Source organism: Streptomyces capillispiralis (genome assembly GCF_007829875.1).
Classification (GTDB): domain Bacteria; phylum Actinomycetota; class Actinomycetes; order Streptomycetales; family Streptomycetaceae; genus Streptomyces; species Streptomyces capillispiralis.
The window spans coordinates 2374364-2431517 of the sequence record NZ_VIWV01000001.1; the positions used below are offsets into that span (position 1 = coordinate 2374364).

Here is a 57154-nt window from a genome sequence, read left to right on the forward strand (position 1 = left end):
GGCCTCCCGTGCCCTCTTCACCCCGGCCGAGCCGGATGAAGGAGCCCAGTTCCAGCCCGCGGCCCACTTCCGCCAGCGCACGCGAGTTGACCACCGCGGCCCGCAGCTTGGCCAGCTGGCCCTCGGGCAGGTCGGGGTGGGTGCGGTACAGCGTGTCCGTGACGACGAGGCCGAGCACGGAGTCCCCGAGGAACTCCAGCCGCTCGTTCGTCGGCAGACCGCCGTTCTCGTACGCGTAGGAACGGTGGGTCAGCGCGCGCACCAGAAGGGCGGACTCGACCTGGTAGCCGAGCCGCCCTTCCAGAAGCGTGTGGGACGAGGCCTGGTTGTCCGCAGAGTTTTTCTTCGGCGTGGACACAGTGCCTCTCACCAGCCGCTCAGACCTCGAGGACCTGGCGCTTGTTGTAGGTGCCGCACGACGGGCACGCGATGTGCTGCAGCTTGGGCTCGTGGCAGCGCTCGCACGCAACCAGGGTGGGGACCGCAGCCTTCCACTGCGACCGGCGGTGGCGCGTGTTGCTGCGCGACATCTTCCGCTTCGGAACAGCCACGGCTACTTCTCCTGCTTCTCGTCGACGCCAGGTTCGGCGCCGCTCATCTCGTCCTTCTCGCCGTCCTTCATGGTGCCGGCGAGTCCCTGCAATGCCGCCCAACGGATGTCGACGGCGTCATGGTGGTGGTCCGGGTCGTCCGCGAGCCGTGCGCCGCACTCGGCACACAGACCCGGGCAGTCTTCCTGGCACACCGGCTGCATCGGCAGTGCGAGCACCACCGCATCACGCAGCACAGGCTCGAGGTCGAACATGCCGTCCTCGAGAAAGAGCCTGTCCTCGTCGTCCTCGGCGTCGTCGCCCGGTTCCGCGGTCACGCGGCCCCGGTCGTCGGCGTCAGGGTACGAGAACATCTCCTGGAAGTCCGCTTCGAGCTCCAGCTCCAGCGGCTCCAGACACCTTACGCACTCCCCCTCGGCCTCCGCACGGGCGGTGCCTGTGACGAGCACACCTTCCATGACCGACTCGAGCCGGAGGTCGAGCTCCACCGGGGCGCCTTCCGGCACTCCGACGACCTCCTTGATGCCGAGGTCCTGGGGAGCGTCGACCGTGCGGGTCAGGCGCTGCAGCGCACCGGGCCGCCGCCCCAGCTCGTGCGTGTCGAACACGAGGGGGTTGCGGTGGTCGAGGCGGGCGTTCAGAGCCATTCCTGCTTTCGGTCTTCGAGCTCAGGGGGTTCGCTGCCGTCCGATGTTCGGGCAGCTGTGATCGCGGACATACGCGCGACCGAAGAGCCAGGATACTGGACCTTTCGCTCTCGGCCCAATCCGCCCCTACAGGCCCCGCTCGCGCTCGTACGCCCGCAGCTGTTCGGGCGTGATCATGCTGGTGTCGAAGAGGCTGGTCTCGTCCAGGGCGTAGCCCTGCTGGGCCTGGTGGGCCTGTGGGGGCTGCTGCGCCTGGCCGGGATCGTACGCCTGCTGCTGGGCGTCGTAGCCCTGGTAGGCGGCGTACGGGTCGGCCTGCTGGTAGCCGTAGGGGTCCTGCCCGTCCCCGTACTGCTGCTGGTAGCCGGCGTAGGCGTCCTGCTGCTGGTAGCCGTAGGCGGGCTCGGGCTGGGCGTACGGCGGCTGCTGCGGCCGGGGCGGTTCGGGCTGCTTGGCCGGGGCGGCCTGCTCCGTGACCGTGGCGAGGTCGGCGAGGTAGTCGGCGTCGCTGGAGTGCTGGAGGGTCGTGAGGTCGTCGGCGAGGGCGCCGAGGTCGTCGGAGGCGATCCGGCCGTGCAGCTTCTGGCGGCCGCGGCCGACCGCCTCCAGGGTCTTGGCGAGGACCGCCTCGAAGGCGCCGAGCTTGACGTCGACGTACTCGTCGGCGCTGCGGCGCAGGGTCTCGGGGTCGTGGCTGCGCTCGGGGGCGTCCTCGTCCGCGTAGCCCTGTTCGTCGAGGCCGGGGCCGGTGCCGAGCAGCTTCTCGCGGCCGCGGCCGACCGAGCCGAGGGTCTTGGTGAGGACGACCTCGAAGTTGGCGAGCTTGGAGTCCACGTAGTCGTCGGCCTCCGCGCGGATCTCCTCGGCCTCCTTGCGGGCCTCGGCGAGGATGCGGTCGGCCTCGGACTGGGAGCGGCGGGCGATCTCCGTGTCCGAGATCAGGGTGCCGCGCTGGGCGTGCGCGCTCTCGATGATCCGCTCGGCCTCCTGGCGGGCCTGCTCGACCATCTGCTCCCGGCCGCCGATCAACTCCTGCGCCTGGGCGAGGGAGTCGGGCAGCGCCGCGCGCACCTCGTCGAGCTTCGCGAGCAGTTCGGCGCGGTTGACCACGCACGAGGCCGACATGGGCATCGACCGGGCACTGGAGACCGCGGCGACGATCTCGTCGAGCTTCTTCTGCACGTCCACCGTGTGCTCGCCACTCTCTACAGCTGTGTTGGAGACGGACGGGACGACTGTACGGCCCCGGGGCGTCCGCTGGACACCGGACGGCCGTGCGGCGTCAGTCCTTGCGCAGGCGTTCGGTGAGGGCGGTCAGGACCTCCGGCGGCACCAGGTGGGAGACGTCGCCGCCCCAGGCCGCCACCTCCTTGACGAGTGAGGAGGAAAGGAAGCTGTAGGTGGGGTTGGTGGGGACGAAGAGGGTCTCCACGCCCGAGAGGCCGTTGTTCATCTGGGCCATCTGCAGTTCGTAGTCGAAGTCGCTGACCGCGCGCAGGCCCTTGACGATGGCGGGGATGTCGCGCTGCTTGCAGAAGTCGACGAGCAGGCCGTGGAAGGCCTCCACGCGGACGTTGCCGTACTCGGCGGTGACCCGGCGGATCAGGTCGATCCGCTCCTCGATCTCGAACAGGCCCTTCTTCGACTGGTTGATCATCACCGCGACGTAGACCTCGTCGTACAGCCGGGAGGCCCGGGCGATGATGTCGAGGTGTCCGTTGGTGATCGGGTCGAACGACCCGGGACATACGGCGCGGCGCACTAGTGATCCCTCGCTCTCCGGTCCGGTCATCGTGCGTCTTCGCACGTAGAGGCGGCGCGACCGTACCAAAACGTTCCCTCGCCGTAGCGGCGGGCCCGAATCCCCTCGAATCCGGGCGGCCAGCCGAATTCTCCGCCTCTGGTACTGCGCTCCACGGTGACGAGGGCTTCCGGTGTGAGCCAGCCTTCCGAGCGGAGTGTGAGCAGGATCTCCCGGAGATCCCCGTCCGGGACGGCGTAGGGCGGGTCGAGGAAGACGATGTCGTACGGCTGCCGCGGGGGCGCCGTGCGGATGATCTGTTCCGCTTTGCCGGATCTGACCTCGGCGCCGGGGAGCCCGAGCGACGTCACGTTCTCGCGGACCGTGCGGGCGGCGCGGGCGTCGGCCTCGACCAGCAGGACGTGTCCGGCGCCCCGGGACAGGGCCTCCAGGCCGACGGCGCCGGAACCGGCGTACAGGTCGAGGACGCGTTCGCCGTCGAGGGGGCCGCCGAGCAGGGACTGCCAGGTGGACAGGAGGCCCTCGCGCGCGCGGTCGGAGGTGGGGCGGGTCCCCTGTCCCGGCGGTACGGCCAGGCGGCGTCCGCCGGCCGCGCCGGCGATCACGCGAGTCATGTCCTCGTCCTTGTCGGTGTGTGCTCGATCGGGGGGGGTGGTCGGTCAGGGGGCGGTCGGGGGGTCGGTGGGTGGTCCCACCAGTCTGTCAGCCCTTCTCCAGGTACTGCTCCCGCTCCTCGTCCAGCAGCGCGTCCAGCGCCGTGCGCAGGGCGGGCAGCCGGGTCAGGTCCGGGTCGGCGGCGACGATCCTCATGGCCTCCTCGCGGGCCTCGGCGATGATCTCCTCGTCGTCGATGACGGCGAGCATGCGCAGGCTGGAGCGGGTGCCGGACTGGGCCTGGCCCAGCACGTCGCCCTCGCGGCGCTGCTCCAGGTCGATCCGGGAGAGCTCGAAGCCGTCGAGGGTGGACGCGACGGCGTTGAGCCGCTGCCGGGCGGCGCTCGCCTCGGGCATCTCGGTGACCAGCAGGCACAGGCCGGGCGCCGAGCCGCGCCCGACGCGGCCGCGCAGCTGGTGCAGCTGGGAGACGCCGAAGCGGTCGGCGTCCATGATCACCATCGCGGTGGCGTTGGGCACGTTGACCCCGACCTCGATGACGGTCGTGGCGACCAGGACGTCGGCCTCGCCGGCGGCGAAGCGGCGCATCACGGCGTCCTTGTCGTCGGGCTGCATGCGCCCGTGCAGGACCTCCACCCGCAGCCCCTTCAGCGGCCCCTTCGCGAGCTGATCGGCGATGTCGAGGACGGCGAGCGGGGGCCGCTTCTCGGCCTCGTCCTCGGGGGACTTCTTCTTCGCCGTGCCCTTGGGGGCGTCCTCCTCGTCGCCGATGCGCGGGGAGACCACGTACGCCTGGTGGCCGTTGGCCACCTCCTCGCGGACCCGCTCCCAGGCGCGGGCGAGGAAGTGCGGCTTGTCGGCGGCCGGGACGACATGGCTGGCGATCGGGGAGCGCCCGGCCGGCAACTGGTCGAGGACGGAGGTCTCCAGGTCGCCGAAGACGGTCATGGCGACCGTGCGCGGAATGGGCGTGGCGGTCATGACCAGCAGGTGCGGGGGCTGTTTGCCCTTGCCGCGCAGGGCGTCGCGCTGCTCCACGCCGAAGCGGTGCTGTTCGTCGACCACGACCAGGCCCAGGTCGTGGAACCGCACCTTGTCCTCGATCAGCGCGTGCGTGCCGATGACGATGCCGGCCTCGCCGGTGGCCAGGTCGAGCAGGGCGTGGCGGCGGGCCGCCGCTCCCATGGATCCGGTGAGCAGCACCACCTTGGTGGCGCCGTCCGCTCCCCCGAGCATCCCGCCCTCGGCCAGCTCGCCCATCATCTCGGTGACCGACCGGTGGTGCTGCTGGGCGAGCACCTCGGTGGGCGCGAGCATCGCGGCCTGCCCGCCCGCGTCGACGACGGCGAGCATGGCGCGCAGGGCGACCATGGTCTTGCCGGAGCCGACCTCGCCCTGGAGCAGCCGGTGCATGGGGTGTTCGGTGGCGAGGTCGTCGAAGATCTCCCGGGAGACCTTCTGCTGGCCCTCGGTGAGGGTGAAGGGGAGGCGGTCGTCGAAGGCGGTGAGGAGGCCGTCCGGCTTCGGCCGGCGGGCGACGGCCGGGAGCTGCGCGTCGGCGTGGCGGCGGCGGGCCAGGGCGACCTGGAGGACGAAGGCCTCGTCCCACTTGAGGCGGGCGCGGGCGTCCTCGATGTCGGCCTTGGTGTGCGGGCGGTGGATCTTCAGCAGGGCCTCGGGGAGCGGGACCAGCGCGCGGCCGTCGCGCAGGGACTCCGGGAGCGGGTCGACGGCCTCCTGGGCGCTGGGCAGGACCGTCTGGAGCGCCTTGCCGATCTTCCAGGACTCCAGCTTGGCCGTGGCCGGGTAGATCGGGATGAGGGCGCCGGCCCAGGTCTCGACCGTCTCCTCGGTGTCGCCGCGCAGCAGTTCGTAGGCGGGGTGGGCGAGTTGGAGACGGCGGTTGAAGACGGAGACCTTGCCGGCGAACAGCGCGCGGGTGCCCGGCAGCAGTTCCTTGTGCGGTTTGTGGACACCGGCGCCGAAGAAGACCAGTTGCAGCCGGCCGCTGCCGTCCGTGATGGTCACCTCCAGTCGCTGGCCCTTGCCGCGCGGGGCCTTGGCGGAGGCGAAGGTGTGCAGCCGGGCGTCGGCGACCTGGGCGACCACCGTGACGTGCTCGTCCATGGGGAGGTCGGCGAGGTGGGTGAGCTGGCCGCGCTCCTCGTACCGGCGCGGATAGTGGTGGAGGAGGTCGCCGACCGTGTGCAGGCCGAGGTGCTCGGCCATCACCTTCGCGGTGGCGGGGCCGAGCACCTTCTTCAGTGGTTCTTCCAGTGCGGGCACGGGATCCATTGCACACCACGGCACCGACAATGGGTGGGCCGCGGGGCTGCCGCTTCGGTCAAGTCTGAGAAAACCCCTGGTCAGACGGTGAACCCGGCTCTAGGATGGCGCGCTCCGGCTCCCTTCGCGGTCACCGTCCCACCGGGACCGCCCGACCCCGCGCCGTCGCGAGTCCCCCCACCGGCGCCGTGATGATGGACTCCCAGACCTCTTCCAGCTCAGAGGCGTCCGACGCCTCCCAGGCACCTCAACCGTCCCCGACGTCCCAGGCACCTCACACCTTCCAGGTCGACCTGCGCGGTCTGGTCGACCTGCTCTCCCACCACCTCTACTCCAGTCCCAAGGTCTATCTGCGCGAGCTGCTGCAGAACGCCGTGGACGCGATCACCGCCCGGCGTGCCGGGGATCCGGACGCCCCGGCCCGGGTGCGGCTGTCCGTGGACGCGGGCTCCCTGCGGGTGGACGACACCGGCGTGGGGCTCACCGAGGCGGACGTGCACAGCCTGCTCGCGACCATCGGGCGCAGTTCGAAGCGCGCGGAGGGGCTGCAGGAGGCCCGTTCGGACTTCCTCGGGCAGTTCGGCATCGGCCTGCTCGCCTGTTTCGTGGTCGCCGAGCGGATCCGCGTCGTCAGCCGCAGCGCCCGTACGCCCGGTGCGCCGCCCGTGGAGTGGACGGCCCGGGACGACGGTTCGTACACCGTGCGGACGCTGCCGGACGAGGCGCGGCCCGAACCGGGCACCACCGTGCACCTGGTGGCGCGGGCGGGGGCGGCCGAGTGGCTGGCCGAGGACCGGGTGCTCTCCCTGGCCCGGGACTTCGGCTCCCTGCTGCCGTACGACGTGCGGGTGGGCGAGGAGGCGGTCACCGATCTGCCGGCGCCGTGGGACCGGTCGTACCCGGGCCCGGCGGCGCGCCGGGTGGCGCTCGCCCGGCACTGCCACGAGCTGTTCGGCTTCACACCGCTGGACACGATCGACCTGGACGTGCCGCTGGCCGGGATCCGCGGGGTGGCGTACGTGCTGCCGTCGGCGGTCAGTCCGGCCGGGCGCGCGGGCCACCGGGTGCATCTGAAGGGGATGCTGCTGACCGAGCGGGCGGAGCAGCTGCTGCCCGACTGGGCGTTCTTCGTGCGCTGCGTCCTGGACACCGACAGCCTGCGTCCCACCGCGTCCCGCGAGTCGCTGTACGAGGACGAGACGCTGGCCGGGGTGCGGGAGGCGCTGGGCGAGCGGATCCGCGGCTGGCTGACGGCGCTGGCCGCCGGTGATCCGGAGCGGCTGGCCGCGTTCCTGTCCGTGCACCACCTGGGTGTGAAGTCGCTGGCCCGGCACGACCGGGAGATGCTGCGCACCATGCTGCCGTGGCTGCCGTTCGAGACCACCGACGGGCGGCTGTCCCTGGAGGAGTTCGCGCAGCGGCACCCGGTGGTGCACTTCACGCGGACGGTCGAGGAGTACCGGCAGGTCGCGCCGATCGCGTCCGCACAGGGCATCGGCGTGGTCAACGGCGGTTACACCTACGACAGCGAGCTGGTCGAGGCGCTGCCCTCGGTGCGGCCGGGCACGGCGGTGGCCGAGCTGGACGCGGACACGGTGACCGCGCACCTGGACGCGGTCGACCCGGCACAGGAGCTGGCCCTGTCCGGCTTCCTGGCCGCCGCGCGGGCCAGGCTGGACCCGCTGGGCTGTGACGTCGTGCTGCGTTCCTTCCACCCGCTGTCGGTGCCCGCGCTGCACCTGGACGACCGGGAGGCCCGGCACGAGCAGGCCCGGGCCGAGGCCGAGGAGCGGGCCGACGACCTGTGGGCCGGCATCCTCGGCTCGCTGCGCGGCAGTGCCCCGCGCGCGCGTCTGGTGCTCAACCACCTCAATCCGCTGGTGCGGCGGATCAGTGCGCTGGGCGAGCCCGAGCTGATCGGCACCGCCGCGGAGTCCCTGTACGGGCAGGCGCTGCTCATGGCGCAGCGGCCGCTGCGGCCGGCCGACTCGGCGCTGCTGAACCGGGCGTTCATGGGCCTCCTGGAGTGGGCCACGCACGCCGACGACGACTCCCAGGGGGGCGGTCACCGATGAGCGGGATCACGGACTTCGACTCCTTGCGCCAGGCGATGGCGGAGAACTCCGAGCAGCCGGAGGGCCCGGCCCGCAACGCCCGCGCGGAGCAACTGCTCGCGGAGGCCGAGAAGCTGGACATCCCGCTCGCCGTGATCGAGGCGCTCGGGCACCAGCTGAAGGTCTACAACTACAGCTCCGAGAAGGCGAAGATGTTCGTCCCGTTCGCGCGGCTGCTGCGCATGTGGGACGAGCGGCCCGAGGACTTCGACGAGTACGAGACGCACTCGCTGCACTGGGTGTTCAAGTGGATGTCGGCCGGCATGCTCCACCAGCCGCACATCCCGCTCGCCTCGATCGAGAAGTGGCTCGGCGAGATGGAGCACCGCTACCGGCTCGCCGGGCATTCGGAACGGGCCGTGCGCAGCGCCGAGTTCCACGTCGCCTCCCACATCGGCGACACGGCGCGGGCGGAGCGGGCGTACGCCGCGTGGCTGGCCGCCGACCGGGACTCCATGGCCGACTGCCACGCCTGCGAGCTGCAGGGGCAGGGCGGGTGGCAGGCGGAGCGCGGCCGGGACGAGGAGGCGCTGGAGCTGTGGCGGCCGGTGCTGGAGGGCGAGTTCACCTGCGCCCATGAGCCGCACACGGTGCTCGCGGCCTCCCTCGTGCCGCTGCTGCGCCTCGGCCGGGTGGACGAGGCCCGCGCACACCACCTGCGCGGGTTCCGGCTCGTCCGGTCGATGGAGAGCATGCGGGGCGCGTACGCGGACCACGTGGAGTTCTGCGCGCTGACCGGCAACGAGGCGCGCGGCCTCGAACTCCTCGCGGAACGTCCGGCGTACTTCACGGACGAGGGGCATCCGCGCAGCAAGCTGGACTACCTGAGCGTGGTGACCCTGCTCATGGACCGGCTGGCCGAACTCGGGATGGGCGGGCAGCCGGTGCCGGGTCCGGCCGGGCGGACCTGGACCGCGGCGGAGCTCGGCGCGCACGCGCGGGCGGAGGCGCTCGCCCTGGCGGCACGCTTCGACGAGCGCAACGGCACCCCGCACGTCGGCGAGCGGGTGCGCGCGCGCATGGCGCGGCGTCCGCTGGTGGAGCGGCTGCCGCTGGGCGTGCGGGCGTCGGGCGCGGTCCCGGCGCGGCGGCCGGTGGTGCGGGCCGACGAGCCGCCGCGGGCGGCGGGTACGGCGGCCGGTGAGCCGGGGGTGCCCGGGCTGCTCGCCGAGGCGCGGCGGCTGTCGGACGCGCTCCGGCCGAACGCCGTCGAGGCGTGGGCGGCGGTGGCGCGGGCGGCGGCCGCGGAGGGCTTCGAGCTCGCGGCACGCGACCGCGCGGAGATCGCCGACCACGAGGCGATGGACCTCGGGCCCGCGGGCGCGGACCTCTTCGAGCGGGCGGCCGAGCTGTACGCGGAGGCGGGCGACCCCGGGGAGGCCCTGGCGGCACGCGCGCGCGGGGCGTTCGTCCGGGCGCTGGCCGGCGAGCTCGACGAGGCGCTCGCGGCGGTCACCGGACCGTACGAGCAGGTCCTCGCGCTGTACGCGGACGGCGGCACGGGGATACGGCAGACGGCGTCGGTGCTGATGGCGCGGGCGCGGATCCTGATGCGGCGGGTGCACGCGGCCGAGGGGACGCCCGGGGAGGCCGTCCTCGCCGACGCCGGGACCGCCGTGCGCGCGGTGCTGGCGCTCGTCGAGGAGCACACCGGCGAGGACGTGCGGCTCGCCGCGCGGGCCGCCGAGGCGTACGCCATGTCCGGGGAGCTGGCGGGTCACGACGACGTCGAGCGGGCGGCGGAGCTGTTCGCCCGGGCCGCCGAGGAGTTCAACGGGGCGGGGCTGCCGTGGTTCGCGGTGGAGTACGAGGTCCGGCTGGCCCAGCTCGCCCACCACCTCGGCGACGCGGCCGGGGCGGAGCGGGCACTGCGGGCGGCCCTGGAGCACGGCGGACCGTATCTGGAGCCGGCCGGACGGGCACAGCTGCACCTCCAGCTCGGGGAACTCGCCGAGGGGAACGGCCGCGTGCGGGAGGCCGCCGAACAGGCCCTGGAGGCGGCGCACTGGGCCGACGAGGCGGGCGAGGGCCCCACGCTGGGCGCGTGGGCGCGGCATCGGCTCGGCGGGTATCTGCTGGGGCAGGGGCGGTGGGCGGAGGCGGCGGAGGTGCTGGAGTCCGCGCTGCCGGACATCACCGCCGAGACGCACGGCGACGGGGCGGTCGTCCAGACGCTGTGGTGGCTCGGGGACTGCCTCGGGGAGCTGGGGGAGCACCGGGCGGCCGCCGAGCGGCGGCTGCGGGCGGCGGAGATCGCCCGGCACTGGCCCGAGCAGCGGGACCACGCCGTGCTGGCCCACATGGCCGCGTCCAGCCTGGAGCGGGCGGACCTTCCCGACGAGGCGGCACAGGCGTACGCGCGCGCGAGCGACCTGTGGCGCACGATCGGCGACGCGTCCGGGCTGATCCGCTCGCTGCGCGCCCGCGCGTGGCTCGCGCTGCGCGCGGAGGACGGGCGGGACGCGGCACGCGCGCTGATGGCGGAGGCGGTCGGGGAGTGCGAGGCGGCGCGGGAGGCGGCCGGGGACGACGAGACCCGCGCGCGGCTCGCCGCCGAGCTGGGCGACACGCTCCGCCAGTTCGCGGAGCTGCTGGTCCGGTCGGCGGGCGGGGACGGCGAGGCGGCCGGGGAGGCGGTGTCCCTGCTGGACCGCGCGATCGCCGCGTTCACTCCCCTCGGCCCGGGCGCGCTGGACGACCGCGTCCAGGCGGAGCTCGCCGCGGCCTGGCTGGAGGCCGACCTGGACCGGCCCGCCGCCGCGGCGGCACGCGCGCGTGCCGTACTGGCCGCGTACGAGGACGCGCCCGGGGAGGACGAGACCGTCCGCACCCGGCGCGCGGAGGCGGAACACCTGCTGGGCCTCATGGCGGAACGGGGCGACGCCGACGGCTGACCCGGGGGGCGCCCGTGCGGACGGCCTCCGGGAGCGTCCGCACGGTCACGCCCCGCGGGAGACCGTTCGGGCGGGCGGCGTCGGCCCGCTCACCGGCGTCGGGCGCGCCGGACCCCGCCGGACCGGCTCCGGCGACGTGCGGCCGGTGGCCGGACGGGGGTCACTCGACGCCGATGAGGAGGAGGGCGCCCTGTCTGCCGCCCTGGTAGACCACCGTGTCCACGGCGAGGTAGCCCTCACGGACCCTGCTCTCCAGGTGGGCGGCTATGGACCGCGGGGCGTCGTCGCCGAGGACCAGGGTGACCAGTTCGCCGCCGGCCGCGAGCATGCGGTCAAGGACGGCCTCGGCGGTGGCCGTCAGGTCCTGCCCGATCACGGCCACGTCCCCGTCGACCAGGCCGAGGACGTCCCCCGCCTGGCAGATGCCCGCCATGGTCCAGGCCTGGCGCTCGGCGACGGTGACCTCGGCGTAGCGGGTCGCGCCCGCCGCCGACGTCATCGCCACCACGTCCTCGTCGAAGCGGCGCTCCGGTTCGTGCACCGCCAGCGCCGCGATGCCCTGGACCGCGGAGCGGGTCGGGATGAGGGCGACCCGGATGCCCTCGTTCCGGGCCTGCTCGGCCGCCGCGGCGGCGGTGTGGCGCAGCTCGGCGTCGTTGGGCAGCAGCACCACCTCCCGCGCGTGCGCACGCCGTACGGCCTGGACGAGCTCACCGCTCGCGGGCGGCTCCCCCGGGCGGGCGAGCACGGTGGTCGCGCCGGCCTCGGCGTAGAGCCCTGCCAGGCCCTCGCCGGGCACCACGGCCACGACGGCCCGCTCGGCGCGTTCCTGCCGCACCCGCTCGGCTCCCGTCGTGTGGACGTCCCCGGCGCCGAAGTGGGTGATGCGGATCCGGTACGGCCGTCCGGCCTCGACGCCGGCCTCCACGGCGGCGCCCGCGTCGTCGACATGGACGTGGACGTTCCACAGCCCGTCCCCGCCGACCACGACGAGCGAGTCGCCCAGCCCGTCGAGCCGCTCCCGCAACCGCGCGACGGCCGCGTCCGCGGCCTCCAGCAGGTAGATCACCTCGAAGGCGGGCCCCGCCGCGGCACCGCCGTCCGCGCACTCCGCGCCGGCCTCGCAGGACCGCGCGCCCGCGTGCCCCTCCCCCGCGTCCACGACCCCGGCCGTGCGCCCGGCTTCCGCCCCCCGCTCCTGGAACCCGGGGCCGGCGGCCCGTACGGACCCGCTCCCGCGTGCCCCCGGCGTCGGCAGGCCCCGCGGCACCTCCCCCGTGAACGTCTCCACCAGGGCCGCGAGCACCGCCACCAGTCCCCTGCCGCCCGCGTCCACCACCCCCGCGCGCCTCAGCACGGCCAGCCGCTCCGGTGTCTCGGCCAGGGCCACGCGGGCCCCCTCGTACGCCACCCGCGCCACCGCCCCGCAGTCGCCCCGCGCACCGCCGGCGGCGTCGGCGGCGGCCGAGGCGACGGTGAGGACCGTGCCCTCGACGGGGTGGGCCACGGCCTGGCGCGCGGAGTCGGCCGCCCGCCGCAGCGCCCGCCCCAGTCCGGGGCCGTCGGCACCGGCCGGGGCCTCTTCACCGGCCAGTTCCTGGGCCATCCCCCGCAGCAGCTGCGCCAGGATCGTCCCGGAGTTCCCGCGGGCCCCGATCAGTGCCCCGTGCGCCATCGCCCGTACGGCGTCGGCCAGCGTCGGCCGCCGGTCCCCGCCGGCCTCGTGACCGGCGAACACGGCCTCCACCGCGGCGGTCGCCGATTCGAGCGTCAGATAGAGATTGGTTCCGGTGTCGCCGTCCGCCACGGGATAGACGTTGATCGCGTCGATCTCCTCACGGGCCCGGCCCAGCGCATCGAGCGCGAGACCGCACCAGGCACGCACCGCGAGAGCATCGAGGAATGTCTGCGGCACCTGCGCCACCTGCGCCTCCCTGAGCTGCCGACCGTGGCACGCAGCGTAGACCGTGGGCCACCGCCCACCGGAAGAGGGCCGCAGGCGGGCCCCTGAGCTGCCATGGTAGTTTCGTTCTACGGGTGCAGCCGTTGTATGCTGCTCCGGTTGCCCGATCTGATCGGGCCTCTCCCCTGGCAACGCCACTCAGATCCCGCCGGACTCACCTCGAGTCCGGGATCTTGATCCCGGCATGCCGGGATCAACCGTAAGTGCATCTGAAGTCTTTGGAGTGACCCGTGGCTGCCAACTGCGACGTCTGCGGCAAGGGGCCGGGCTTCGGCAACAACATCTCGCACTCGCACCGCCGTACGTCCCGTCGCTGGAACCCGAACATCCAGCGTGTGCGTACCGTGGTCGGCGGGACGCCGAAGCGCGTGAACGCCTGCACCTCGTGCATCAAGGCCGGCAAGGTCTCGCGCTGACGCTTTCGCTGAGCGCGCGGCCACAGCCGGTTTCGCCGCAACAGCCGGTCCACCCTCTGGGTGGGCCGGCTTTTTGCTGTGATCCGGTGCGCCGGCGATCGGCGAGCCGCCCTTCCCGGCCGACGGCCGGGAAGGCGCCACCGTGCTAGCCCGGCGGGTTCGGCTTCCAGCCGTGGTGCACCGGGCCGATGCCCGCGCCCAGGGCGAACCCGGACGCTATGGCCCCGGTGACGTAGTCCTTGGCCGCCCGCACCGCCTCCGGTACGGAGCGCCCCTTCGCCAGTTCCGACGCGATCGCCGACGCCAGCGTGCAGCCCGTGCCGTGGGTGTGGCGGTTGTCGTGCCTCGGGGCCCGCAGCCAGTGCTCCTCGGACCCGTCGGTGAGCAGGTCCACGGCGTCACCGGACAGGTGGCCGCCCTTGATCACCACCCAGCGCGGTCCGAACGCCAGCACCGCCTCCGCCGCCCGGCGCAGATCACGCTCCGATTCGACCCGTATGTCCGTGAGTTGCGCCACTTCGTCCAGGTTCGGGGTGGCCACCGTCGCCACCGGCAGCAGCCGCGTCCGTACGGAGTCCAGCGCGGAGGACGCGAGCAGCGGGTCCCCGTGCTTGGAGACGCCCACCGGGTCGACCACCGCCGGCGCGTCCGTGCCGGCGATCAAGTCGGACACCGCCTCGACCAGTTCGGCGGAGGACAGCATGCCGGTCTTGACCGCCTGCACGCCGATGTCGTCGACGACACTGCGGTACTGGGCGCGCACCGCCTCCACCGGCAGTTCCCAGGCGCCCTGCACGCCCAGGGAGTTCTGCGCGGTGACCGCGGTGAGCACGCTCATGCCGTGCACGCCGAGCGCCAGCATCGTCTTCAGGTCGGCCTGGACGCCCGCGCCGCCGCCCGAGTCGGAGCCGGCGACGGTGAGCACCCGGGGCGGGGCGGCGCGGCCGCTCATGACTCGATGTCCCCGAAGTGGTCCCAGCCGCCCTGGGCGGTCCACGCCGCCCCGTCGACCGTCACCTGCGGCAGCGCCGAGGGGTTGAGCACCTCGCCGATCACCTTCCAGCGGGCGGGCAGCTTCACGTCCGGCGGGAAGGTCGCCACGATCGCGTGGTCCTCTCCCCCGGTCAGCACCCACTGCATGGGGTCGACGCCGACGGCCTGGCCGATGTCGTTCATCTGCGAGGGGATGTCGATCGCCCCGGAGCGGATGTCGATCCGCACCTTGCTGGCCTCGGCGATGTGCCCGAGGTCGGCGATCAGCCCGTCGCTGACGTCGCACATCGCGGTCGCGCCCAGTCCGGCGGCGGCGGGGCCCGCGTGGTACGGCGGCTCAGGGCGCCGGTGCGCCTCCACGAAGGCGCGCGGCGAGCGGAAACCGCGGGAGAGCACCGCGTACCCGGCGGCGGACCAGCCCAGCCAGCCGGTCACCGCGACGAGGTCGCCCGGCTGTGCGCCGCCCCGGGTGACAGGCTCCTGGTTGCGCAGGTCGCCGAGCGCGGTGATCGACACCATGATGGTGTCGCCGCGCACCACGTCACCGCCGACCACGGCGGCGCCCGCGACCTGGCACTCGTCGCGCAGGCCGTCCATCAGCTCGCTGGGCCAGGTCACCGGCAGCTCCGCCGGGACGACGAGGCCGAGCAGCAGCCCGGTCGGCACGGCGCCCATGGCGGCGATGTCGGCGAGGTTCTGGGCGGCGGCCTTGCGGCCGACGTCGTAGGCCGTGGACCAGTCGCGGCGGAAGTGCCGCCCTTCCAGCAGGATGTCGGTGCTGGCCACGACCCTGCGGTCGGGCGCGGAGACCACCGCGGCGTCGTCGCCGGGGCCGACCCGGACCGCCGGGGTGGTGGTGAGACGGGAGGTGAGCTCCCTGATGAGCCCGAACTCCCCGAGCTCACCAACAGTGCCCTTCATTGCCCTTTCGCCCCTTCTGTCCCTGTCCGTGCCCGGTCGCGAGTCGTCCGAGTCCTCGCTACGGTCGAGGTGACCGTCAACTTCTCTCGTGCCTGTACCCCGGCGCGCAAGGCCCGGTTCCCGCAGGTCTCCCCGCGAGGAGCGGCGACGCGATACCGTGGCGTTCCTTTTCCCCACATGATCCTCGTGGCCGCCCTGGAGGTTCCGTGGTACAGGCGTACATCCTGATCCAGACGGAGGTCGGCAAAGCGTCGACCGTCGCCGAGCTGATCGGCAAGATCCCTGGAGTGATCCAGGCCGAGGACGTGACCGGACCGTACGACGTGATCGTGCGCGCCCAGGCCGACACCGTCGACGACCTGGGACGGATGGTGGTCGCCAAAGTGCAGCAGGTGGACGGCATCACCCGCACCCTGACCTGCCCGGTCGTCCATCTGTAGCCCCCGTCTACCCTGTGCCGGTGAACTCTTTCCGTCACCGGCACACCGTTGCGTCCGCACTCGCGGTGCTGATCACCGCCGTGGGCTGCTCCTCAGCAGACGACAGCGCGTCCGCGGCGGTTCCCAGCCCGGACGCGAAGGTCACCGACCTGTGTCAGAACCTGGACAAGGTCCTGCCGACGACGGTGGACGGTGAGAGTCGCGACGATCCCGAACCCGCGTCCGAACTGACCGCGGGCTGGGGCGGCGTGGCGATCATACTGCGGTGCGGTGTGGAGCGGCCGCCCAAGATGGCCGACCCCAAGGTGGCCAACGGCCACGACGCCGACGCGGTGCCCGGCGGTGTCAACGGCGTGGACTGGCTGATGGAGAAGCAGGACGACGGCGTCCAGCGCTTCACCACCGCCAACCGCGAGGCGTACGTGGAGGTCCGGGTGACCGACGGGCGGGACAGCACCGGTGTGCTGATCGACCTCGCCCCGGCCGTGAAGAAGGCGATCCCCGAGGGGATCGCCTTCTGAAGCGTGCCCGCGCCGCTCAGCGCAGCCCGGTGGAGCGCCGCAGCGCCGCCCGCACCAGCAGGTCCACCAGCTCCGGGTAGCTCACCCCGGTGGCCTGCCACATCTGCGGGTACATCGAGATGGGCGTGAAGCCGGGCATGGTGTTGATCTCGTTGATCACGAACTCGCCGTCCTCGGTGAGGAAGAAGTCCGCGCGGACCAGCCCCTCGCAGGAGGCCGCGTCGAACGCCTCGACCGCGAGCCGCCGCACCTCGGCCGTCTCCTCGTCGGTCAGCGGCGCGGGCACGAGGCCGGGCGTGGAGTCGATGTACTTGGCCTCGAAGTCGTAGTACGCGTGCGCGTCCGGCGGCGGGATCTCGGCCGGCAGCGAGGCGCGCGGGCCGTCCTCGAACTCCAGCACGCCGCACTCGATCTCGCGGCCGCGCAGGGCCGCCTCGACGAGGATCTTCGGGTCGTGGCGCTGGGCCTCGGCGATCGCCTCGTCCAGCCCGGAGAGGTCCTCGACCTTGGTGATGCCGATCGACGAGCCCGCGCGCGCGGGCTTCACGAACAGCGGCCAGCCGTGCTCCGCCGCGAAGTCGACGATCCTCCTGCGGGCGGCGGCCTCGTCCTGCCGCCACTCGCGCGGCCGGATCACCAGGTACGGGCCGACCTTGAGCCCGAAGGAGGTGAACACCCGCTTCATGTACTCCTTGTCCTGGCCGACGGCCGAGGCGAGCACGCCCGAGCCGACATAGGGGACGCCGGAGAGTTCCAGGAGGCCCTGGAGGGTGCCGTCCTCGCCGTAGGGGCCGTGCAGCACCGGGAAGACCACGTCGACCTCGCCGAGCGCCTTGGGCACGGAGCCGGGCTCGCTGTAGACGACTTCACGGCTGGCGGGGTCGACGGGGAGCACCACCGCGCCCTCCGCCGACTCGGCGAGCTGGTCGACGCTGGGCGTACGGCGGTCGCTGATCGCCATGCGGTCCGGCTCGTCGGCGGTGAGCGCCCAGCGGCCGTCCTGCGTGATGCCGATCGGCAGGACGTCGTACGCGGTCCGGTCGATGGCCTTGAGGACGGCGCCGGCCGTGACCACGGAGATCCCGTGCTCGGAGCTGCGCCCGCCGAACACGACGGCCACACGCGGCTTGCGGGACGGCTGCCCGGGGCTCTGGGGAGTGTTCTCGGTGCTCATATCGCGATGAGACTACCCGCCCGTAGGGCCGCGAGACAGCGTCGGTGGGCCGTGTGGCGCGGCCGTCGCTCAGCGTCGTTCGGGCTTCGCGCTGCGCGACATCAGCTCCTTGACGGCGACCACGGGAGGCTTGCCCTCGTGCACGATGCCGACGACCGTCTCGGTCAGCGGCATGTCGACGCCGTGCCGGCGCGCCAGATCCAGCACCGACTCGCACGACTTGACGCCCTCGGCGGTCTGCTTGGTGACCGCGATGGTCTCCTCCAGGGTCAGGCCCTTGCCGAGGTTGGTGCCGAAGGTGTGGTTGCGCGACAGCGGCGAGGAGCAGGTGGCCACCAGGTCGCCCAGGCCCGCGAGTCCGGAGAAGGTCAGCGGGTCGGCGCCGAGCGCGACGCCGAGCCGGGTGGTCTCGGCGAGACCGCGGGTGATGAGGGAGCCCTTGGCGTTGTCCCCGAGCCCCATGCCGTCCGCGATGCCCACGGCGAGACCGATCACGTTCTTCACGGCACCGCCCAGTTCGCAGCCGATGACGTCGGTGTTGGTGTACGGCCGGAAGTACGGGGTGTGGCAGGCGGTCTGGAGCCGCTGGGCGACGGACTCGTCGGTGCAGGCCACCACGGCGGCGGCGGGCATCCGGGCGGCGATCTCGCGGGCCAGGTTGGGCCCGGTGACCACGGCGATGCGGTCGGCGTCCACCTTGGCGACGTCCTCGATCACCTCGCTCATCCGCATGGCGGAGCCGAGTTCGACGCCCTTCATCAGCGACACCAGGACGGTGCGGGGCGCGAGCAGCGGCGCCCAGTCGGCGAGGTTGCCGCGCAGCGTCTGCGAGGGGACGGCGAGGACGGTGAAGTCGGCGCCCCGCGCGGCCTCGGCGGGGTCGGCGGTGGCCCGCAGGTTCTTCGGGAGTTCGACTCCGGGCAGGTAGTCGGGGTTGGTGCGGGTGGAGTTGACCGCTTCGGCGAGTTCGGGGCGCCGCCCCCACAGCACGACGTCGCAGCCCGCGTCCGCGAGGACCATGCCGAAGGCCGTCCCCCACGATCCGGTGCCGAAGACGGCCGCCTTGACCGGCTTGCTCACGTGCCCAGCCCCTCTTCCCGCGCGGTGGGCCTGCCGCCCCGCGTCCGGTCGTGCCTCGATCGGTCCTGCCGCCGCTGCGCGTGCGTCCTGCGGCGCTGTTCGATCCGCTCCCGGCGCGGGTCGTAGGGCACCTCGGGGGCCTTCTCGCCGCGGATCTGCTCCAGCTGGCGGGTGACGGCCGCCATGATGGCCTCGGTCGCCTCCTTGAGCAGCTCCGGGGTCATCTCCCGGTCGTAGAAGCGGTCGAGGTCGACCGGGGGGCCCGCCAGCACGCGGTGGGTCTTGCGCGGCAGGAGGCTGGGCTTCTTGGCGTACGGCGGCAGCAGCTCGTTGGCGCCCCACTGGGCGACCGGGATCACGGGGCACTTGGTCTGCAGGGCGACGCGCGCGGCACCGGTCTTGCCGGTCATGGGCCAGCCGTCCGGGTCGCGGGTGAGGGTGCCCTCGGGGTAGAAGGCGACGCATTCGCCGCGCTCCACGGCGTCGATCGCGGCCCGGAAGGCGCTGAGCGCGTCCGTGCTCTCGCGGTAGACGGGGATCTGCCCGGTGCCGCGCATCGCCGCGCCGATGAATCCCTTGTTGAAAAGCCCGCTCTTCGCGAGGAATCGCGGAACGCGTCCGGTGTTGTACTGGAAGTGCGCGTAGGCGAAGGGATCGATGTGCGAATTGTGGTTCACCGCGGTGATAAATCCACCCTCGGCCGGAATGTTCTCCATTCCGCGCCAGTCCCGCTTGAGCAGAACCACCAGCGGCGGTTTGCAGAGAACCGCGGCGAAGCGGTACCAGAAGCCGATTCTGCGGCGCGGCACGAGTACACCTTCCTCTTCCGAATGACGGGCCCGGGGCCCGGACCCGGAGGCCAGGCGGGCCGCACAAGTGTCGCCCCGGGCCGCCGGTCTGTCGAGAACACCGTACGCCCCGGCCCGCCCCCCACCCGGTGCACCGGGGGACAATGGCCGTGACAAGAGAGGGACGCGACACTCGTGCAGTGGACCCTGGTGGTACCCCTGAAGCCGCTGGCCCAGGCCAAGAGCAGGCTCTCGGACACCGCGGACGACGGTCTGCGCCCCGGCCTCGCGCTCGCCTTCGCGCAGGACACGGTGGCCGCCGCGCTGGAATGCCCGGCGGTACGCGATGTGGTGGTCGTCACGAACGACGGCCTGGCCTCCCGTGAGCTGGCCGCATTGGGCGCCGCAATCGTCCCCGACGAGCCGCGCGACGGCCTGAACGCCGCTTACGCGCATGCCGCGGCGGTGGTGAACGCCTCCCGGCGCGCGGCGTGCGTGGCCGCCCTGAACGCCGATCTCCCGGCCCTTCGCCCGCCGGAACTGGCCCGTGTTCTCGATACGGCCGCCGCCTTTCCCCGCGCCTTCCTCGCCGATGCCGCGAGGACCGGCACGACATTGCTGACCGCGGCCCGCGGCCGGGAATTGCGCCCGCTCTTCGGTCCCGATTCCCGCATCCGGCACCGCACGTCCGGTGCCGTGGAACTGTCCCTGGACGCGGTGGATTCCGTACGGCAGGACGTGGACACCGGCGACGACCTGCGGGCGGCGCTGGCGCTGGGGGTGGGCCCCCACACGGCGGCGGTCGCCGCGCGGATGCTGACGACGGAGCAGTAGGCTGCCGCCATGCAGGCCACCGCGTACACGTACGACCCCGACAGCCGCAGCGGCCAGGTGCTCCTGGACGACGGCACGCCGGTACCCTTCGACGCCCCGGCGTTCGACGCGGGGGGCCTGAGACTGCTGCGTCCCGGGCAGCGGGTGCGCATCGAGACCGAGGGCGAGGGCGAGGCCCGGCGGATTACGCTGGTGACGCTGCACACGTTCTGACCGTCCCGGCCGCCGGCCGGGCCCGGACACACCGCGGGCCGGACTCCTCGACGGAGTCCGGCCCGGCGCGTGAGAACCCTCTGCCCGCCCCTTACTTCTTGCGGGCGGTGGTCTTCTTGGCGGTGGTCTTGCGGGCGGTCGACTTCTTGGCGGGAGCCTTCGTGGCCGTCGCCTTCTTCGCCGGGGCCTTCTTGGCGGTCGTCTTCTTCGCCGCCGTGGTCTTCGCGGTCGCCGCGGTCTTCGCGGGCGCCTTCTTCGCGGGGGTGGCCTTCTTCGCGGCCGCCGTCTTGGTGGTGGCCTTCTTCGCCGGAGCCTTCTTGGCGGTGGCGGCCTTCTTCGCGGTGGCGGCCTTCTTCGCCGTCGTCTTCTTGGCGGCGGCCTTCTTCACCGTCGCCGCGGCGCCGCCGGTCAGGCTGCCCTTGGGCGCCTTCTTCACCGAGACCTCACCGCCGCGCGGCAGCTTCTTGGAGCCGCTGACCAGGTCCTTGAAGCCCTGGCCGGCACGGAAGCGCGGCACGGAGGTCTTCTTGACCCGGACCCGCTCGCCGGTCTGGGGGTTGCGGGCGTAGCGGGCCGGGCGGTCGACCTTCTCGAACGAACCGAAGCCGGTGACCGAGACCCGCTCACCCGCGACGACCGCGCGGACGATGGCGTCCAGTACGTGGTCGACAGCCTCGGCGGCCTGCTGGCGGCCGCCCACCTTGTCGGCAATCGCTTCTACGAGCTGCGCCTTGTTCACGTCTTCCCCTTCGGAGACATCGCCAGAACGAAAGTGTTCAAGCTTTTTCGCACGTTAGGCAGATATATACCGCAAATCAAACACGAAACGGGCTAATCACCCTTGTGCCGCAACGAACTCGACTGTCTCGACTGGTTCAGCGTTCCTCGTCGGGGAATCGACCCTCGTCGAGGTCCGTGATGAACCGCTCCAGACGCCTTGCCGCATCGGCGAGATCGTGCTTGGCCGCGGCCGTAATGACCAGCAGCTTCCGGGTCAGCGCCATCCGTACGCCCTCCGGGACTTGCAGTGCGCGCACCTTTGCATGCGCTTCTTTCAGCTGGACCGCGACTGCCGTATAGAGCTCGAGTTGGCCGTCGTGTTCCATGCACAGATTGTGCCATCTGGGGCGAGTTGTCGCCTGCGCAGGGGGCAACTGGCACCTCGGACGGCCTTCCGTGCACGCGCGAGGAGCACGGTCACGTGACACGTGTACCCCAGCAACCACCTTCATAACGTGGCAAGTTGGCGCCCCTCAAGAGGGCGCGCGGGGCCGAACGGGTGCAGACACGGCCGTACCCCCGATCGGGCCGATCGGGGGTACGGGAGGGAGATGCGGTGGCCGAAAGTAGACCTCCGGTGAGGACTTCGACCGGGCCTTGGCTCAGGCCGTGAGCGTCCTCGGCTTGAAGGACGGGCGCTTCGCCTCGTACGCGGCGATGTCCGCCTCGTTCTGCAGCGTGATGGAGATGTCGTCGAGCCCGTTCAGCAGCCGCCAGCGGGAGTTCTCGTCGAGCTCGAAGGCGGCGGTGATCCCCTCGGCGCGCACCTCGCGGGTCTCCAGGTCGACGGTGATCTCCGCGGTGGGGTCGGCCTCGGTGAGCTCCCACAGCGCGTCGACGGTCCGCTGGTCGAGGACCACCGTGAGCAGGCCGTTCTTCAGCGAGTTGCCGCGGAAGATGTCGGCGAAGCGGGAGGAGATCACGGTCTTGAAGCCGTAGTTCTGCAGCGCCCAGACGGCGTGCTCACGGGAGGAGCCGGTGCCGAAGTCGGGGCCGGCGACCAGCACCGTTGCGCCCTGCCGCTCGGGGCGGTTGAGCACGAACTCCGGGTCCTTGCGCCAGGCCTCGAACAGTCCGTCCTCGAATCCGTCCCGCGTCACCTTCTTGAGCCAGTGCGCCGGGATGATCTGGTCGGTGTCGACGTTGCTGCGGCGCAGCGGGACGGCCCGGCCGGTGTGGGTGGTGAATGCTTCCATGACTGATCAGACTCCAGCGGGCGTACGGGCGTCGGCTGCGGCGAGGTCGGCCGGGGAGGCCAGGTGACCGAGGACCGCGGTGGCCGCGGCGACCTGCGGGGACACCAGGTGGGTGCGGCCGCCCTTGCCCTGCCGGCCCTCGAAGTTGCGGTTGGAGGTGGAGGCGGAGCGCTCGCCGGGGGCGAGCTGGTCGGGGTTCATGCCCAGGCACATGGAACAGCCCGCGTGCCGCCACTCGGCGCCGGCCTCCTTGAAGACCACGTCCAGGCCCTCGGAGACGGCCTGGAGACCGACCCGCGCGGAGCCCGGGACGACCAGCATCCGCACGCCGTCGGCGACTTTGCGGCCCTTGATGATGTCCGCGGCGGCCCGCAGGTCCTCGATGCGGCCGTTGGTGCAGGAACCTACGAAGACGGTGTCCACGCCGATGGAGCGCAGCGCCTGGCCGGCCTCCAACCCCATGTACTCCAGGGCCTTTTCGGCGGCGAGCCGCTCCGAGGCGTCTTCGTACGAAGCCGGGTCGGGGACGGACGCCGAAAGCGGAGCGCCCTGGCCGGGGTTGGTGCCCCAGGTGACGAACGGCGACAGTTCGGCGGCCTCGATGACCACCTCGGCGTCGAACTCGGCGTCGTCGTCGGACCTGAGCGTCTTCCAGTAGGCGACGGCCGCGTCCCAGTCCTCGCCCTTGGGGGCGTGCGGACGGCCCTCGAGGTAGGCGAAGGTGGTCTCGTCGGGGGCGATCATGCCCGCGCGGGCGCCGGCCTCGATCGACATGTTGCAGATGGTCATCCGGGCCTCCATCGAGAGCTTCTCGATGGCCTCGCCGCGGTACTCCAGGACGTAGCCCTGGCCGCCGCCGGTGCCGATCTTCGCGATGATCGCCAGGATGAGGTCCTTGGCCGTGACGCCGTCGGGCAGTTCGCCGTTGACCGTGATCGCCATGGTCTTCGGGCGGGCCATCGGCAGTGTCTGCGTGGCGAGCACGTGCTCGACCTGGGAGGTGCCGATGCCGAAGGCCAGACCGCCGAAGGCGCCGTGCGTGGAGGTGTGCGAGTCTCCGCAGACGACGGTCATGCCCGGCTGGGTCAGACCCAGCTGGGGGCCGACGACGTGGACGACGCCCTGCTCGACGTCGCCCAGCGGGTGCAGCCGCACGCCGAAGTCGGCGCAGTTCTTGCGCAGCGTCTCCAGCTGGACCCGGGAGACCGGGTCGGCGATGGGCTTGTCGATGTCGAGCGTCGGGGTGTTGTGGTCCTCGGTCGCGATGGTGAGGTCCAGGCGGCGCACGGGGCGGCCGTTCTTGCGGAGGCCGTCGAAGGCCTGCGGGCTGGTCACCTCGTGCAGCAGGTGCAGATCGATGAAGAGGAGGTCGGGCTCGCCCTCGGCGCGCCGGACGACGTGGTCGTCCCAGACCTTCTCCGCGAGTGTCCTACCCATCGCTTTCCCTTCGGCCGGCACGAACCGCTCCGGCCCAACTAGAGATCTGTGCGAAGACGGCGCCCACACCCCTGGTTCCGGGCGTCCGCCGCCGGGCCCGGTGGTCCACGGGCCGCATTGCTTCCGTACGTCCAGAGTGGCGTGTTCCACGGAAAATTGAACTTGCGTTTCACAGAGTGAGACGCGAGTATCGTTTCATGGACAACAGTAGCGGCGTCGGCGTTCTGGACAAGGCGGCCCTCGTCCTGAGCGCTCTGGAGTCCGGTCCGGCCACCCTCGCGGGGTTGGTCGGGGCGACCGGACTGGCACGACCCACGGCCCACCGCCTGGCCGTGGCGCTGGAGCACCACCGCATGGTGGCGCGCGACATGCAGGGCCGCTTCATTCTCGGCCCCCGCCTGGCCGAGCTGGCCGCGGCGGCCGGCGAGGACCGGCTGCTCGCCACGGCTGGCCCGGTGCTCACCCACCTCCGGGACGTCACCGGGGAGAGCGCCCAGCTCTACCGCCGCCAGGGCGACATGCGCATCTGCGTCGCCGCCGCGGAGCGTCTGTCGGGCCTGCGCGACACCGTGCCGGTGGGCTCCACGCTGACGATGAAGGCCGGCTCCTCGGCGCAGATCCTGATGGCCTGGGAGGAGCCCGAGCGGCTGCACCGCGGCCTCCAGGGCGCCCGCTTCACGGCGACGGCCCTGTCGGGCGTACGGCGTCGCGGTTGGGCCCAGTCGATCGGCGAGCGCGAACCGGGCGTCGCCTCGGTCTCGGCGCCGGTGCGCGGCCCCTCGAACCGGGTGGTGGCCGCCGTCTCGGTCTCCGGCCCCATCGAGCGGCTGACCCGCCACCCGGGCCGTATGCACGCCCAGGCCGTCATCGACGCCGCCGCCCGTCTCTCCGAGGCGCTGCGCCGCTCCTGATCCTCTCCGCACCTCTCCCGTGGGGAGGGGCCCGCCTCAACGCCGCGGCGGGCCCTTCCCCCGGATCGACCGGGTGCGGGTCCGGGAACGCCGAAAGCCCTCCACCGAAGTGGAGGGCTTTCCCTGTGTACCCCCGACCGGATTCGAACCGGCGCTACCGCCTTGAGAGGGCGGCGTGCTAGGCCGCTACACAACGGGGGCGTGGATCATGCGTTTCCGCAGATCCTGCTGGTCTACCTGGACTCGAACCAAGACTAACTGAACCAGAATCAGTCGTGCTGCCAATTACACCATAGACCAATGATGGTTTAGACCAGTCAGTACCCCCGACCGGATTCGAACCGGCGCTACCGCCTTGAGAGGGCGGCGTGCTAGGCCGCTACACAACGGGGGCCCTAGCGATCCTGCATCGAGCGCAGTGGGAGCTACCCTGCTGCCCTCGCGGGAAGGATCTGTACCCCCGACCGGATTCGAACCGGCGCTACTGCCTTGAGAGGGCAGCGTGCTAGGCCGCTACACAACGGGGGCTTTGCGGATGAGATCCGCGGGTGCAGATGAGCTCTGCGAGCTGGCCTACCTGGACTCGAACCAAGACTAACTGAACCAGAATCAGTCGTGCTGCCAATTACACCATAGGCCACTGGAACGCAAGCCCCTGAGGGGTTCTTGTTCTAGTTGTACGCTTCGGGGCTCCGGCCTTCCGGCCCGCTCCCCGCGGCGCAGGAAGAACATTACCCGAAGGTGGACGGGGCTCCAAAACGAGTATCGGCGCGCAGCAGCGAGGGGAGTTCGGCGAGGGAGGCGATGCGGCGCGGCCCCACGGGCGGCTCGACGGTGGCGTACGCGCCGCCGCGGTCGATCCACACCGACAGCAGCCCGGCCGCCGCGGCGCCCCGCCCGTCGATCTCCGGGTGGTCCCCGACGTACGCCACCTGGTCCGGGGGCAGGGCCAGGGCCTCGCAGGCGGCGAGGAAGGCGCGGGCCTCGGGCTTGGAGACGCCCAGTTCGGCGGCGCACAGGATGGTCTCGAAGCGGTCGTGCAAACCGAGCACGCGCAGCTTGCGGTCCTGGACGTGGAGGCTGGAGTTGGAGAGCACCGCGTGGCGGTAGCCGGCGGCGAGGGCGTCGAGGACGGGCAGCACGTCCGGGAAGAGGGCCCAGGCGGACTCGTAGTGGACCATGTAGCGCCGGAACCAGTCCTCGGCCTCGGCGTCGGTCAGTTCGCGTTCCAGGAAGACCCGGGTGCGGTCGCGCCGCTGGGTCTCGAAGTCCACCTCGCCCGCGGAGAACCGCGCCCACTGCTGCTCGGTGATCTCCCGCCAGCGGGTGAGCGCCTCCTCGACGGAGGGGTACCGGGAGAGCAGCCCCTCGGCCAGCAGATGGGCCCGCATGCCCTCGCGGTCGGCGGAGGTGTAGTCGAAGAGGGTGTCGTCCACGTCCCACACGACGGCTCGGATGACCATGCCCCCGACGGTACCCGCGGACGCCGCGGGGGCGGCAGCCGTGTGCGGCTGCCGCCCCCGTCGGGCGTACGGAGGTGAGCTACGCGGCGAGCCTCGCCAGGGCCGCGTCGATCCTGGCCAGCGTCTGCTCCTTGCCCAGGACCTCCAGGGACTCGAAGAGCGGCAGGCCGACCGTGCGGCCGGTGACGGCGACGCGGACCGGGGCCTGGGCCTTGCCGAGCTTGAGGCCGTGGGCCTCGCCGGCGGCCAGGACGGCCTCCTTCAGCGACTCGGGGGACGTCCAGTCCGCCGTGTCGAGCTTCTCGCGGGCCGTGCGCAGCAGGGCGTCGGAGCCCTCCTTCATGGCCTTGGTCCAGGACGCCTCGTCGAAGACCGGCTCCGGCAGGAACAGGAAGTCGACGTTGTCCGTGATCTCGGAGAGGACCTTCAGGCGGGTCTGCGCGTGCGGGGCGATGGCCTGCCACTTGGCCTGGTCGAAGGCCTCCGGGGCCCAGGGCGCGAAGGGGGCCTTGAGCCAGGGCGCGCAGCGCTCCGTGAAGTCCTTCACGTCGAGCATCCGGATGTGGTCGCCGTTGATCGCCTCGCACTTCTTGAGGTCGAAGCGGGCCGGGTTCGGCTGCACGTCCGCGATGTCGAAGGCGGCGACCATCTCCTCGACCGAGAAGACGTCCTGGTCGGCGGAGAGCGACCAGCCGAGCAGGGAGAGGTAGTTGAGCAGGCCCTCGGGCAGGAAGCCGCGCTCGCGGTAGAGGTTGAGCGAGGACTGCGGGTCGCGCTTGGAGAGCTTCTTGTTGCCCTCGCCCATGACGTACGGCAGGTGGCCGAAGGCCGGGATGCCCTTGGCGATGCCCAGCTCGATCAGCGCCTTGTAGAGGGCGATCTGCCGCGGGGTGGAGGAGAGCAGGTCCTCGCCGCGCAGGACGTGGGTGATCTCCATCAGGGCGTCGTCGACCGGGTTGACCAGGGTGTAGAGCGGGGCGCCGTTGGCGCGGACGATGCCGTAGTCCGGGACGTTCTCCGAGGTGAAGGTCAGCTCGCCGCGGACCAGGTCGGTGAAGGTGATCGTCTCGTCGGGCATCCGGAAGCGGACGATCGGCTCGCGGCCCTGGGCCTGGTACTCCTCGATCTGTGCGTCGGTCAGCTCGCGGCAGTGGCCGTCGTACCCGGAGGGCTTGCCGGCGGCGCGGGCGGCCTCGCGGCGGCTGTCCAGCTCCTCCTGGGAGCAGTAGCAGTGGTAGGCGTGGCCGGCGTCGAGGAGCTTGCGCGCGACGTCCTTGTAGAGGTCCATGCGCTGCGACTGGCGGTACGGCGCGTGCGGGCCGCCGACCTCGGGGCCCTCGTCCCAGTCGAAGCCGAGCCAGCGCATCGAGTCGAGCAGCTGGGCGTAGGACTCCTCGGAGTCGCGGGCCGCGTCGGTGTCCTCGATGCGGAAGACGAGGGTGCCCTGGTGGTGCTTGGCGAACGCCCAGTTGAACAGGGCGGTGCGGACCAGGCCCACATGGGGGTTACCGGTGGGCGACGGGCAGAAACGGACGCGTGGGGGCACCCCCTGTCCGAGCGTGGTCGAGGACGTGGGGGAGGGAGTGCCGGGTGCGCTAGCCACGCTTGACAACCTTGTTGGTGAGAGTGCCGATGCCTTCGATGGTGACGGCGACCTCGTCGCCGACGTTGAGGGGGCCGACCCCAGCCGGGGTGCCCGTGAGGACGACGTCGCCGGGGAGCAGGGTCATGGCCTCGGTGATGTTGACGATCAGGTCCTCGATGGAGTGGATCATCTCGCTCGTGCGGCCGAGCTGGCGCTGGGCGCCGTTGACCGTGAGCTGGACGGTGAGGTCGCCCGCGGTGGCGAGGTCGAGGTCCGTCTCCACCCAGGGGCCGAGCGGGCAGGAGGTGTCGAAGCCCTTGGCCCGGGCCCACTGCTTCTCGCGCTTCTGGACGTCGCGCGCGGTGATGTCGTTGGCGCAGGTGTAGCCGAAGATCACGTCCTTGACGCGGTCGCGCGGGACCTCGCGGCACATCCGGCCGATCACCACGGCCAGCTCGGCCTCGTGGTGCACCTCCTGGGAGAAGGAGGGGTACTGGATGTCGTCGCCGGGGCCGATCACCGAGGTGGGGGGCTTGAAGAAGGCGAACGGGGCGTCGGGCACCTCGTTGCCGAGTTCCTTGGCGTGGTCGGCGTAGTTGCGGCCGAAGGCCACCACCTTGTTGGGCAGGACCGGGGGCAGCAGCCTGACCTTGCTCACCGGGACCTTGGTGCCGGAGAGCTCGAAGTCCGCGAACGGGATGCCCTTGATGATGTCCAGGACGAGTTCGTCCTGCTTCTCGCCCTCGACCGCGCCGAAGGCGACGTTCCCGTCGATGGAGAATCTGGCGATGCGCACGGGCTGCTGGTCCCCTGACTTGAGCGGCTGGAGTCTGACGCTCCAGGCTAACGCGGAAGGGGGTCCCCGCCTCGCGCATGACCCGGGGGGCAGGCCGCCTCGCGTACGGCCGCCGGCGGGGCAGCAATTCCGCCGTCCACGCACGAGGGGCGCCCCCGTGGCCGTGGGGGCGCCCCTCGTGGATGTGCGGTGGTCCTGAGCGTTTCGCGGCCGGTGCGCGTATGAACCGCTGTTACCGCTGTTGTTGCCGCTACCGCTGTTGTTGCTGTGACCGCTGTTACTGCGCGGCGCCGGCCGTGGCCGGGAGTTCCATGAGGATGGTGCGCCGGGGGTTGGCGGTCTGAGCCGGGAGGTCGACGGGGTGCTCCTGCTGGACCGGCGTCTGCAGTTCCGCGGCGCCGTCGAGGTGGGCGAGCGTGGTGCGCCGGGGGTTGGCGATCTTGTGGAACATCGTCGTCGTCTTCACTGTTTACTTGACCCTGTCCTGTTCGCGGGCGCCCGGAGGGGGGTCGGTGACCCCGGGCGGGCGCGGGTTGTCAGTTCTGCCGTCCCTGTAAAGCGTCAGGCTAAACATGCGATTCCCGGCCGACCGCGCCCGAAGACCGCCCTTCACGTGTGAGTTTGCTCACGCATCGACGGATAAACAGGGCATTTCACACCGACCCACCAGTCGGTGGAATCGGACATTGACCCCCTGAACCAATCATTCCGCTCCTGATCATGTCGACTGGGACACCGGACCCGCCCTGTCGAATCGACGGCATACGCCCGTTATGCACCGGATCTCTTTCTACCAGCGGTGATTCGCCACTCACGGCGTGTCACGTATCTCACGGGTAAGCCCATGGGCCTTGTTGGAGATCCGGCACTGTGCTGGAATTCCACGGACCGCCGCAGGATCGAGCCGGCGCACAGGGGGCGCACCGACGCGCCGAGTGGCGGGTGAGAAGGGGGAACCAGCGCCGGTCACTCACGACCACCACGGGGGCGTATTCAGGGCGCCCCTACGACGCCGACACCGTGCCTCGCCGTTCACGCGGAGGGGTGCCTGGTCCAGAGGTTGCGACGCTAGTGCAGGGACGTTTCAAGAGGGATGGCAGCGCTTCGGCGGAGCCGGAGCCGCACGGCGGGACTGGCCCCAAGGCCGTCAGCTCCTCGCCCCAGCACGCCCAGAACCAGGGACCGACCGCTCCCGGCAACGGCGGCGAACGCCCTGGCGGCGGCGCGTCCGCTGCGAGCCCGGCACCGGCCGCCCCGAAGGGCCCGACCGGCCCCGGACCGCGCGTGGCCCTGCGCAACTGGCGCATCTCGACCCGTCTGGTGTCGCTGCTCGCCCTCCCGGTGGTCGCGGCCACCTCGCTGGGCGCCCTGCGTATCAACCAGTCGATGGACGACATCCAGCAGCTCGACAACATGAAGCTGCTGACGGACATGACCAAGCAGGCCACCGAACTGGCGGCCGCGCTCCAGGAGGAGCGCGACCAGTCGGCCGGCCCGCTGGCGCACGGCGGCAAGGCCACCGACTTCTCGGTCAAGGGCTACCGCGACAAGACCGACCGCGCGATGGGCAACTTCCTCGACAGCTCCGAGGACATCGATGCCGCGAGCAAGGACGGCAACCTCAAGGGCGTCCGCGACAACCTGGTGCAGCTCGCCGGCGACCTGGGCGACCTCGCCAAGATCCGCAACACGGCCTTCGCGTCCGAGCGGAACTCCACGCAGACCGTCGAGGGCTACCACCGCCTGATCGAGAAGCTGGTCGAGCTCTCGCAGGACATGGCCGAGGCGACCAGCAACCCCGACATGATCCAGCGCACGCGTGCCCTGGCGTCCTTCTCCTCCGCCAAGGAGTACGCGTCGATCCAGCGCGCGGTGCTCGCCGCCGCCCTCCCCGCCAGCAACACCACCACCGGTGACCTCTCCGAGAACGACCGGCTCTACGCCGAGTCGGCGCTGGCGAGCCAGAAGTCCGAGATCCGCAGCTTCAAGAGCATCTACGGCGACGTCGCCGCCACCGAGCTGCTGCTGCCGATCGAGGACGGCAACAGCACGATCAAGGCGACCGACGAGTACGCCGGGCGTGCGCTGGCCTCGGAGTTCGGCCTCAGGTCGGTCGGCAAGCGGTCCTACCGCGACTGGCTGGACGACAGCTCCACCAAGCTCCAGCAGATGAAGAACATCGAGCACACCCTGCTCGAGGAGATGGAACAGAAGGCCCGTGAGCTGCGCAGCGCCACCGAGCGCGACGCGATCATCTCCGGTGCGCTGATCCTGATCGTGCTCGGTGTGTCGCTGGTCGGCGCCTTCGTGGTGGCCCGCTCCATGATCCGCTCGCTGCGCCGCCTCGAGGAGACCGCGACCAAGGTCGCCCAGGAGCGGCTGCCCGAGCTGGTCAAGCAGCTGTCCGAGTCCGACCCGCAGGACGTCGACACGTCCGTGGAGTCGGTCGGTGTGCACTCCCGGGACGAGATCGGCCGGGTGGCCGCGGCCTTCGACGACGTGCACCGCGAGGCGGTCCGCCTCGCCGCCGAGCAGGCCCTGCTGCGGGGCAACGTCAACGCGATGTTCACCAACCTCTCGCGCCGCTCCCAGGGTCTGATCCAGCGCCAGCTGTCGCTGATCTCCGAACTGGAGTCCCGCGAGGCCGACCCGGACCAGCTGTCCTCCCTGTTCAAGCTGGACCACCTCGCCACGCGTATGCGCCGTAACGGTGAGAACCTGCTGGTCCTCGCGGGTGAGGAGCCCGGCCGCCGGTGGACCCGCCCGGTCCCGCTGGTCGACGTGCTGCGTGCCGCCGCGTCCGAGGTGGAGCAGTACGAGCGCATCGAGCTGGCCTCGGTGCCGACCACCGAAGTGGCCGGCCGGGTCGTCAACGACCTCGTGCACCTGCTCGCCGAGCTGCTGGAGAACGCGACCTCGTTCTCCTCCCCGCAGACCAAGGTCAAGGTCACCGGTCACGCGCTGCCCGACGGCCGGGTGCTGATCGAGATCCACGACACCGGTATCGGACTGTCGCCGGAGGACCTGGCGGCGATCAACGAGCGGCTCGCCTCGCCGCCCACCGTGGACGTCTCCGTCTCCCGCCGCATGGGTCTGTTCGTGGTCGGCCGGCTGTCGCAGCGCCACGGCATCCGCATCCAGCTCCGCCCGTCCGACTCCGGTGGTACGACCGCGCTGGTCATGCTGCCCGTCGACGTCGCCCAGGGCGGCAAGAAGCCGCAGGGCAAGCCGGGCCAGGCGGGTCCGGGCGGTGGCGGCCCGGCCGCCGCGCAGGCGGCCGCGGGTGCCGCCGCCGCACGGCGTGCCGCAGGTCCCGGCCAGTCCGGTGGCGGTGCGCTCGGTGCCGGTGCGCCCGGCGGCGGTCTGCTCGGTACCGGTCAGGGCCCGCGGGCCGCGCTGCCCGGACGGGACGGCACCGGCCGGCCGGGTGCGCGGGGACCGCAGGGTCCGTCGGGCAACCAGACCCCCTCGCTGTTCGACCAGGGCGCTCCCTCCGGTCCGCCGCAGGGCCGTCCGGCCCCCGCCGGCGCGGGTTCCGGCTTCGGCGCCCAGGCGCCCGGTGCCCCGCAGGGGCTCCAGGCCGCGGGTCCGGGCGGGGCGCAGGACCAGGACGTCTTCGGTGGCGGCCGGGGTCAGGTGCCGCCGCAGCGGGGCAGCCACAAGCGCGAGCGCGGACGCCGTCCGCAGCTCCCGCCGCGCGGCGGTGCCCGCCCCGAACTGCCCGGCGGCGACCAGCAGCAGCCGCGCGTGCCCAGCTGGAGCGACGAGAACGCCCAGCCGCCGGTGCCGCGCGCCTCGCTGGACACCCCGCGCGGGCACGAGGAGCCGGACGTCTCCCGGACGGCCGCCATGCCCCGGTTCGACGACCGGCAGGGCCCCGGTTCGACGGCGGAGATCCCCCGCTTCGACGAGAGCCGGAACACCGGCCCGGCCTCCTACGACGCCTTCGGCACCGACGCCCCGCAGCAGACCGGCCAGTACGCCCAGCCGGGTGCGCACGGCGGCCAGGACACCGGCCAGTACGCGCAGCCCGGTCAGAACGGCGTCCAGAACACGAACCAGTTCGTCCGCGGTGACATCTTCGGTCCCCCGCAGAGCCGGCCGGGCGGGCAGAACCCGTCCGCCACGGGCCAGTTCCCCGCTCCGCAGGGCTACGACAACGGCTCCACGGGCCGGCACTCCCTCCCGGAGCGCGCGAACCCCGCGGACCCGGCGGTCACCGGCCAGTTCGAGCGTCCGCAGGCGAACGGCGCGTCCGACTTCGGCGCCCCGCGTCCGCCGGCCCCGCAGCAGCGGCCGGTCCGCCAGGACCCGGGCAACGGCGGTGCCGCGCGGCGGCCCGACGAGGGGCGGGGCGCGTCCGACGCCTGGGCGCTGCCGCCGGCCTCCGGTCCGGGCGACGGGCGTACGCCGCTGTACGACACGCTGGAGACCAACTGGTTCCGCGGTCAGGAGCAGGGCAACGGCTCGGCTCCGGCACCGCAGCAGCCGCAACAGCAGCAGCCGCAGGGCCCCACCGGTCCGCAGCGGTCCGCCTCCACCACCTGGCGCAGTTCGCCCAACGACGAACTGGTCCGGCAGGCCGAACGCGTACGGCAGCCGGCCGCGGGCGGCGTCACCACCTCCGGCCTGCCGCGCCGGGTGCCCAGGGCGAACCTCGTCCCGGGTACGGCTCAGCAGCAATCGCAACAGAGCGGTCCTCAGGTCTCACGTGCTCCCGATGACGTGCGCGGCCGGCTGACCAATCTCCGTCGGGGTATCGCACAGGGTCGTCAGGCCGGTACCACCCAGACCGGCAGCTTCCCGAACCCCACTCACCAGCAGGAGCGTTAGTTGAGCCCGATGAGCCAGGCGGCACAGAACCTCAACTGGTTGATCACCAACTTCGTGGACAACACCCCCGGGGTGTCCCACACCGTCGTCGTGTCCGCCGACGGTCTCCTCCTGGCGCTCTCCGAGGGCTTCCCGCGCGACCGCGCGGACCAGCTCGCGGCCGTCGCCTCGGGACTGACCTCCCTGACGGCCGGCGCCTCCCGGATCTTCGAAGGCGGCAACGTCGCCCAGACGGTCGTGGAGATGGAACGAGGGTTCCTGTTCCTCATGTCCGTGTCCGACGGTTCGTCCCTGGCGGTTCTCGCGCATCCCGAGTGCGACATCGGCCTCGTCGGCTACGAAATGGCGCTGCTGGTCGACCGCGCGGGGGCGGTCCTCACCCCGGACCTGCGCGCTGAACTCCAAGGAAGTCTGCTCCACTGATCGGCCCCGGCACCACCCGTCACACCAAATCACCGTCCGGCCGCCACATTCCCCCCACCGGCCCCGTCAGACGGCTTGACTGACCGACTTGCTGTCCCGCCCGGAGGATCCATGACCCCGCCCACCGCCTCTCATGATCCGTACGCGGAGCCGTACGAGGACGAGGGCGACCAGCCACTGGTCCGTCCCTATGCGATGACCGGTGGCCGGACCAGGCCGCGCTATCAGCTGGCCATCGAGGCACTGATCAGTACGACGGCCGACCCGGCAGCGCTCATGGGGCTCCTCCCGGAGCACCAGCGCATCTGCCACCTGTGCCGTGAGGTGAAGTCGGTCGCCGAGGTATCGGCACTGCTCAACATGCCCCTGGGTGTAGCCCGCATCCTGGTGGCCGACCTGGCGGAGGCGGGACTCGTCGCCGTGCACCAGCCGGGCGGCGACGAGACGACCGGCGCCCCCGATGTGACACTGCTCGAAAGGGTGCTCAGTGGACTTCGCAAGCTCTAGCGGCGGGACGGTCTCCGACAGCCGTGCCACCACGTCCGCGAAGATCGTGGTGGCGGGCGGCTTCGGCGTGGGCAAGACCACGTTCGTCGGCGCCGTCTCGGAGATCAACCCGCTGCGCACGGAGGCCGTCATGACGTCCGCCTCGGCGGGCATCGACGACCTCACCCACACCGGGGACAAGACCACCACCACGGTGGCCATGGACTTCGGCCGCATCACCCTGGACCAGGACCTGATCCTGTACCTGTTCGGCACCCCCGGCCAGGACCGCTTCTGGTTCATGTGGGACGACCTGGTCCGCGGCGCCATCGGCGCCGTCGTCCTCGTCGACACCCGCCGTCTCGCCGACTGCTTCCCGGCGGTCGACTACTTCGAGAACAGCGGACTGCCGTTCGTGGTGGCCCTCAACGGCTTCGACGGCCAGCAGCCGTACAACCCGGAGGAGGTGCGCGAGGCGCTGCAGATCGGACCGGACACCCCGATCATCACCACCGACGCCCGGCACCGCGCGGATGCGAAGAGTGCGCTGATCACCCTGGTCGAGCATGCTCTGATGGCGCGCCTGCGGTAGAGCCACATTCGGAGCGCGATACGGCGGTTGTCGTAGACGTACTGGAGCCGGCCGTGTCCTTGGACACGGCCGGTCCCGGTGTTCATAACGTTTCGGCAGAGGAATCGGGTGATACCGACACGCGACGCGGTCGAGCGGTGCCGCTGCGCGTACGAACGGCTCGCCTTTTGGCGGAGCTCGTTCTTTATGACCGTTTTATCTGGGGCTTACATCACTCGGAATCCTCCCCTTCCACTGTTTGGAAGAGCGCTGGTCGGCATGCTGGAATGCCTGAACTGCCCATTGGTCAAAGACGTACTCATTGGTCGATGACACATCGGGCACTGAGACACAGCGGCACGACGAAGGTGCCGACCGCCGAGAGGTTGTTGGTCGAGTGAGGCGAAGCAAGAGCAGTCCCGAGCCGTCGGCCCGGGGCAACTTCACGCCGCCGCCGCGCACAGCGGCGCCCGCGCCCGTGCCCGGTCCCGAACCTACGGCCGCGCCCGCATCCGGCGGAGGACGCCTGTCCCCGCGCAACTGGCGTGTGGCGACGAGACTGAACGCGATCCTGCTCATACCCGTGCTGGTCGGTCTCGTTATGGGCGGCTTCCAGGTGAAGAGCTCGATCGGCACCTGGCAGGAGGCCGAGGACGCGGAGAACACCGCGCGTCTGGTCCAGGCCTCCCTCATCTACGCCAACGCCCTCTACTACGAGCGCGACATCACCGCGGCCCCGCTGCTGCAGGGCAAGGGCCAGGACGACCCGACCGTCACCAAGGCGCGCGCCGCGACCGACGAGGCCGCCGACGGCTTCGACGAGGCCGCCCGCAGCATGCCGGACAAGCCCGGCCTCGAACGCCGTCTCAAGCTGTTCCGCGAGGCCGAGCCCCAGCTGAGCGGGCTGCGCGCCGCCGCGTACACCTCCAAGCTCAAGGGCGTGAAGACGGAGGAGGGCTACGTCGCCGTCGCCCACCCCCTGATGGAGTTCGCCAACGAGCTCGGCCTCGGCACCGGCAACATCACCAGCTACGGACGCACGGTCTACGCGATCTCGCTCACCAAGGCCGCGCTGTCGCTGCAACGCTCCATCGGCATGCACATGCTGGTCAAGCCCGGCCCCACCGACAGCCAGCTCGCCAGCCAGCGCGTCGCCCTCACCTCCTACGCCTACCTCGAGGGCATCGCCGTCGAGGAGTACCTCGGCGGTGGCACCGAGGCAGACGCCGCCAAGCTGGAACGGACCAAGGAGAACATCCTGGCCGAGGGCGCGGCCATGGCCAAGGAGGCCAAGCAGCGGGACCCGGACTACGTTCCGCCGCCCGCCAAGCCGGAGACGATGATCTCCGAGCTGGGCCGCCTGCCCTCCACGGATCCGGCCGCGCGCGCCGAACTCGCCGGTCAGGGCATCACCCCCGCCAACTGGTGGGCGGTGAACACCCTCAAGTTCGACGGCTACCGCCAGATCGAGTCGGACCTCGCCGACTCCGCGGTGAGCGAGGCCGCCCAGATCGCCGACGACGCCCAGCGCGACGCGTTCATCACCGGTGCCGCCGTGGTGATCGCGCTGCTGGCCGCGTTCATCCTGGCCGGCATGGTGGCCCGCCAGATGAGCCGCTCCATGCGCCAGCTGCGCAACGCCGCCTTCGGCATCGCCGAGCAGCGGCTGCCGATGCTGGTCGACCAGCTCTCCCGCACCGACCCCGGCCGGGTGGACACCAAGGTCGCGCCGATCCCGATCTCCTCCACCGACGAGATCGGCGAGGTCGCCCGCGCCTTCGACCAGGTCCACCGCGAGGCCGTGCGGCTCGCCGCCGAGCAGGCGCTGCTGCGGGGCAACATCAACGCGATCTTCACCAACCTGTCGCGCCGCAACCAGTCGCTGATCGAGGGCCAGCTGACCCTGATCACCGACCTGGAGAACAACGAGGCCGACCCGGACCAGCTGGAGAACCTCTTCCGCCTGGACCACCTGGCCACCCGTATGCGCCGCAACGGCGAGAACCTCCTGGTCCTCGCCGGCGAGGAGCCCGGCCGCCGCTGGGACCAGCCGGTCCCGCTGGTCGACGTGCTGCGCGCCGCCTCCTCCGAGGTGGAGCAGTACGAGCGCATCGAGCTGTCCGGCGTCCCCGAGGCCGAGATCCACGGCCGCGCGGTGACCGACCTCGTGCATCTGCTCGCCGAGCTGCTGGAGAACGCCACCACGTTCTCCTCCCCGCAGACCAAGGTCCGCGTCACCGCGACCCGTCTCCCCGACGGCCGCGTGATGATCGAGATCCACGACAAGGGCATAGGCCTGACCGCCGAGGACTTCGCGGACATCAACCACAAGCTGGCCAACCCGCCGACCGTCGACGCCGCGATCTCGCAGCGCATGGGCCTGTTCGTGGTCGGCCGGCTGTCCGACCGGCACGGCATCCGGGTCCAGCTGCGCCCCTCGGGCGAGCAGGCCGGCACCACCTCGCTGGTCATGCTGCCGGACGCGATCACCCACGGTGGCGGCGGCGAGCAGGCGGACCGCACCGAGTTCACGGTGTCGCAGATCATCCCGGAGCAGAACTTCCAGGGTGAGAACTTCGGCCAGCAGCCGCTGCGCACCGCCGCTGAGCTGGGCTTCGACGACACCCGCTACACCGAGGTCCCCGACGACATCCGCGAGCTGGACCCCGTCGGCCGTTCCCTGATGCGCGAGGAGCGCAGGGCCGCCCTGGAGGCACAGGCCCAGCCCGAGCCGGGCACCGCCAACACCCAGGAGAACCCCGAGGCGCCCGCCTACCCCGACGGGTTCGCCGCCCCGCAGGGGTACGACAACGGCCAGGGCTACCCCGAGGGCCAGGGCTTCGACGGCGGTTACCAGGACCAGCAGACCGGCGGGTACGACCAGCAGGCGTACGCCAACGGGCAGCAGACGCCGTACGAGGAGCAGCAGCAGCCGTCGTACGGCGAGGGCTACTACGCGCCGAACGGTGTGCTCCCGCAGAACGAGACCTTCTCGCCGAACGCCGGCTACCCGGAGGCCCCCTACGCGGAGCCGGTCCAGGACGACCGCGCGGCGGCGGGTGCCGCCGACGCCTTCCCGTCCTTCGCCGAGCGCCGCCGTGACGACGACTGGCCGCAGCAGGACGGTTACCACAACGGCTACCCGGCCCAGTACCCTGCTCAGACGCCGGAACCGGAATCCGCGCAGGCCGCTGACGTACGTGAGCAGGACAGCGTAGGCTTCGACCGTCCGGGGCCGGTTCCTTCCGAGGTCCACGACCTGACCGAGGCGGGGCTCCCCCGCCGCGGATCCACCGCGGGCGGTGCGAACGGCACGGCCGGTGCACAGCGCGTGAGCCAGGAGCCGCCGGCCTCCGCTCCGGAGAGCGGTGACGGCGACAACGCCTGGCGTTCGGCGAACGACGAGCGCTGGCAGCAGGCATCGCAGCTCCGGAAGCCCAAGGCGGGCGGAGTGACCTCCTCCGGTCTGCCGCGGCGGGTCCCCAAGGCCAACCTGGTCCAGGGAGCCGCCGAAACCACCCCTCAGGGAGGCCCCCAGGTCTCCCGCGCCCCGGAGGACGTCCGGGGCAGGCTGAGCAACCTGCGCCGCGGTGTCCAACGGGGCCGCAGCGCGGGCAGTGAAACGAACGGCCAGGGCTTCGGTCCTGACAGCACCTACAACCAGGAGCGTTAGTGTGAGCCCGATGAGCCAGGCGGCACAGAACCTGAACTGGTTGATCACCAACTTCGTGGACAACACCCCGGGGGTGTCCCACACGGTGGTGGTCTCCGCCGACGGACTCCTTCTGGCGATGTCCGAAGGCTTCCCCCGTGACCGCGCCGACCAGCTCGCGGCCGTCGCATCCGGCCTGACGTCCTTGACGGCAGGCGCGTCCCGGATCTTCGAGGGTGGCAGCGTGAACCAGACGGTTGTGGAGATGGAGCGGGGATTCCTGTTCATCATGTCCATTTCCGACGGTTCGTCACTCGCGGTTCTCGCACATCCGGAGGCGGACATCGGCCTCATTGGGTACGAGATGGCGCTTCTGGTGGACCGTGCCGGTACGGTCCTGACCCCGGATCTTCGGGCGGAGCTCCAGGGCAGCCTTCTCAACTAAAGGACGGACGGTGCATTTTGGCGTCCCGTGGCCGTAAGGTTTCGGGACGCGGCTCCACATGATGGGTGCCAGGCACAGTCGGAGGAGGAGAAAGTGGCAACACCCCCAGACGGTTCATCCGCGGGCAACTGGTCGTACGGCCCCGCCCAGGGCCAGAACGACGGTTCCCAGAACCGGTACGGTTACCCCTCCGCGCCACACCACCGGCAGCCGTACGCTCCGCAGGGCCCCGGTCCTTCGCCGTACGACCAGCCGCATGCCCCACGCATCCAGCCCGTGCAGCCGCAGCGCCGAGCACCCGAACCGGCGCCCGCCGGGGCGTCGAACAATCCCCTGGTGCGCCCGTACGCCATGACGGGCGGCCGCACCAGGCCGCGGTACCAGCTCGCCATCGAGGCGCTGGTGCACACCACCGCGCAGCCGCACCAGATGCAGGGGCAGTTGCCCGAGCATCAGCGGATCTGCAACCTCTGCCGGGAGATCAAGTCGGTGGCCGAGATCTCGGCCCTGCTGACCATCCCTCTCGGTGTGGCCAGGATCCTCGTCGCCGACTTGGCGGAGGCGGGACTGGTCGCCATTCATCAGCCCGGCGGCGACGAGAGCGCCGGCGGCCAGCCAGACGTGACACTGCTCGAAAGGGTGCTCAGTGGACTTCGCAAGCTCTAGCGGCGGTCCTTCCCGCTCCACCACCTCGGCGAAGATCGTGGTGGCGGGTGGCTTCGGCGTGGGCAAGACCACGTTCGTCGGGGCCGTTTCGGAGATCAACCCGCTGCGCACGGAGGCCGTCATGACGTCTGCTTCGGCAGGCATCGACGACCTCACCCACACCGGGGACAAGACCACCACCACGGTCGCCATGGACTTCGGCCGCATCACGCTGGACCAGGACCTGATCCTGTACCTGTTCGGCACCCCCGGTCAGGACCGTTTCTGGTTCATGTGGGACGACCTGGTGCGCGGTGCCATCGGGGCGATCGTGCTGGTGGACACCCGCCGTCTCGCCGACTGCTTCCCCGCGGTCGACTACTTCGAGAACTCGGGTCTCCCCTTCGTGATCGCGCTCAACGGCTTCGACGGTCAGCAGCCGTACAACCCGGACGAGGTCCGGGAGGCTCTGCAGATCGGGCCCGACACTCCGATCATCACGACGGACGCGCGGCATCGTGCCGACGCGAAGTCGGCGCTGATCACTCTCGTGGAGCACGCGCTGATGGCGCGCCTGCGCTAGCGGGTCCGGCCTCGCGGCCGGTCCGATCCGCCTACGGGCCCGTACGGCTTTCGCCGACGGGCCCGTTCGCTGTTTGCCCTCCGGCCCGTTCGGCGGGGCCTGGGGGCCCGTTTTACCGCTCTGCGGGGCCCGCTTCGTCGTGGGGCGGGTGCCCGTTTGGGGCTCCCTGGGGGCCCGTTCGGTGTCGGGTGCGGGTGGGTGGGGGCTGGGCGCGCGGTTCCCCGCGCCCCTGGGCGGGGATGCGCGAAGAGGCCCCTCCTTCTGGGAGGGGCCTCTTCTGTGGTGTCGGGGTCAGCGCCAGCTGTGCGGGGCGCGGAAGCCGCCCTCGCGCTCCAGGCGGCGCCAGCCGGCCCGTGCGCGGCCCCGGTGGGCCGGCGCCTCGGCGGACGGCTGGGCGGCCGCCCGGGCCAGCAGGAGCGCCGTCAGGGCGGCGACCTCCTCGGGCTCGGCGTGGCCCTTCTCGACGCGGATGTCAGGTGTGCTCATGGTTCTCAGTCTCCCTGGGAGAGATGTCCGCCGGGTTACTGCGGCGGGTTGCCGTGCTTGCGGGACGGCAGATCGGCGTGCTTGGTCTGCAGCATCGCCAGTGAACGGATCAGCACCTCGCGGGTCTCGGCGGGGTCGATGACGTCGTCGACCAGACCGCGTTCGGCCGCGTAGTACGGGTGCATCAGCTCGGACTTGTACTCCTTGACCATCCGGGCCCGCATGGCGTCCGGGTCCTCCGCCTCGGCGATCTGCCGGCGGAAGATGACGTTCGCCGCGCCCTCGGCGCCCATCACCGCGATCTCGTTCGTCGGCCAGGCGTACGTCAGGTCCGCGCCGATGGACTGGGAGTCCATGACGATGTACGCGCCGCCGTAGGCCTTGCGCAGGATCAGCGAGATCCGCGGCACGGTGGCGTTGCAGTACGCGTACAGCAGCTTCGCGCCGTGACGGATGATGCCCCCGTGCTCCTGGTCGACGCCCGGGAGGAAGCCGGGGACGTCCAGGAAGGTGAGGATCGGGATGTTGAAGGCGTCGCACATCTGGACGAAGCGGGCGGCCTTCTCGGACGCCTCGATGTCCAGCACACCCGCCAGCGACTGCGGCTGGTTGGCGACGATGCCGACGACCTGACCGTCCATCCGGGCCAGCGCGCAGATGATGTTGCGCGCCCACCGCTCGTGGACCTCCAGGAACTCGCCGTCGTCGACGATCTCCTCGATCACCTTCGCCATGTCGTACGGCCGGTTCCCGTCGGCCGGCACCAGGTCCAGCAGCACCTCGCTGCGGCGCTCGGCGGCGTCGGAGGACTCCACCCGGGGCGGGTTCTCGCGGTTGTTCTGCGGCAGCAGCGACAGCAGGTAGCGCACCTCGTGGATGCACGTCTCCTCGTCGTCGTAGGCGAAGTGGCACACACCCGAGGTCTCGGCGTGCACATCCGCACCGCCCAGACCGTTCTGGGTGATCTCCTCGCCCGTCACCGCCTTGACCACGTCCGGCCCGGTGATGAACATCTGCGACGTCTCACGCACCATGAACACGAAGTCCGTCAGCGCCGGACTGTACGCGGCACCCCCCGCACACGGGCCCAGCATCACACTGATCTGCGGGATCACACCCGAGGCCTTCGTGTTCCGCTGGAAGATCCCGCCGTACCCCGCCAGCGCCGAGACGCCCTCCTGGATACGGGCCCCCGCGCCGTCGTTCAGCGACACCAGCGGCGCACCCGCCGCGATGGCCATGTCCATGATCTTGTGGATCTTCGTGGCGTGCGCCTCACCCAGCGCACCACCGAAGATCCGGAAATCATGGGCGTAGACGAAGACCGTACGGCCCTCGACCGTGCCCCAGCCCGTGATCACACCATCGGTGTAGGGCTTCTTCTCCTCCAGACCGAAGCCGGACGCGCGGTGCCGGCGCAGCTGCTCCACCTCACGGAAGGAGCCGGGGTCCAACAGGAGTTCGATGCGCTCCCGCGCGGTCAGCTTGCCCTTGGCGTGCTGCGCCTTGGTCGCCTTCTCGCTCGGGCCGGCCAGTGCCTGGGCACGGATCTCGTGCAGTTCGGCCACGCGTCCGCGCGCGTCGGTGGGCTCACCCGGCGCCTCATCCAAAACGGTCATGTAGTGACCTTACGAAGACGACCGCGAATTGCGAGCCGTCGACTCCTCACAGTCTCCGGAGCGTTTTCCTGGTACCAGTGAACAGAACCGGGGGCGCATACAGGCGTTCCAACTGCTCAGAGGGCGTCCGGCTTGTAAGGGTCGTACAAAGACGTCAGCTGAGAGCCACCTCACAGAGATGGCCGGAGCCTGCCACCCCCGGGGTGACGCGCACGCGCAGCCGGCGGCCGGTTTGCAGGATTTCCACGGACTCGGGGGCCTTCGGCACACTCCGCACCGGGTGCTCCCAGACGATGTCCACCGGTTCACCCGTTCGGGTCGGGTCGCTCACACAGAGGGTAGCGGTACGCCCGTGCCGGCGGAGCAGCACGCTCGCCGGGGAGGCGGCGGTGAGGGGTCCGGCGGTGCCCGGCTGCCAGAAGTTGGCGGCGGTGAGGCCGAGCGCGGGGACCTCGACCGCCTGCCGGCCGGCGTCGTTGGCGAGGATCCGCAGCCAGTGGCGCTCGGCGGCGCGGCGGGTGACGTCGTGCCGGGTGGCGCCGGGCAGGAGCACGTAGGCGTAGCCGGCGTCGACGGGGTCGGTGCCGTGGTCCAGCCAGAGCGTCTGCCAGCGGCGGGTGCGGCGCTCGGTCGTACTCGTGGTGTTGATGTCGGACCAGGCTCCGGTGCGGTCCTCGCGCAGGGTGCGCAGGTCGCCGTCGAGGACGAGCCAGCCGCCGTGGCCCTCCAGGTGGGCCCAGCCGGGTCCGCGGGTGAGGGCGTGGGTGCCGGACTCCCCGAGGTTGCGGTTGTCGACGATCGTCTCGACCGGGACGCCGTCGGCGCAGGTGATGCCGGCTCCGAGGCAGATCACCGCGTCGTCGGCGCAGAACCAGGACTTGCGGGCCTCCAGGGTCGAGCCGAGGCCCTTGAGGTGCTGGCCGACCGCCGCGTACTCGCCGTCGGTGGTGCCGCCGGTCCAGCGCACGTCCGGTCGCGGCTCGCCCCACTCGCCGCCGGCCCGGTCGGGCAGACGGCGGGTGGAGACGGTGGTGCCGGGCAGCCGGTACCAGTCGACGGTGGGCCAGAACCAGTCCGTGTACTGGTCGCCGAGGCCGGGCGCCCACCAGGAGACCATGCCGGCGCCGGTGTGCCAGCCGCGGGGGTTCTCGCCGTTGCCGCACTCGTAGTGGGCGATGCGGTCGCTCGCCATGGCGATGCTCACGGTGAAGCCGGGGCGGCGGTGCACGGCACGGTCCATGGCCGCGAAGAGGTGGTGGCCGACCGGTTCGGGCGCGGCGGGCAGGGGTGCGGCGGCGATGGCGTGCAGCCGGGCCAGGTCGGCCACGTCGAACTGGCGCGAGGTGAGGATCGGGGAGACGGTGTCCCGTTCGATCCAGCCCTTCACGCGCGCGTGCCAGCGGTCGCGCTCCGCGCGGCTCGCGGCTTCGGCGAGGAGTGCGATGGCCGCGATCAGTTGTCCGCCGTGGAAGTGGTCGGAGCGCATGACGTGCCGGTCGTCGTTCCTGAGGTGACCGCGGCTGATGGCGCGGCCGTTGACGCCGTCCATCACCAGACCGTCGTGGATGAGCGGCGCGAAGGCGTGTTCCACGCTGTCGAGGACGGTCTGCCGCCGGGGGTCGGTGACCTCCCAGTCGGAGCCGGCGAGCAGCGCGAGGAGCCGGCCGATCCCGTCGAGCAGGACCTGTCCGTACGTCCCCGAGTAGGCGACCCGGGTGTGCTGGACGAACGAGCCGTCGGCGTGGAGCCCGTCGCCCTCGGTGACGTGGGGGAAGACCGGTGAGAGCGCGTCCCTGGCGAGGGCGATCCGCGCCGGGGCGCGGCCGAGGACGCCGCTGAGGGCGACGCCGCGGCACAGGTCGACGCGGTTGGCGCCGGTGGAGGTGCCGGAGTAGTCGGCGAGCGCGGAGTCGGGGACGAAGTGGCCGACGGCCGCGCAGGCCGCGGCGATCCGGTCGGGGCCCGCCTCGTCGTGGAGGGCGGCGACGATGTCGGTGAGCGGGCGCGGGCTGCCGATGCGCCACTCCCACCAGTTGCCGTACGGCGTGGTGGACGGGTGGTAGACGGTGGTCAGGAGGTGGTCGAGGCCGCGCAGGACGTCGGCGAGGAGGCCCGGGTCGCCGGTGAGGCCGGTGCCGGGCTGGACGTGGGCCCGGGTCATGGTCCACAGGCGGCCGAGGGCGAGGGTGATGCCGGCGGGCGGGTCGAAGGGGTGGCCGGGCCAGAGGGAGCCGGGGGCGGGCCGCATGGTGTTCCGGTGGGCGCGGGCCCGCTCGCCCGTCTCGGCCAGTCGCGAGGCGTACGGTTCGGCGGCCGGGTCGTACCCGGTGCCGAGGGTGAGGTCGAGCCAGCGCCGGCGGAGGGCGTCGTACGGGTCCGGTGCGGTCCCGCCGCCGGACGGGGGCGCCGCGCCCGCCCCCGACGCCGCGAGGACGGCGGCGGCGGTGAACAGCGCGCGGCGGGTGACGCCCGGCCGGATCCCTCTGGATGTCATGTCGGCGCCCTCCGCTGCCGTGCCCGGGAGGATCCTGCCCGCGCCGGGGCCCGGGGAGTCCGCCGCTCAGCCGAAGTGGTTCAGGAGTCTGCGGTAGAGGCGGGGGGTGAGGGCCCGCACGCGGGCCGGGAGGGTGAGCCAGGCGGGGACGTAGGTGTCGTCGCGGGACTCGGCGACGGCGTCCCAGACGGCGGCCGCGACCCGGCCGGCCGAGGTGGGCCGGGGGTGGGAACGGTCGTACGGGGTGCCGCGGCGGGCGAAGAAGCCCGTCTCGACGGGACCGGGCACGACGAGCGTCACCCCGACGCCCGTGCCGCGCAGTTCCTGCCGCAGCGCCTCGGCGAACGCGGCGAGTCCGGCCTTGGCGGCGGAGTACACCGCTTCGTCCCGTACTCCCACGCTGCCGGCCACCGAGCCGACGAGCACCACCCGGCCGCGGCCGGCCTCGACCATGGCGGGCAGCACCTCCCGGACGAGGTGCAGCGTGGCGTTGAGGTCCAGGAACAGCACCCGGTCGATGTCGGTGTGCGGCATCGTCAGGAATGGCCCCGCCCAGCCGATGCCCGCCCCGGCGACCAGCACGTCGATCCGGCCGGTCTTGCGCAGGGCCGCCTCCGCCAGCATCCGCGCCCCCTCCGGGGCGGCGAGGTCGGCGGGCAGCAGGACCGCGGAGGTGCCGGACGCGGTCTCCTCCAGCCGGCGCCGGTCCCGGCCGCTGAGCAGCAGGTGCCAGCCCCCGGCGGCGAAGCGCCGCGCGGTGGCCGCGCCGATGCCCGAGGAGGCGCCGGTGACGAGGGCGACGCGCCGGTCCGTGCGGGGCGGTGGCCCGTGGCCGCGCGCGGCCGCCCGGGCGGAGGCGGCGGCACCGCGGGCGGGGTCCGCCGGAGGGTCGTAGGTGGAGCCGGAGCCGGTGGTGGTCACGAGTCGGTCTCCCTGCGCTGTTCGGTCCGCTCTGGTCTCGTGGTCGCTGCGGGTCCCCGTCATCCAGGACACCCCCACTCCGGTGCACCGCGCCAGCGCTGGGGGCCGCCCGCCCGGATCCGGTCCGCACGCGCCGTCCCCCGTCGGCAGGCGGGGCGGCGCGGCCGCCGGGGGCCGCGGGCCGCGCCGCAGGACCACTCCTGCGGGCCGCGCGATGCGGCCAGGCGGGCGTATGGGGGATACGCGGCCGGGCCCGCCGGGATACCAAGGGGGCACCCTTCCGTATCCGGTCCGTCCGGCCCCCGTGGCGAGGTCACCATGCGTCTGCTGCTCGTCCACCCGAGCGCCCTGATGTACTCCGAGATCTTCCTCCGGCTCGAACCGCTGGGCCTGGAGCGGGTGGCGGGCGCCGCGCGCGCGGCCGGTCACGAGGTCCGGGTCGTGGACCTCCAGGTGCTCGCTCCGCGCCGGCTGCGCGACGAGGTGCGGTCGTTCCGCCCGGAGGCCCTCGGCATCTCGCTGAACTACCTGGCGAACATCCCCGAGGCGATCGAGCTGGCCGCGCGGGTCAAGCGGGAGGTGCCGGACTGCTTCGTCTTCTTCGGCGGGCACAGTGTCTCGTTCGTCGCCGAGGAGGTCCTGGAGCAGGCGGAGGGAGCGGTCGACGCGGTGGTCCGCGGGGAGGGCGAGCCGGCGGTCGCGCCGCTGCTGGAGGCGGTCCGCGACGGCGGGGTGGAGGGGGTGCCGGGTGTCGTGACGGCGTCCGGGCGGGGCCCCGCCCCGCTGATGCTGCACGGCATCGACGAGCCGCTCCCGGCCCGTGACCTGATGCGCAACCGGCGCCGCTACTTCATCGGCGAGCTCGACCCGTGCGCCTCCATCGAGTTCACCCGCGGCTGCCCCTGGGACTGCTCGTTCTGCTCGGCGTGGACGTTCTACGGCCGCAGCTACCGCAAGGCCTCGCCGGAGGCGGCGGCGGACGACCTGGCGGCCGTCCGCGAGCCGAACGTGTTCATCGTGGACGACGTGGCCTTCATCCGTCCCGAACACGGGAACGCGATCGCCGCGGAGGTGGAGCGGCGGCGCATCCGCAAGCGGTACTACCTGGAGACCCGTTCCGACGTCCTGCTGCGTCATCCTGAGGTGTTCGAGCGGTGGGCGCGGCTGGGGCTGCGCTACATGTTCCTCGGCATGGAGGCGATCGACGCCGAGGGGCTGGACCTGTACCGCAAGCGGGTGAGCCCCGACGAGAACCTCAGGGCGCTGGAGACGGCCCGCCGGCTCGGCATCCAGGTCGCCATCAACCTGATCGTGGACCCGGCCTGGGACGAGGAACGCTTCCGGGTGGTGCGGGAGTTCGCGCTGGCCGTGCCGGAGATCGTGCACTTCACCGTGATGACGCCGTATCCGGGGACGGAGATCTGGCACACCGAGTCGCGCCGGCTCACCACCCGCGACTACCGGCTCTTCGACATCCAGCACGCGGTGGTGCCCACGACGCTGCCGCTGGAGCGCTTCTACGAGGAGCTGGTGCGCACCCAGGCGGTCATCCACCGCAAACACCTGGGGCTGCGCACGGCGTTCGGCGCCGGGCGGGTGCTGGCCCGCAACCTGCTGCACGGGCAGACGAACTTCGCCCGCATGCTGTGGAAGTTCCACCAGGTCTACGACCCGCGCCGGCAACTCGCCGACCACGCGCGGCCGGTGCGGCACGAGCTGCCGCTGCCCCAGCGCCTCGACGTCGGCGACCGGCGCAGGCTGTACGTCCACACCCGGGGCGCGGCACCGGGCCCGTCGGCCCGCCGGGCGCCGGACTAGCCGCCGCCGGGGGCTGCGGCGCCATGGGGATCGCCGTCCTCGCCTCGCTCGCCGCCGGTGTCTGCTTCGCCGTCGCGGGGGTCCTTCAGCAGTGGGCGGCCGCGGCGCGGCCGGACGCGGAGGCGCTCACGGCACGGCTGCTGGGGCACCTGGCGCGCGACCGGCTGTGGCTGTGCGGGATCGGGCTGGCGGTGGTGGCGTACGGGTTCCAGTCGCTGGCGCTGGCGTTCGGGCCGCTGAGCCTGGTGCAGCCGCTGATCGTCGCCGAGCTGGTCTTCGCCGTGCCGCTGTCGGCCCGGCTGCACCGGCTGCGGCTGGGCCCGCGCGAGTGGTCGGGCACGCTCGCGGTGGCGGCGGGTCTGGCGCTGGCCCTGCTCTCCGCCCGCCCGCGCGGCGGCGACCCGCGGGAGGCCGGTCTGCTGCCGTGGCTGCTGACCGTGGGCGTGGTCGGCGCCGTGGTGTGCGGTGCCCTCGCGGCCGGGCGGGTGCTGGCGGGTCCCTGGCGTGCCTCGGCGACGGCGCTCGCCGCCGGGGCGGTGATGGGCACCCAGTCCGTGCTGCTGGCCGCGACCGTGGACCGGCTGCGGCACGGGCTGCTCCCGGCCCTGGCCGCCTGGCAGACCTACGCCCTCGTGGTGGCCAGCGTGGGCGGGCTGCTGCTCATCCAGAGCGCCTTCCAGCAGGGCCCGCTCGCCGCGAGCATGACCGTCCTGGACGCGACGGAGCCGGTGGTGGCGGTGACCGTGGGGATGCTGCTCTTCGACGAGGCGGTCCGCACGGGCTGGCCGGTCTCCGCCGTGACGGTGGCGGGGCTGGCGCTGGTGGCGGCGGGGATCGCCGTCCTGGACACCTCACCGGTCATCGCGGCGTCGCACGGGCGGAGACGGGACGGCGGGGGGTGACCGGGGCGGTGTCCGGTCACGGGGCGTGGGTGCCGGAGGCGCGGCCGGCCCTCGGGGCGCGCCGGGGTGTCCGGGCGGGGCGGGACCAGACCGGCAGGAGGTCCTCCGCCAGCACCCGGTCCCAGGTGGGGTGGCTGGTCCTGGACGTCGCGGCCGCCCGGTGCCGTACCGCCTCGCGTGCGGCGGGGCGGTCGAGCAGCGGGCGCAGGGCGTCCGCCCAGGCCAGGGGGTCGTCCCGGGGGACGACGACGCCGTCCCGGCCGGGTGCGGTGAGCCAGCGGGTGGTGCGCGCGCCCTCGGGGAGGACCACCGCGAGGCCCGACGCCATCGCCTCGGCGACGACGTTGCCGCTGGTCTCCGTGCGGGACGGGAAGGCGAAGACGTCGCAGCCCGCGTACACCCGGGCCAGCCGGTCCTGCGGGAGCGGCCCGAGCAGGGTGACGTCCGGTCCGAGCAGCCGGCGCACGGTGTCCTCCTCGGCGCCCGAACCGGCCATGACCAGGTGTGCGGCTGTGCCCTGGGCGCGCAGCAGCCGGACGCTCTCGGCCAGCAGCGGCACTCCCTTGGTGGCGTCGAGCCGGCCGGCGAACAGCACCAGCGGGCGGTCGGCCGGTACGCCGTACTCGCGCGCGAGCCGGGCGCGTGCGGTGGGGTCGGGCCGGAAGAGGTCGTGGTCGATGCCGCGGCGCAGCGGGGCCACGCGGTGCGGGCCGAGGGTGCGGGCGAGTTCCGCGCGTCCTTCGGGGGTCGGGACCAGTACGCGTTCGCAGTGGGCCAGCAGCCGGTCCCGGCGGCGGCGCAGCCGGGTCTCCGCGCGGCGGGCGAGGAGGTCGTCGGCGCGCGGGTGGGTGCCGGGCAGCCAGCGGTCGGCGAGGTAGCGGGCGTAGACGGGGGCCAGCAGCGGGACGTCGGTGTGCACCGAGCCGATGAGCCGGGGCCGGGGGGCGGACCGGCGGGCCGCGTGGCGGTCCAGCCGTACGGCGGTGGTGGCGAAGGCGAAGCTGTGGGTGAGGTGCCAGACGTCGTGCCGGGGCAGCAGGGCCGCGAGGCGCGGATGCCAGGGCGCGAGGTCGCAGACGTCCTCGGCGCTGTCGGCCGACCGGATCGCGGCCGTGCTGAGCACCGGCCGGAGCATGACGAGCCGGACGTGCGGGCCCAGCGGTTCCACGTGCTCCCGGTCGCCGAGGAAGTAGACGGTCAGGTCGAGCGGGGTGCCGTCGCGGTCGACGGGCAGGCGCTCGGGGAGGCGGGCGGCGCTGTGCGCGAAGTGTTCCCAGCACTTCACATGGCCGCCCGACGTGTCGCGCCGCAGCAGCTCCACCAGGACCGCTACCGAGGGCACGGACTGCGGGTACCACCCGGCCGGGCGGCTCAATCACGCCGACTTCGCCAAAGATGTTGAACGTTGAAGGGAATAGGTCTACGGTGGACCTCGTTGGACTAGTTGAACATTCAACATGATCTCCTCAGGAGGAACACCATGGGCATCTTCGGCCGCAAGAACGACGCAACCGCCACCGCCACCGCGACCGCCGCTCCCGCCGTCAACCCGGACCTCGCCGCGCTGACCGGCGAGTACACGATCGACCCCGCGCACAGCACGATCGGCTTCGTCGCGCGGCACGCCATGGTCACCAACGTCAAGGGCGGCTTCCAGGACTTCACCGGCACGCTCCAGCTCGACGGCTCGGACCCGTCGCGGTCCACGGCCACCCTCGACGTGGTGATGGACAGCATCGACACGGGCAACGCCGACCGTGACGGCCACCTGAAGACCGCGGACTTCTTCCGGACCGACGAGTTCCCGGCCATGACGTTCCGCTCCACCCGGGCCGAGGCCCTCGGTGGCGACGACTACCGCATCACCGGTGACCTGACCATCCTGGGCACCACCAAGCCGCTCACCATCGACCTCGAGTTCAACGGTGCCGCCACGGACCCCTTCGGCAACGAGCGCGTCGGCTTCGAGGGCAAGGCGGAGATCCTGCGCTCCGAGTGGGGCCTGACCTGGAACGCGGCGCTGGAGACGGGCGGCGTCCTGGTCTCCGACAAGATCAAGCTGAACTTCGACATCTCGGCGATCCGCAAGACCGCCTGACCCCCGCCGACGGCGCCCCCGCCGGCGCCACCCCCTGAGCGCGCCCGCCCAGCCGGTCACCATCCGGAAGGGCGGGCGCTCGGCGTGCCCGGGGACCGCGGACGGCCGGCCGTTCAGAAGCCGCCACCGAAGTCGCCCCCACCGCCGAAGTCGCCGCCGAAGTCACCGCTGTCGAAGTCCGCGCCGGAGACGTCGCCGCCGCCGTAGCCGCCGAAGTCGCCGTATCCCGCGCCGTAGTCGGCCGCGTAGCCGGGGCCGGCCATCATGCCGCCGAGCATGGTGCCGACGAGCAGGCCGGGCAGCAGCCCGCCGCCGAAGTAGCCGCCCGCCCAGGGGCCGTAGGCGGGACCCGCGTCCCAGTAGGGGCGGCGGCCGTAGTCGGTGTCGACCTCGCGCACGGCCGGGTCGAGGCCGTCGGCGATACGGGCCCGGTCGGCCGCGCACACCGGGACCTCGCGTGCGGCACCGCCGGGCGGCGTCCAGGCCGCGTCGGCCACCGACGGGCCGTGGCGGGGATCGAAGAAGCAGGGCGGCCGGCGCTCCGGCAGCGGGCGGCGCTCCCGGCGGGCGGCCAGCGAGACGAGGGCGAAGCGGCCGTCCTCCACGGCCTGGGTGACGGCCCGCACGTCCTCCGGTTTGCGGGCCGCGGCCATGAAGGACTTGGACCGCTCGTAGGCGTCCAGCGCGTGCTCGTAGTCGGCGCGCATCGCGTCGTCCGCGCCGGGTTCGGCGGGGTGGAAGTCGAGGCGGTCGAGTTCCTCGCCGAACGCGGTGATGTCCTCGTCGACCACCACCCGCAGCCGCTCCAGCGCGGCCCGCTGCTCCTCCTCGTGGCGCCGCCGGTTGCGGCGGACCAGGGTGTACGCGCCCACGCCGCCGGCCGCCAGCACCGCTCCGACGGTGATCAGCCCGCCGACCGGGACGTCGCCGCCGGACCCCTCGCTCCAGGAGCCCGGCGCCGAGCCGCCGGTGTTGCGCAGCGCGTCGTCGACGAAGTCGTTGAGCTGGGCCTTGGCGTCACCGGCGCCCTGCACGGCGGTGACCAGGTTCCGCACGCCGTCGCGGCTGAGCACGCTGCTGTCGGCGCGCGCGTCGAACTCGTCGCCGAGGCGGATGCCGTACAGACCGGTGACACCGGTCTCGGTGCGCAGGTTCCGGAAGAGGTTCTCGGTGGGGTAGTCCGCCGGGAGCACCGCCACGAAGACGGGTTTGTCGGCGTCCTCGATCTTGTCGGCGAGGGCCTCGGCGTCGGACTCGGCCAGGATGTCCCGGGCCTCGGGGTCGACGTAGACGGGGCGCTCGCGCAGTTCCTGGGCGACGACCGAGAGGTCCGTGGCCGCCTGCGCCCCGGGCGCACCGGCCATCAGGACCGCCAGGGCGGCGGCCACCGGCACGATCAGCAGGCGTACGAGGGTACGCGTCAGCGCGTCCTTCATACGTTCGAAGCTACCTGAATCCGGCCGGAAACGGACATCCGGACCGGCAGGGGTTTCCGGCGGGACCCCTGCCGGGCGGGTTCCTAGGCCGCCGGCTCCACGCCGGCCCGCAGCAGCCCGTAGGCGTAGGCGTCCTCCAGGGCCTGCCAGGACGCGGCGATGACGTTCTCCGCGACCCCCACCGTGGACCACTCCCCCGCCCCGTCGGAGGTGGAGATCAGCACCCGGGTCGTGGACTGGGTGCCGTGCTTGCCCTCCAGGATGCGGACCTTGTAGTCGACCAGCTCCAGCGCGGCGAGCTGAGGGTAGATCTTCTCCAGGGCGACGCGCAGGGCGCGGTCCAGGGCGTTGACCGGGCCGTTGCCCTCGGCGGTGGCGACGATGCGCTCGCTCTTGGCCCACAGCTTCACCGTGGCCTCGTTGGCGTGGGTGCCGTCGGGGCGGTCCTCGACGATCGCGCGCCAGGACTCGACGTCGAAGTACTTCAGCGGCCTGCCCTCGGCCTCCGCGCGCAGCAGCAGTTCGAAGGAGGCGTCGGCGGCCTCGTAGGTGTAGCCCTTGAGTTCGCGCTCCTTGACCCGCTCGACGACCCGGCCGACCAGTTCCCGGTCGCCGCCGAGGTCGATGCCGAGTTCTTTGCCCTTGAGCTCGATGGAGGCGCGGCCGGCCATGTCGGAGACCAGCATCCGCATGGTGTTGCCGACCTGCTCGGGGTCGATGTGCTGGTACAGGTCCGGGTCGACCTTGATCGCGGAGGCGTGCAGGCCGGCCTTGTGCGCGAAGGCGGAGACGCCGACGTAGGGCTGGTGGGTGGAGGGCGTGAGGTTGACGACCTCGGCGATGGCGTGCGAGATGCGGGTCATCTCGCGCAGGTGTCCCTCGGGCAGGACCTTCTTGCCGTACTTGAGTTCCAGGGCGGCGACGACGGGGAAGAGGTTGGCGTTGCCGACCCGCTCGCCGTAGCCGTTGGCCGTGCACTGGACGTGGGTGGCGCCCGCGTCGACGGCGGCGAGGGTGTTGGCGACCGCGCAGCCGGTGTCGTCCTGGGCGTGGATGCCGAGCCGGGCGCCGGTGTCGGCGAGCACGGTGGCGACCACGGCCTGGATCTGCGCCGGGAGCATGCCGCCGTTGGTGTCGCACAGGACGACGACGTCGGCGCCGGCCTCGGACGCGGCGCGTACCACCGCCTTGGCGTACTCGGGGTTGGCGCGGTAGCCGTCGAAGAAGTGCTCGCAGTCGACGAAGACGCGGCGGCCCTGCCCCTTGAGGAAGGACACGGTGTCGCGGACCATCTCCAGGTTCTCGTCGAGGGTGGTGCGCAGGGCGAGCTCGACATGCCGGTCGTGGGACTTGGCGACCAGCGTGATCACCTGGGCGCCGGAGTCGAGGAGCGCCCTGACCTGGGGGTCCTGCTCGGCGGTGGTGCCGGCGCGGCGGGTGGCGCCGAAGGCGACCAGCGCCGCGTGCCGGAACTCGATCTCCTGCTGGGCCCGGGCGAAGAACTCCGTGTCACGGGGGTTCGCGCCGGGCCAGCCGCCCTCGATGAAGCCCACGCCGAACTCGTCCAGGTGCCGGGCGATGGCGAGCTTGTCGGCGACCGTGAGGTTGATGCCCTCGCGCTGGGCGCCGTCGCGCAGGGTGGTGTCGAAGACGTGGAACGAGTCGTCGGGCTCGCTGGTTGCGGTCATGGTCTGAAGGCTCCTGAGTTGATCTCGGTCTACCGGAATGACCGGTTCCACCGTTCCCCCATGGTCCCTTGCGCCCCGTTCCCGGCTGCGGGTGGGCCAGGAAACAGAAAAACCCCTCGCGGGTGCGAGAGGTCTGCGCGCGGGTCGAGGACGACGGTGTCCGCCCGTACCGTGTCGTACGTGCGGTCACTGCGGACCGGCGCGCCTGCTGCCAATAATCGTGGCGAACGAGAGCACGGGGGCAGTTTGGCACAAGCCGCCCCCGCGCTCACGATCCGTCTCAGGATGCGGGCGGTGCGTGGTCAGCGCGGACGGCGCACGAAGCCGTCGTACTGGCCGTTGGTGTCGTCCGGTACGAGCTGGGCGGACCCGCTGCCGAGGCCGATCCGCCGGGCGCCGGCGCCCACCCAGGACACCGTCACCGGGGCGTCCGTCACGGGCCCCGAGGCGACGGACTCGCTGATCAGCCGCGTGCCGCCGGTGCGCAGGTCGCGCAGGTAGACGTTGGACGGCCCGAGCCGTCCGTCCGCGAGCCGCGGCTCCGCCGCGTAGGCCAGGTGGCGGGCGTCCGGGCTGAGCACGGGGTCGTGCGGCCCGTACTCGCCGTCGGGGCCGGGATCGACGCGCCGGGTGACGTCCGTCCGCAGGTCACGGACGTACAGGTGGACGGTGTCGCCGGGCTCCTCGCCCGGGACCAGGTCGTCGCCCCAGTACTGGAACGCCACGGTGCGGCCGTCGGCGGAGAGCGAGGCGGGCATGGCGTACCGCTGGGCGGGCGTGCCGTCCGGCCGGACGTTGACCTGCTCCTCGGTGCCGGTGCGGCGGTCGTGCACCCAGGTGGCGCCGTACCCGCTGCGCGGCACCGACTGGGTGTACATCACGAAGGTGCCGTCGGCGCTGATGCCGTCCAGGCCCGCCGGGTTCGTCGGCCGGTCGCGGTTGCTGATCCGCTCCACGGCACCGGTGCGCCGGTCGAGCAGGTACACGGCCCCGAACAGGTCGCCGGGGCCGGTCTCCATGCGGTCGGCCTTGGCGTTGAAGGCGATGTACCGGGCGTCCGCCGACATGACGGCGCCGCCCGCGTAGGCGGAGCCCCCGTCGAGGCCCACGCTGATCCGCCCGGTGCGGCCGGTGCGCCGGTCGTGCAGGTAGATGTCGTGGGCCCCGGCGTCCGCCGGCGGAGTGTCCCAGTGCACCAGGTTCCGGGCCCGGGAGCGGAACAGGACGTACCGCCCGTCGGCGCTGATGCCCAGCGCGGACGACCCGCCGTCGGCCTGCGCGCCGTCCCGGCCGACACTGACCCGCTCGACCGTCCCCCGGCGCAGGTCGCGCACGAAGACGTCCGTGGCCCCGTTGGTGTCGCCGGGCACCAGGTTGGCCGCGTCCGCGCCGAAGGCCGCGAACCGCCCGTCGGCGCTCAGCCGGGGCCCGTACGCGGCGCCGTCGCCCTGCTCCCCCGTCGCCGACAGCGTGACCCGCTCGGTCTCCGGCGCCGGTCCCGGTGCCGGTGCCGCCGAGGTCGCCGACAGCGCGACCATCGCCCCCGCGATCACCGCGACGGACGCCCCCCGCATGCCTGCGTGCATGGCTCTGTGCATGGCTCTCCCCCGGATTTCCCGTGTCCTCGCGTCCCCGTGCCCCGTGTCCCGTGTCCCCGTGGACGCTGCTCCCCCGGCCCCGCGCCGAGGGCTCGTCCGAGCCAACCGCACCTCCGGCGGGCCGGTCAATCGCCTGTTGGGAGGACAACCGGGGCGCGGGTTCAGGCGTCCGCGAGGAGCGTTTCGGCGAGGAACTCCCGTACGTGATCAAGGACTTGGGGGCGGTCGGTGCCGCGCAGGCCGATCGCCACATGGATGGACAGGCCGTCGAGCAGGGCGCGCAGCCGGGCGGCGTGGCGGTCGGGGTCGACGCGGCGGAACTCGCCCCGGGAGACGCCCTCGGCGAGCAGCGCCACCAGGTCGCGGTGCCAGGCGCCCTCGATGGCGGCCTGCCGGTCGCGTGCGTCGGCGCCGGCGTTCTGCGAGCGGTTCCACACCTCCAGCCACAGCGTCCAGTGCGGGTCGCGGTGGCCGTCGGGGACGTACAGGCCGACGTAGGCGTCGAGGCGGTCGCGGGCGGGGGCGGGGCGGGCGAGCAGCCGGGCGCGTTCGGCGCCGAGGCGGCCCTCGCTCCACTCCAGGGTCCGCAGCAGCAACTCGTCCTTGGAGCCGAAGTAGTAGACCAGGTGCCCGCTGCTCATGCCGACCTCGCGGCCGAGCGCCGCCATGGTCAGCTGCTCCAGGCCGCGTTCGGCGATCATCGCCATGGCGGCGGCGAGCACGTCCTCGCGCGGCGGAGCCTGTCTGCGTCCTCCCGCCATCCCGCTGCCCGCTCCCGCTAGATCCTCGGCTGCTGCTGGGTGACGCAGTGGATGCCGCCGCCACCCGCGAAGATCGTACGCGCGTCGACCGGCACCACCGTGCGTCCGGGGTACAGGCGGCGGAAGAGGGCGGCGGCGCTCTCGTCGCGCGGGTCACCGAAGGCGCAGAGCACGACGCCGCCGTTGCAGACGTAGTGGTTGATGTAGGAGTAGTCGGCCCAGTGGCCGTCGGCCTCCAGGGCGGTCGGCGCGGGCACCTCGACCACCTCCAGGCGGCGGCCGCGCGCGTCGGTCTGCGACCGCAGCAGCCCGATGACCTCCTCGCTCACCTCGTGGTCGGGGTGGGCGGGGTCCGGCTGCCGGTGGGCGACGACCACGCCGGGCCCGGCGAACGCGGCGACGATGTCGACGTGCCCGAGGGTGCCGTAGCCGTACGGGGGGTAGTCCGCGGTGAGGCCGCGCGGCAGCCAGATCGCCTTGCGGGTGCCGAGCTGGGCGTGGACCTCCGCCTCGGCCTGCTCCTTCGTCCAGCCGGGGTTGCGTTCGGGGCCGAGCTGCACCGTCTCCGTGAGCAGCACCGTGCCCTCGCCGTCGACGTGGATGCCGCCGCCCTCGTTGACGAGCCGGGAGGTGTACGTCCGCGCCCCGGCGAGGTCGGCGACATGCGCGGCGATCTTCGCGTCGTGCTCCCAGCGGGCCCACTCCTGGGCGCCCCAGCCGTTGAACGTCCAGTCGACGGCGGCCAGCGCGCCGCGCCCGTCGGTGAGGAAGGTGGGCCCGATGTCGCGCATCCAGGCGTCGTCGAGGTCCCGTTCGACGGTGTCCACGCCGGGTCCGAGCAGGGCGCGCGCCCCGGCGGACTGTCCGGGGCCGCACACCACCGTCACCGGTTCGAAGCGGCGCACGGCGCGGGCCACGTCCGCCCAGGCGGCGCGGGCGGCGGCGAGTTCCCCGGCGTCGGCGAAGGTGTCGTTGGGGCCGGGCCAGGCCATCCAGGTGCGTTCGTGCGGGGTCCACTCCGCGGGCATGCGGAAGCCGTCGGAGGCGGGCGTGTTCATGCGGGTCCTCAGAGGAAGTAGAGGCGGTTGAGGGAGACGGAGTCGGCCGGCTCCGAGCGCAGCGGTTCCCCGTCGAGGGTGACCAGACCGGTGTGCCGGTCCACGTCGACGGTTCCGGTACGGGTGTTGCGGCGCAGGTCGGCGGGGCCGATGCCGCGGGTGCCGCGCACGGCGACCCGGCGGCGCCGGGTGGGCATCGTGTCGTGTCCCTGGTCGAGGGCGGCCTGTGCGACGAAGGCGACGGAGAGGTCGGCGGG

At 72.3% G+C, this 57154-nt stretch carries 51 protein-coding genes and 5 tRNA genes (2 of these 56 cut by a window edge); 19 read left to right on the forward strand and 37 right to left on the reverse strand.

Annotation, left to right across the window (positions count from 1 at the left end):
• The 7 genes from rnc to recG form a co-directional block, all read right to left on the reverse strand.
• Positions 1–358: the start of a ribonuclease III gene (rnc, locus tag FHX78_RS09595; RefSeq protein ID WP_145867033.1), read on the reverse strand. 461 nt of this gene lie to the left of the window's left edge; the window shows 358 of its 819 coding nt (coding positions 1–358); it begins with the start codon at positions 356–358; its stop codon lies beyond the left edge, outside the window.
• 19 nt (positions 359–377) lie between these two features.
• A complete protein-coding gene (gene rpmF / locus FHX78_RS09600) occupies positions 378–551 on the reverse strand; it encodes a 50S ribosomal protein L32 (protein ID WP_007493396.1) in 174 nt (57 codons plus the stop codon).
• A 2-nt stretch (positions 552–553) separates the two neighbouring features.
• Complete coding sequence (locus FHX78_RS09605; RefSeq protein WP_145867034.1) at positions 554–1198, reverse strand: YceD family protein; 645 nt, start codon at positions 1196–1198, stop codon at positions 554–556.
• Between the two features lie 126 nt (positions 1199–1324).
• A complete protein-coding gene (locus FHX78_RS09610; RefSeq protein WP_145867035.1) occupies positions 1325–2386 on the reverse strand; it encodes a DivIVA domain-containing protein in 1062 nt (353 codons plus the stop codon).
• 94 nt (positions 2387–2480) lie between these two features.
• Positions 2481–2960 (reverse strand): pantetheine-phosphate adenylyltransferase, encoded by a 480-nt coding sequence (gene coaD, locus FHX78_RS09615; RefSeq protein ID WP_145871812.1) that lies wholly within the window; start codon positions 2958–2960, stop codon positions 2481–2483.
• Between the two features lie 26 nt (positions 2961–2986).
• Positions 2987–3574 (reverse strand): 16S rRNA (guanine(966)-N(2))-methyltransferase RsmD, encoded by a 588-nt coding sequence (gene rsmD, locus FHX78_RS09620; RefSeq protein ID WP_145867036.1) that lies wholly within the window; start codon positions 3572–3574, stop codon positions 2987–2989.
• Positions 3575–3662: 88 nt separating this feature from the next.
• Positions 3663–5870 carry an ATP-dependent DNA helicase RecG gene (gene recG, locus FHX78_RS09625; protein ID WP_145867037.1) on the reverse strand — a complete coding sequence of 736 codons (2208 nt, stop codon included), beginning with the start codon at positions 5868–5870 and terminating at the stop codon, positions 3663–3665.
• A gap of 185 nt (positions 5871–6055) precedes the next feature.
• On the opposite strand from recG, the gene FHX78_RS09630 reads away from it, so the two are divergent.
• Both FHX78_RS09630 and FHX78_RS09635 read left to right on the forward strand, forming a co-directional pair.
• Positions 6056–7936: an HSP90 family protein gene (locus FHX78_RS09630; protein ID WP_145871814.1), complete on the forward strand. Its 1881-nt coding sequence runs from the start codon at positions 6056–6058 to the stop codon at positions 7934–7936.
• Positions 7933–10869, forward strand: a complete 2937-nt coding sequence (locus tag FHX78_RS09635; protein WP_145867038.1) for a tetratricopeptide repeat protein — start codon at positions 7933–7935, stop codon at positions 10867–10869. The genes FHX78_RS09630 and FHX78_RS09635 overlap by 4 nt, the downstream gene beginning before the upstream one ends.
• A 160-nt stretch (positions 10870–11029) precedes the next feature.
• On the opposite strand, the gene FHX78_RS09640 is transcribed toward FHX78_RS09635, so the two are convergent.
• Positions 11030–12793 (reverse strand): DAK2 domain-containing protein, encoded by a 1764-nt coding sequence (locus FHX78_RS09640; protein ID WP_145867039.1) that lies wholly within the window; start codon positions 12791–12793, stop codon positions 11030–11032.
• A 269-nt stretch (positions 12794–13062) separates the two neighbouring features.
• On the opposite strand from FHX78_RS09640, the gene rpmB reads away from it, so the two are divergent.
• Positions 13063–13248 (forward strand): 50S ribosomal protein L28, encoded by a 186-nt coding sequence (gene rpmB / locus FHX78_RS09645; RefSeq protein ID WP_003993230.1) that lies wholly within the window; start codon positions 13063–13065, stop codon positions 13246–13248.
• A 145-nt stretch (positions 13249–13393) separates the two neighbouring features.
• On the opposite strand, the gene thiD is transcribed toward rpmB, so the two are convergent.
• Together thiD and FHX78_RS09655 are read right to left on the reverse strand one after the other, a co-directional pair.
• On the reverse strand, positions 13394–14200 hold the full coding sequence (gene thiD, locus FHX78_RS09650; protein WP_145867040.1) for a bifunctional hydroxymethylpyrimidine kinase/phosphomethylpyrimidine kinase: 807 nt from the start codon (positions 14198–14200) through the stop codon (positions 13394–13396).
• Entirely contained in the window at positions 14197–15162 is a 966-nt protein-coding gene (locus tag FHX78_RS09655; protein WP_145867041.1) for a thiamine-phosphate kinase, read from the reverse strand. The genes thiD and FHX78_RS09655 overlap by 4 nt, the downstream gene beginning before the upstream one ends.
• A gap of 206 nt (positions 15163–15368) precedes the next feature.
• Between FHX78_RS09655 and FHX78_RS09660 the strand changes: the two genes are divergently transcribed.
• On the forward strand, positions 15369–15602 hold the full coding sequence (locus tag FHX78_RS09660; RefSeq protein WP_037933238.1) for an Lrp/AsnC family transcriptional regulator: 234 nt from the start codon (positions 15369–15371) through the stop codon (positions 15600–15602).
• A 20-nt stretch (positions 15603–15622) separates the two neighbouring features.
• Complete coding sequence (locus FHX78_RS09665) at positions 15623–16123, forward strand: DUF3515 domain-containing protein (RefSeq protein ID WP_145867042.1); 501 nt, start codon at positions 15623–15625, stop codon at positions 16121–16123.
• A gap of 16 nt (positions 16124–16139) precedes the next feature.
• Here the strand turns inward: FHX78_RS09665 and FHX78_RS09670 are convergent, their stop codons facing one another.
• The 3 genes from FHX78_RS09670 to FHX78_RS09680 form a co-directional block, all read right to left on the reverse strand.
• Positions 16140–17297 (reverse strand): D-alanine--D-alanine ligase family protein, encoded by a 1158-nt coding sequence (locus FHX78_RS09670; protein ID WP_145867043.1) that lies wholly within the window; start codon positions 17295–17297, stop codon positions 16140–16142.
• Between the two features lie 69 nt (positions 17298–17366).
• Positions 17367–18377 (reverse strand): NAD(P)H-dependent glycerol-3-phosphate dehydrogenase, encoded by a 1011-nt coding sequence (locus FHX78_RS09675; RefSeq protein WP_145867044.1) that lies wholly within the window; start codon positions 18375–18377, stop codon positions 17367–17369.
• Positions 18374–19186: a lysophospholipid acyltransferase family protein gene (locus FHX78_RS09680; protein ID WP_145867045.1), complete on the reverse strand. Its 813-nt coding sequence runs from the start codon at positions 19184–19186 to the stop codon at positions 18374–18376. Before FHX78_RS09680 ends, FHX78_RS09675 begins: the two co-directional genes overlap by 4 nt.
• A gap of 174 nt (positions 19187–19360) precedes the next feature.
• Here FHX78_RS09680 and cofC point away from each other — a divergent pair, with 174 nt between their 5' ends.
• Together cofC and FHX78_RS09690 are read left to right on the forward strand one after the other, a co-directional pair.
• A complete protein-coding gene (cofC, locus tag FHX78_RS09685; protein WP_145867046.1) occupies positions 19361–19999 on the forward strand; it encodes a 2-phospho-L-lactate guanylyltransferase in 639 nt (212 codons plus the stop codon).
• Between the two features lie 9 nt (positions 20000–20008).
• The gene (locus FHX78_RS09690; RefSeq protein WP_145867047.1) at positions 20009–20212 is read left to right on the forward strand and encodes a hypothetical protein; all 204 of its coding nucleotides are present in this window, start codon (positions 20009–20011) and stop codon (positions 20210–20212) included.
• A gap of 91 nt (positions 20213–20303) precedes the next feature.
• Here the strand turns inward: FHX78_RS09690 and FHX78_RS09695 are convergent, their stop codons facing one another.
• The 4 genes from FHX78_RS09695 to leuC all read right to left on the reverse strand — a co-directional run bounded on the left by FHX78_RS09695 (position 20304) and on the right by leuC (position 23625).
• Positions 20304–20951, reverse strand: a complete 648-nt coding sequence (locus FHX78_RS09695) for an HU family DNA-binding protein (RefSeq protein WP_145867048.1) — start codon at positions 20949–20951, stop codon at positions 20304–20306.
• Between the two features lie 136 nt (positions 20952–21087).
• Positions 21088–21318 (reverse strand): SCO5555 family protein, encoded by a 231-nt coding sequence (locus tag FHX78_RS09700; RefSeq protein ID WP_145867049.1) that lies wholly within the window; start codon positions 21316–21318, stop codon positions 21088–21090.
• A gap of 276 nt (positions 21319–21594) precedes the next feature.
• Positions 21595–22188, reverse strand: a complete 594-nt coding sequence (leuD, locus tag FHX78_RS09705; RefSeq protein WP_145867050.1) for a 3-isopropylmalate dehydratase small subunit — start codon at positions 22186–22188, stop codon at positions 21595–21597.
• A 6-nt stretch (positions 22189–22194) separates the two neighbouring features.
• Positions 22195–23625, reverse strand: a complete 1431-nt coding sequence (leuC, locus tag FHX78_RS09710) for a 3-isopropylmalate dehydratase large subunit (protein WP_145867051.1) — start codon at positions 23623–23625, stop codon at positions 22195–22197.
• Between the two features lie 197 nt (positions 23626–23822).
• Here leuC and ndgR point away from each other — a divergent pair, with 197 nt between their 5' ends.
• Positions 23823–24536 carry an IclR family transcriptional regulator NdgR gene (gene ndgR, locus FHX78_RS09715; RefSeq protein WP_006130487.1) on the forward strand — a complete coding sequence of 238 codons (714 nt, stop codon included), beginning with the start codon at positions 23823–23825 and terminating at the stop codon, positions 24534–24536.
• Positions 24537–24664: 128 nt separating this feature from the next.
• On the opposite strand, the gene FHX78_RS09720 is transcribed toward ndgR, so the two are convergent.
• From FHX78_RS09720 to FHX78_RS09760, 9 genes are all read right to left on the reverse strand, one after another.
• Positions 24665–24737, reverse strand: a tRNA-Glu gene (locus tag FHX78_RS09720).
• A 27-nt stretch (positions 24738–24764) separates the two neighbouring features.
• Positions 24765–24836: transfer RNA gene (locus FHX78_RS09725), tRNA-Gln, on the reverse strand.
• A gap of 21 nt (positions 24837–24857) precedes the next feature.
• A tRNA-Glu gene (locus tag FHX78_RS09730) sits at positions 24858–24930 on the reverse strand.
• Positions 24931–24991: 61 nt separating this feature from the next.
• Positions 24992–25064 (reverse strand) — tRNA-Glu (locus tag FHX78_RS09735).
• A gap of 40 nt (positions 25065–25104) precedes the next feature.
• A tRNA-Gln gene (locus FHX78_RS09740) sits at positions 25105–25176 on the reverse strand.
• Between the two features lie 91 nt (positions 25177–25267).
• Complete coding sequence (locus FHX78_RS09745; RefSeq protein ID WP_145867052.1) at positions 25268–25999, reverse strand: HAD family hydrolase; 732 nt, start codon at positions 25997–25999, stop codon at positions 25268–25270.
• Positions 26000–26078: 79 nt separating this feature from the next.
• A complete protein-coding gene (gltX, locus tag FHX78_RS09750; protein WP_373313121.1) occupies positions 26079–27602 on the reverse strand; it encodes a glutamate--tRNA ligase in 1524 nt (507 codons plus the stop codon).
• Positions 27595–28380 carry a fumarylacetoacetate hydrolase family protein gene (locus FHX78_RS09755; protein WP_145867053.1) on the reverse strand — a complete coding sequence of 262 codons (786 nt, stop codon included), beginning with the start codon at positions 28378–28380 and terminating at the stop codon, positions 27595–27597. The genes gltX and FHX78_RS09755 overlap by 8 nt, the downstream gene beginning before the upstream one ends.
• 277 nt (positions 28381–28657) lie before the next feature.
• The gene (locus tag FHX78_RS09760) at positions 28658–28846 is read right to left on the reverse strand and encodes a hypothetical protein (RefSeq protein WP_167531727.1); all 189 of its coding nucleotides are present in this window, start codon (positions 28844–28846) and stop codon (positions 28658–28660) included.
• A gap of 605 nt (positions 28847–29451) precedes the next feature.
• Here FHX78_RS09760 and FHX78_RS09765 point away from each other — a divergent pair.
• The 8 genes from FHX78_RS09765 (at position 29452) to FHX78_RS09800 (ending at position 40018) form a co-directional block, all read left to right on the forward strand.
• On the forward strand, positions 29452–33213 hold the full coding sequence (locus FHX78_RS09765) for a sensor histidine kinase (RefSeq protein ID WP_145867054.1): 3762 nt from the start codon (positions 29452–29454) through the stop codon (positions 33211–33213).
• A gap of 9 nt (positions 33214–33222) precedes the next feature.
• Positions 33223–33636: a roadblock/LC7 domain-containing protein gene (locus FHX78_RS09770; protein ID WP_004983056.1), complete on the forward strand. Its 414-nt coding sequence runs from the start codon at positions 33223–33225 to the stop codon at positions 33634–33636.
• A 111-nt stretch (positions 33637–33747) separates the two neighbouring features.
• Complete coding sequence (locus tag FHX78_RS09775) at positions 33748–34143, forward strand: DUF742 domain-containing protein (RefSeq protein ID WP_004924977.1); 396 nt, start codon at positions 33748–33750, stop codon at positions 34141–34143.
• Entirely contained in the window at positions 34124–34714 is a 591-nt protein-coding gene (locus tag FHX78_RS09780) for a GTP-binding protein (RefSeq protein WP_145867055.1), read from the forward strand. Before FHX78_RS09775 ends, FHX78_RS09780 begins: the two co-directional genes overlap by 20 nt.
• Positions 34715–35090: 376 nt before the next feature.
• Positions 35091–38366 carry a sensor histidine kinase gene (locus FHX78_RS09785; protein WP_167531728.1) on the forward strand — a complete coding sequence of 1092 codons (3276 nt, stop codon included), beginning with the start codon at positions 35091–35093 and terminating at the stop codon, positions 38364–38366.
• Positions 38367–38376: 10 nt separating this feature from the next.
• Positions 38377–38790 carry a roadblock/LC7 domain-containing protein gene (locus tag FHX78_RS09790; protein WP_004983065.1) on the forward strand — a complete coding sequence of 138 codons (414 nt, stop codon included), beginning with the start codon at positions 38377–38379 and terminating at the stop codon, positions 38788–38790.
• A gap of 93 nt (positions 38791–38883) precedes the next feature.
• The gene (locus tag FHX78_RS09795) at positions 38884–39456 is read left to right on the forward strand and encodes a DUF742 domain-containing protein (RefSeq protein ID WP_145867057.1); all 573 of its coding nucleotides are present in this window, start codon (positions 38884–38886) and stop codon (positions 39454–39456) included.
• The gene (locus FHX78_RS09800) at positions 39437–40018 is read left to right on the forward strand and encodes a GTP-binding protein (RefSeq protein ID WP_009314218.1); all 582 of its coding nucleotides are present in this window, start codon (positions 39437–39439) and stop codon (positions 40016–40018) included. The genes FHX78_RS09795 and FHX78_RS09800 overlap by 20 nt, the downstream gene beginning before the upstream one ends.
• A gap of 291 nt (positions 40019–40309) precedes the next feature.
• Here FHX78_RS09800 and FHX78_RS09805 read toward each other — a convergent pair whose 3' ends face one another.
• The 4 genes from FHX78_RS09805 to FHX78_RS09820 form a co-directional block, all read right to left on the reverse strand.
• Positions 40310–40504, reverse strand: a complete 195-nt coding sequence (locus FHX78_RS09805) for an acyl-CoA carboxylase epsilon subunit (RefSeq protein ID WP_145867058.1) — start codon at positions 40502–40504, stop codon at positions 40310–40312.
• 35 nt (positions 40505–40539) lie between these two features.
• A complete protein-coding gene (locus FHX78_RS09810) occupies positions 40540–42123 on the reverse strand; it encodes an acyl-CoA carboxylase subunit beta (protein WP_145867059.1) in 1584 nt (527 codons plus the stop codon).
• Positions 42124–42277: 154 nt separating this feature from the next.
• Positions 42278–44617, reverse strand: a complete 2340-nt coding sequence (locus FHX78_RS09815; protein WP_145867060.1) for a polysaccharide lyase 8 family protein — start codon at positions 44615–44617, stop codon at positions 42278–42280.
• Between the two features lie 66 nt (positions 44618–44683).
• The gene (locus FHX78_RS09820; RefSeq protein ID WP_145867061.1) at positions 44684–45538 is read right to left on the reverse strand and encodes an SDR family NAD(P)-dependent oxidoreductase; all 855 of its coding nucleotides are present in this window, start codon (positions 45536–45538) and stop codon (positions 44684–44686) included.
• Positions 45539–45856: 318 nt separating this feature from the next.
• On the opposite strand from FHX78_RS09820, the gene hpnR reads away from it, so the two are divergent.
• Both hpnR and FHX78_RS09830 read left to right on the forward strand, forming a co-directional pair.
• Positions 45857–47356: a hopanoid C-3 methylase HpnR gene (gene hpnR / locus FHX78_RS09825; RefSeq protein WP_145867062.1), complete on the forward strand. Its 1500-nt coding sequence runs from the start codon at positions 45857–45859 to the stop codon at positions 47354–47356.
• Between the two features lie 23 nt (positions 47357–47379).
• Complete coding sequence (locus tag FHX78_RS09830) at positions 47380–48258, forward strand: DMT family transporter (protein WP_145867063.1); 879 nt, start codon at positions 47380–47382, stop codon at positions 48256–48258.
• A 16-nt stretch (positions 48259–48274) separates the two neighbouring features.
• Here FHX78_RS09830 and FHX78_RS09835 read toward each other — a convergent pair whose 3' ends face one another.
• Complete coding sequence (locus tag FHX78_RS09835) at positions 48275–49600, reverse strand: glycosyltransferase (RefSeq protein ID WP_145867064.1); 1326 nt, start codon at positions 49598–49600, stop codon at positions 48275–48277.
• Positions 49601–49738: 138 nt separating this feature from the next.
• On the opposite strand from FHX78_RS09835, the gene FHX78_RS09840 reads away from it, so the two are divergent.
• Positions 49739–50356 carry a YceI family protein gene (locus FHX78_RS09840; RefSeq protein ID WP_145867065.1) on the forward strand — a complete coding sequence of 206 codons (618 nt, stop codon included), beginning with the start codon at positions 49739–49741 and terminating at the stop codon, positions 50354–50356.
• A gap of 113 nt (positions 50357–50469) precedes the next feature.
• Here the strand turns inward: FHX78_RS09840 and FHX78_RS09845 are convergent, their stop codons facing one another.
• The 6 genes from FHX78_RS09845 to FHX78_RS09870 form a co-directional block, all read right to left on the reverse strand.
• Complete coding sequence (locus FHX78_RS09845; RefSeq protein ID WP_145867066.1) at positions 50470–51792, reverse strand: hypothetical protein; 1323 nt, start codon at positions 51790–51792, stop codon at positions 50470–50472.
• Positions 51793–51875: 83 nt separating this feature from the next.
• Positions 51876–53480: a citramalate synthase gene (gene cimA / locus FHX78_RS09850; RefSeq protein WP_145867067.1), complete on the reverse strand. Its 1605-nt coding sequence runs from the start codon at positions 53478–53480 to the stop codon at positions 51876–51878.
• A 302-nt stretch (positions 53481–53782) separates the two neighbouring features.
• Positions 53783–55066: a TolB family protein gene (locus FHX78_RS37910; protein ID WP_145867068.1), complete on the reverse strand. Its 1284-nt coding sequence runs from the start codon at positions 55064–55066 to the stop codon at positions 53783–53785.
• A gap of 173 nt (positions 55067–55239) precedes the next feature.
• Entirely contained in the window at positions 55240–55839 is a 600-nt protein-coding gene (locus FHX78_RS09860; protein WP_145867069.1) for a TetR/AcrR family transcriptional regulator, read from the reverse strand.
• Positions 55840–55856: 17 nt separating this feature from the next.
• Positions 55857–56897 (reverse strand): agmatine deiminase family protein, encoded by a 1041-nt coding sequence (locus FHX78_RS09865; protein WP_145867070.1) that lies wholly within the window; start codon positions 56895–56897, stop codon positions 55857–55859.
• Positions 56898–56905: 8 nt separating this feature from the next.
• A protein-coding gene (locus tag FHX78_RS09870; protein ID WP_145867071.1) for an urease subunit alpha crosses the window boundary here: on the reverse strand, positions 56906–57154 show its 3' portion. The gene runs 1422 nt beyond the window's last position; the window shows 249 of its 1671 coding nt (coding positions 1423–1671); its start codon lies off the right edge, out of view — the gene reads right to left on this strand; it ends in the stop codon at positions 56906–56908.

Bases quoted from the DNA above. Each gene is read 5' to 3' on its own strand.
- FHX78_RS09865 (WP_145867070.1), bottom strand. From the start codon at position 56,897: ATGAACACGCCCGCCTCCGACGGCTTCCGCATGCCCGCGGAGTGGACC.
- FHX78_RS09860 (WP_145867069.1), bottom strand. From the start codon at position 55,839: ATGGCGGGAGGACGCAGACAGGCTCCGCCGCGCGAGGACGTGCTCGCC.
- leuD (WP_145867050.1), bottom strand. From the start codon at position 22,188: ATGGAAGCATTCACCACCCACACCGGCCGGGCCGTCCCGCTGCGCCGC.
- FHX78_RS09630 (WP_145871814.1), top strand. From the start codon at position 6,056: ATGGACTCCCAGACCTCTTCCAGCTCAGAGGCGTCCGACGCCTCCCAG.
- FHX78_RS09805 (WP_145867058.1), bottom strand. From the start codon at position 40,504: ATGAGCACACCTGACATCCGCGTCGAGAAGGGCCACGCCGAGCCCGAG.
- thiD (WP_145867040.1), bottom strand. From the start codon at position 14,200: ATGAGCGGCCGCGCCGCCCCGCCCCGGGTGCTCACCGTCGCCGGCTCC.
- FHX78_RS09790 (WP_004983065.1), top strand. From the start codon at position 38,377: ATGAGCCAGGCGGCACAGAACCTGAACTGGTTGATCACCAACTTCGTG.
- FHX78_RS37910 (WP_145867068.1), bottom strand. From the start codon at position 55,066: ATGCACGCAGGCATGCGGGGGGCGTCCGTCGCGGTGATCGCGGGGGCG.
- FHX78_RS09635 (WP_145867038.1), top strand. From the start codon at position 7,933: ATGAGCGGGATCACGGACTTCGACTCCTTGCGCCAGGCGATGGCGGAG.
- ndgR (WP_006130487.1), top strand. From the start codon at position 23,823: ATGGACAACAGTAGCGGCGTCGGCGTTCTGGACAAGGCGGCCCTCGTC.
- leuC (WP_145867051.1), bottom strand. From the start codon at position 23,625: ATGGGTAGGACACTCGCGGAGAAGGTCTGGGACGACCACGTCGTCCGG.
- FHX78_RS09745 (WP_145867052.1), bottom strand. From the start codon at position 25,999: ATGGTCATCCGAGCCGTCGTGTGGGACGTGGACGACACCCTCTTCGAC.
- FHX78_RS09830 (WP_145867063.1), top strand. From the start codon at position 47,380: ATGGGGATCGCCGTCCTCGCCTCGCTCGCCGCCGGTGTCTGCTTCGCC.
- FHX78_RS09810 (WP_145867059.1), bottom strand. From the start codon at position 42,123: ATGACCGTTTTGGATGAGGCGCCGGGTGAGCCCACCGACGCGCGCGGA.
- recG (WP_145867037.1), bottom strand. From the start codon at position 5,870: ATGGATCCCGTGCCCGCACTGGAAGAACCACTGAAGAAGGTGCTCGGC.
- FHX78_RS09670 (WP_145867043.1), bottom strand. From the start codon at position 17,297: ATGAGCACCGAGAACACTCCCCAGAGCCCCGGGCAGCCGTCCCGCAAG.
- FHX78_RS09655 (WP_145867041.1), bottom strand. From the start codon at position 15,162: ATGAAGGGCACTGTTGGTGAGCTCGGGGAGTTCGGGCTCATCAGGGAG.
- FHX78_RS09840 (WP_145867065.1), top strand. From the start codon at position 49,739: ATGGGCATCTTCGGCCGCAAGAACGACGCAACCGCCACCGCCACCGCG.
- FHX78_RS09815 (WP_145867060.1), bottom strand. From the start codon at position 44,617: ATGACATCCAGAGGGATCCGGCCGGGCGTCACCCGCCGCGCGCTGTTC.
- hpnR (WP_145867062.1), top strand. From the start codon at position 45,857: ATGCGTCTGCTGCTCGTCCACCCGAGCGCCCTGATGTACTCCGAGATC.
- FHX78_RS09690 (WP_145867047.1), top strand. From the start codon at position 20,009: ATGCAGGCCACCGCGTACACGTACGACCCCGACAGCCGCAGCGGCCAG.
- rsmD (WP_145867036.1), bottom strand. From the start codon at position 3,574: ATGACTCGCGTGATCGCCGGCGCGGCCGGCGGACGCCGCCTGGCCGTA.
- FHX78_RS09845 (WP_145867066.1), bottom strand. From the start codon at position 51,792: ATGAAGGACGCGCTGACGCGTACCCTCGTACGCCTGCTGATCGTGCCG.
- FHX78_RS09770 (WP_004983056.1), top strand. From the start codon at position 33,223: ATGAGCCAGGCGGCACAGAACCTCAACTGGTTGATCACCAACTTCGTG.
- FHX78_RS09700 (WP_145867049.1), bottom strand. From the start codon at position 21,318: ATGGAACACGACGGCCAACTCGAGCTCTATACGGCAGTCGCGGTCCAG.
- cimA (WP_145867067.1), bottom strand. From the start codon at position 53,480: ATGACCGCAACCAGCGAGCCCGACGACTCGTTCCACGTCTTCGACACC.
- FHX78_RS09775 (WP_004924977.1), top strand. From the start codon at position 33,748: ATGACCCCGCCCACCGCCTCTCATGATCCGTACGCGGAGCCGTACGAG.
- FHX78_RS09605 (WP_145867034.1), bottom strand. From the start codon at position 1,198: ATGGCTCTGAACGCCCGCCTCGACCACCGCAACCCCCTCGTGTTCGAC.